This is a genomic window from Streptomyces sp. NPDC001604 (assembly GCF_042893475.1).
In the GTDB taxonomy this organism is placed as follows: domain Bacteria; phylum Actinomycetota; class Actinomycetes; order Streptomycetales; family Streptomycetaceae; genus Streptomyces.
Genome location: NZ_JBIAUY010000035.1, coordinates 1 through 40955, shown reverse-complemented (window position 1 = coordinate 40955; position 40955 = coordinate 1). Strand labels below are relative to the sequence as shown.

Here is a 40955-nt window from a genome sequence, read left to right as displayed (position 1 = left end):
AGGAGCACCTGACAGCCGTCTTCGCCCGGTTCGGCGTCCGCAGCCGACGAGAGCTCATCGCCGCGCTCCTCTCCTCGCACCGGCCGAGCCAGGAGTGCCCAGTCGCAGGGGGGAAGCGATCAAAGGAACCACCATGACGAACTCGAATGCTGAACTGATCGGACGGGGGTACCGTGCCTTCGCCGAAGGCGACATCCCCGCTGTCCTTGAGCTCTTCGACCCCGACATCACGTGGCACGTCCCCGGGCACAGCCCGCTGTCCGGCGACTACCACGGCCCCGACGGCGTCTTGAAGTTCTTCGGCCTGTGCATGGACCTTTCCGGCGGGACCCTCAAGGTCCCGGCCGACGAGATCCTCGCCGATGGGGAGCGGGTCGTGGTCCTCAGTGAGGTGTCGGCCGAGCGGCACGGCAAGTCCTGGTCCTCCCCGGAGGTCCACGTCTGGCGCGTCGTCGCCGGCAAGGCCGTGGAGTTTCGCGAGTTCCAGGGCGACGAGAAGGCTGAGGACGCCTTCTGGTCTTCGTGAACCTCCAGCCGGCCCCGGGCGCGGCCCTTCCAGCCTTGTGCGGGTGATCTCGTCCGCACCGACGGTGCCGGGGGCGTGGTCAGGAGGTCACGACGTTGAACGCGGGATAGATCTTCGGCTGAACGTCCGGGGCGCCGATCTCCTTGAGCATCGGCATGAGGACCTCCCCGAACTTTTGGAAGGCGTCCTCCGACTCCCAGACGTCCACCACCACCCAGCCGTTCGGCGTGGGGCCGGCGGCGTGTGAGATGAGGCCCGGGACGGGCCAGTCGGACGCCTTCTTGACGCCCCCGCGCCCGCCGGTGATGTGGTTGGTGCCCTGCTCGTACATGGCCTGCGTCATGCCAGGCATGTCGAATACGGTGATGATCGCCACAGCGGACTCCCGTGCGTGAGTGTGAAATCGGACGAGCACCAGCCGAGCATCCCCCGGGGCCCGTCGCGCGCTGGTCTAGGGCGGATGAGTGAGGCCGACCCGGGAGGCGATCGAGTGGCCAGGCGACTGATCCATCGTGTCAGCCATGGTCGCTCCCGGAAGGCTTCACCGTTGGTGGCTCCACGACCACAGCCCGGAGTTGCGGCGGCTGCGCTGCTGGGCGCTGGCGGACCAATCTTGATCACGGCCGTCGACACCGCCCCGAGGTGACGCTTCGGCGCCATGGCCAGGGCCAATCGATGGCCGGGCCGAACGGTCGGGCCCGGTCGCAGCGCACGGGCAGGCCCGGGCCCTCTCATCGGCCGTGACCAAGTGGACTCGGCGTGTCCCTGCGATGGCCCGTGGGCCGGCAAAAAAGGCCTCTCTAGGCGTGTTGCGTAAGTCAACGTCGGGACGGCGGTTTCCGTCATAGCGGTGGTTTGCCGTCCTGGCCGCCGTTCTGCCCGATGGGCCGCCAGGACACTGACCGGGGCGGCAGGGGCGCCGCTGTGGAGGGCGGGAGAGGGCATGGCTGACAGCAGGATCCTGGTCGCGGTACCGGAACACCCTCGGGGCGAGGGCGCCGGGCCCCAGCAGTTCCGGAAGATCCGGGACGCGATCGAGGCGGTCGGCTTCGAAGTCCGGTGGGCGGTAACGGTGGAGGACGCGGACGCAGTACTGCGCACCGAGGCTGGTCTCGCGGCGGCGCTGGTGGCCTGGGACCTTCCCAGGGCAGCCGGTGACGGGCCCGGCGCCGCGCTCGCCGCGCCGGGAGGCACACTCGCCTGGCCTAGCAGCACCCTCGACGGGACCCCGGGCGGCAGCGCTGTGCTGCGCCGGATCGGCCGCCGATTCCGGGACCTGCCGGTCTTCTTGGTCATGGCCGACGAGGGCCTGGGGGACCTGCCGCTGTGGGTGTCCGAGTCGGTTGTGGGCTACGTCTGGCCGCTGGAGGACACCCCGGGCTTCATCGCGGGCCGCATCACCACCGCCGCCCACGCCTACCGGGAATCCGTGCTGCCGCCGTTCTTCCGGGCACTGCGCCGCTTCGACGACGCCCACGAATATTCCTGGCACACCCCGGCCCACTCCGGCGGTGTCGCCTTCCTCAAGTCGCCGGCGGGACGCGCCTTCCACGACTACTTCGGGGAGCGACTGCTGCGCAGCGACCTGTCGATCTCGGTCGAGGAACTGGGCTCGCTGTTCGAGCACACCGGCCCGATCGGCGAGGCGGAGCGCAACGCGGCCCGTGTGTTCGGCTCCGAACTCACCTACTTCGTGCTGCACGGCGACTCGACGTGCAATCGCCTGGTAGGCCATTTCAGCGTCATCCGCGACGAGATCGCGCTGGTGGACCGCAACTGCCACAAGTCCGTGCTGCACGGCCTGGTCGTCTCGGGTGCCCGGCCGGTCTACCTGGTCCCCACCCGTAACGGCTACGGCCTGGCGGGACCGCTGCCCCCGGCCGAGATCGCCGCGGACGCGGTGGCGGCCCGGATCGCCGCGCATCCGCTCACCGAGGGCGCGGTGTCCCCGCACCCGCAGTACGCGGTGTTCACCAACTCCACCTATGACGGCCTCAGTTACGACGCCGTAGCCACCGCTCGCGCGTTCGCCGCCAGTACGCCCCGGGTGCACTTCGACGAGGCGTGGTTCGCGTACGCCCGTTTCCACCCGCTCTATGCCAGCCGTTACGGCATGTCGGTGGACGAGGATGCCTTCCCCGGCCCGGACCGCCCGACCGTGTTCGCTACCCAGTCCACGCACAAGCTGCTGGCGGCACTGTCGCAGAGCGCGATGGTGCACATGCGATCCGCACCGCGGGCACCGGTGGACCATGACCGGTTCAACGAGGCGCTGATGATGCACGGCACCACCTCGCCCCTCTACCCGATGATCGCCTCGCTCGACGTGGCAACAGCGATGATGGACGGCCCGCAGGGCGAGTGGCTGATCGACGAGGCGGTCACCGAGGCGATCCGTTTCCGTCAGGAGATGGTGCGCCTGCGACGGCGGATCGAGAGTGCCGGGGACCGGCCATCGTGGTTCTTCGGGGTGTGGCAGCCGGACACGGTCACCGACCCGGCGACCGGCGAACGGCTGCCGTTCGAGGAAGCCCCTCCGGAGCTGCTGCGCACCGACCAGTCCTGCTGGCTGCTGGAGCCCGGCGCCGACTGGCACGGTTTCCCCGGACTGACCGAGGGCTACTGCATGTTGGACCCCGTCAAGGTCACGCTGACCTGTCCGGGGATCAGCGCCACCGGCGAGATGGCCGAGGAGGGCATCCCGGCCCGGGTGCTCACCGCCTATCTGGCAACCCGGAAGATTTTGGTGGAGAAGACCGACAGTTACACCACGCTGATCCTGTTCTCCATGGGCATCACCAAGGGCAAGTGGGGCACCCTGCTGGACGCCCTGACGGATTTCAAGGCCCTCTACGACGCCGACGCCCCCCTGCAGCGGGTCCTGCCGGAGTCTGTCGCCGCGCATCCCCGCCGGTACGCGGGCCTGACCCTGCGCGGGCTGTGCCAGGAGATGCACGAGCAACTGCGCTCGGTGCGCCTGGTGGAGCTTCTGGACATGGCCTTCCAGCAGCTCCCGCAGCCCGTGGCGCCACCTCAGCACTGTTACCAGCGGCTGGTGCGGGGCGACACCGAGCGGGTCCGGATCTCGGAGGCGGCGGGCCGGGTGGCGGCCGCCATGGTGACGGTCACCCCGCCTGGCATCCCGGTCCTGATGCCGGGCGAGTCCATCGGCGCACCCGACGGCCCGCTGCTGCGCTATCTCACCGCCCTGGAGTCCTTCGACCGCCGCTTCCCCGGCTTCCGCAGCGAGACCCACGGCGTGACCAACGACGAGGACACGGGCGACTACCTGATCGAGTGCCTGATCCAGGGCGCGGGGCAGATGCCGGGGCACTCGCCCGGGCGTGTCGGTTAGGCACTGATCTTCGGGATCGACCGCTTCATGTCCAAGGCCCGTGCCCTGACCAGCGCGGTCGGCAACGGAGTCGCCACGCTGGCCGTGGCCAAATGGGAGGGACAAACACTTCCGCGACCCCCACGTCAGCCCCGAACTGCGCTACATGACAGCCCACGACGCCCCGGTACGGGCCGCGGTCATGAACACCCCCGGCATTAAGCAGCTGCTCGCCGCCACGGTCGCCGCCGTCGACGGCTTCCTCGCCGGACCGTCCAGCACCAGCCTCACGATCGCCGCCGGATGCGCCGGCGGCCGCCACCGCGCCGCCACCTTCGCCCTCGCCCTCCAATCCGGTCTCACCGGCGACGCCGCAGGCGCGGCCGAGTTGGGCGTCGCGGATCTCGCCCAGCGCTACTCCGACCGGAGCCTCACGGTGGATCTCGTCCACCGCGACCTTGCCAAATCCGTCGTCGACCGCTGACCTGCCCACCAGAGGGCTGCGTTGGCTAGTGATCAGGCCGACGTGGAGCCTCAGCTGCCACAGTGCTGTTGAGTGACTTGAGAGCGGCTCGAATCAACAGAACCAGAACGACGCCGCCGATGAAGATGGCCGCAATGCCCACGTTCGTGGACTGGAACTTCTGCCCAAAAAGCGTGAACTGCGTGTCACCCGTTGCGCCGAGTGCGACGAGGACGACGCCGGCGATCACGATTCCGGCTGGGACAACGTACGCCCCGACGATCAGAATCACATACAGGCTGCGAGACGCCTTGATCAGATCGGCCACGCGGTCCCCCGATCCATATTGGTGGTAGCCCAATTCTTCCCGATCAGGGGCTGCTACGGAGGGCGCTGTCGCGTCAGCGGCTACACAAGTACGCCCGGCCTACGGTCAACATATGAGTGACATCGCCCTTTTGATCGACCGGCGCAGTTCCACCCTGAACGAGTTCAGCTGACGGCGCGGAGTCGCTCGAGGAGTTCGTCGACGCCGGCGACGTGTGCGTACGGAGCCAATACTGGCTCGAGGTCGCGGACCATCGTCACGCACCGCGGGGCGTTGAGCCGGGTTGCCAGGCCGAAGGCGCGCGTCGCCGTCTGCGCTGCGATATCCGCGTCGCCGGCACGGAGATGTGTCTCTTTCCTGCCGGCCGGATGCGGCGACGCTGGCGTCATGGCGACCGCATCCGATCACCTCCGCTGCCCATTTCACCGAGCATGCTGCAGCCCTGATCACCATCTGGACGGCGATCACCTTGATGACGAGCTGGAGCTCAGAAAGAGGCTCTGACAAAGGCGATCAGGCGACGGCACCGGTCCTGCCGAAGGCGATGGCCTTGCGTGCGAGGTGGGAGAGATGGGCGACGCGGGGATCACGGTGCCAGGGCGCCATGTCGCGTACGACGCCGGCGAGGTAGTCGGTGGCGCGGGTGGAGCGCACCTGGCTGAGGATCGTGACAGCGCGCTGGCCGTGGGCGAGGGCCTGCTCTAGGTCGCGGTCTTGGAGGTGGGCGGTGGCCAGGACGGTCATCCGCAGGCCGACGGAACGGGTGAAGGCACTCTCGGGCATGGGCTCCGCTCGGTTGTTCCAACGCAGGGCGGCGGCGGGCAGTCCCAGGTCCCGGTGGATCTCCACGGCGTCGGCTGCCATCCGTGCCGGCGTGTAGTAGCTGATCCATGTGGGCTCATCACCGGGTTCGGCGTCGGCCCGCTCCAGGAGGCGCTCGGAGGAGACGAGCGCGCCGGCGGCGGACCGTGCGTCGCCGAGACGGGCGTGCGCGCGGGCCTCGATGAGTTTGGCGAAGGCCAGGACGCGGGGAGCTGCCCGGTGGCGAGCGCGATCGTAGGCGCCCTGCGCCATGTCCACAGCCTCGTCGGGATATCCGCGCAAGGTGCTCTGCAGGGCCATGTTGGTGAGGACGTGGCAGCCCACGGAAAGGCTTCCCCCGGCACGCGCCATCCGCAGAGCCTGGATGAAATGCCTCTGAGCGAGGGAGTGATGGCCCATGTCGAGGGCACTCCAACCTGCGACTCGCGCCAGTTCGGCGGTGCCTGCGTACAGTTCCTTGCCCACGGCATCGGGGTAGTCGCCGCGCAAGAGCGGGATCGCGCGCTCGTTGAGGAACGTGGTCACGCTGGAAGCCCTGCCCGTGCCGCCGCCGTACTTCGAGTCCGAGCGCTGCGCTTCGGCGGCGGCCGCCCACAGGGCATCAAGGTCCTGGCGACCCACGCGGTAGCGCCCAAGGTGAGCTGCATCCGGGTCTGCCGGCACCGCAAGCCACCGGGTGACCGGTGTGCTGTAGACGCCGACGGCGAAGGGTGCGGTAAGGAAAGTACGGCGGTGCATGGTGCTCCAGAATCGCGTGGCGGTACGGACGGCCTCGTGAGCGTCCCGGGGGAAATCCAAACCGACCTGCTGGGGAGACTCGCGTATTGCGGGCATGCCGATCTCGGCCGGGTCGACCGGCCGTCCTAAGCTCTCTGCCAGCGCCTGGGCGATGAACGCGGGGACCGGCGAGCGCGGGATCATGCCGCGACGGGTCCAGTTCGTGACACTCGTATGGGTGTAGGAGAAGACCAGCCCGGCCTGTTCGGCCAGGACGTTGACGCGGCGGGCCAGCGCGTGATGGCTCATCCCGGACGCCTCGATCAGCTGGGCCAACTCCTCGTTCGCGGTCCTGGCCGGATGGACGCTGACTCCCATGACGGACGCCTCCTCGGGAACAGTCCCTGCCGTATGTGCCGTCCCGCAGGGCGGGTTGGCCTTTTGAGCGTAGGAGGCGCCCGCCTGCGGCCGGGCTTTTTCCCCGTTGTGAGCCCCCTTCGTGAGCCTGTGCGAACGCAGGCGGCGGAGTTTCCTTCAGTCATCGCCATCACGTTCGGAGCGGCACGGCCGGCGGCCGCCGGCGCGGCGGATGTTCGCGCACCGGTGGGTTCGGCAGTGCCCCGGCTCCTGATCTGACCCCGTGGAAGGGAACCTGCCCATGAATACTGTGCTCGTGACCGGTGGCGCCGGATTCATCGGCTCCCACTATGTGAAGGAGCTCCTGCAAGCTGACGACGTCGCCCGGGTCACCGTGCTGGACGCCCTCACCTACGCGGACCACGTCGAGAACCTCGGCGAGGCCTTCCTGGACCCGCGGTTGACGTTCGTCGAGGGGAGCATTCTGGATGCCGCGCTCGTCGACCGGCTCATGGACGGACACACCCACGTGGTGCACTTCGCGGCCGAATCCCACGTCGACCGCTCCCTGGTCGGCGAACCGCTGTTCGTCGAGACCAACGTGCTGGGCACCCAGATCCTGGTGAACGCCGCCTCCCGGCACCAGGTCGAACGGTTCGTGCACGTTTCCACCGACGAGGTCTACGGGCCGCTGCTGGAGGGGATGGCCACCGAGGATGCCCCGCTGCTGCCCACCGTGCCGTATGCGGCCTCCAAGGCTGCCAGCGACCTGATAGCGCTGAGCGCCCACCGCACCTACGGGCTGCCGGTGTGCGTGACCCGCTCCTCCAACAACTACGGGCCCAACCAGCACCCCGAGAAACTCATCCCGCGGTTCATCACCCGCCTGCTGCGCGGAAAGCCGGTCACCGTGCATGGCCGAGGCGAGCACGTGCGCAACTGGCTGCATGTGAAGGACAACTGCCAGGGCATCAGCGCTGTCATGCGCCATGGACGGCCGGGCGAGATCTACAACATCGCCGGAGGAACGGACCTGACCACCGTGCAGCTGACCGAGCTGCTGCTGAAGGTTTGCGGCGCCGACCAGGACCTGGTGACCTTCGTGCCCGACCGGCGGGCCAACGACCGCCGCTACGCCATGGACTGGTCGAAGATCCGTGCTGAGTGCGGCTACCGGCCGGAGTGCGACCTGATGGAAGAGCTTGCCGTCACCGCCGACTGGTACCGCGGCCACCCGGACCGGTGGGCGCCGCTGTCCGACCGGGCGGTTGTGATCCCGCAGCAGGCCACCACCCCGGTTCTCGCGGGGGTGGCACGATGACCTCGATGGCCCTCCCCGCCGCGGTGCGGGTCAACGCGCGCCCCTACCTGCACGGATCGGAAGCTGACGCCTTCGTCGAGGCGCTCAACCAAGGCCAGTACGGGCACGGACCAATCACCGAGGCGTTCGAGCGGGAGGTCGCCGCCTACCTTCACGTGCCCGATGTGGTGGCGGTCGAGTCTGGCACTGCCGCGCTGCACCTGGCGCTGCTGGCTGCCGGGATCGGCGACGGCGACGAGGTCGTGGTGCCGTCGCTGACGTTCGCCGCGAGCGTCCAAGCGATCGTGGCCGCCGGCGCCCGCCCCCGCTTCGCCGAGATCGACCCGGCCACGCTCTGCCTGAGTGGCAGCAGTGTCCTTGAGGCGCTCACTCCGGACACCCGCGCGGTGATGCCCGTGCTGTACGGCGGCCGGGCCGTCGACCTGGGGGCCGCGGTGCCGGTCCTCGCCGAGCGCGGCATCGTGGTCATCGAGGACGCGGCGCAGGCCTTCGGCTCCTGGCACGGCGACCGCAAGGTCAGCGCGCACGCAGAGCACGGCACGCTGACCTGCTTCTCCTTCGGACCGATCAAAAACCTCACCTGCGGGCAGGGCGGCGGAATCGTCCCCCGGAGCCCAGAGGAGGCGGAACAGGTGCGGCTGCTGCGGATGCTGGGCATCCGTCAGTCGCAGGCCGACCGGATCCGCTCGACGACCTACCGCGTGGACAGCTTCGGCCTGCGCTACCCGATGTCGGCGCTGAATGCGGCCATCGGCCGGGCCCAGCTCGCCCGCTTCGACCAGATCGAGGTCTCGCGGCCGCAGTTGTGGCGCACCTACCGTGACGCGCTCGCGGGGATCGACGGCGTGGTCCTGGTCGACGTCGACATCGAGCGCACTGTGCCGTTCAACTGCGTCGTCCGTGTGCCGCACCGGGATCAGGTCTTCGCGGACCTGCAAGCTCAGGGCATCGGGGTCGGCGTGCACTACCCGCCCAACCACGTCCAGTCCGCGTTCGCGCCGTGGCACCGGCCGCTGCCGGTGACCGAGCAGACGGCTGCGGAGATTTTGAGCCTGCCGTTCCATCCGGACATGACCGAGCGGGACGTGCGTGCGGTCGTGGACCTGCTGCGAGCGGCGGTCACCCGGTGACCGGCCAGCGCATGCAGCCGCGCCGTCTGCTCGTCACGGGCGTGGGCGGCGCCCCCGGCCTCGACCTGGCCCTGGAACTTCTCCGGCGCGGCCACGAGGTCATCGGCGTCGACGCGGACCCGCTCGCGCCCGGCCTGCTGGCACCCGGCATCATCGCGCGCGTCACCGCACGAGCCGACGACCCCCGCTACGGCGTGCATCTGCTCGCGTTGTGCCGCGAGCTGAAGCCGCACGGCATGATCCCCATCGTCGAGCACGAGCTGCCCGCGCTCATCCCACTCCAGGAGGACCTGGCCCGCCTCGGCGTACGAACCTGGCTCCCGGGCCTGGAGACCGCGCGGGCAGCCATCGACAAGGCGCTCTTCCACGAGGTGCTCCACGAGCACGGCATCCCCGTGCCGAAGACGTTCCTGCCCGAGACGCTCCACCAGGCCCCTGACGGGCCGCTGGTGGTCAAGCCGCGCCACGGCCAGGGCGCCAAGGGCATCGTGTTCTGCGACACCCGCCAGCAGGCGCGGATGCTGTGCGACCTCGTCGCCGACCCGATCATCCAGGAGACGGTCACCGGCCGGGAGTTCAGCGCCGACTGCCTCGTAGACCGTTCGGGCCGCCCCTCGGTGGTGCTGCGGGAGCGGCTGATCGTCAAGGGCGGTCTGTCGATGGTCGCCCGCACCTTCCACGACGACGAAGCCGTCCAGCTGGTCAGGGCCACACTCGCCGCGGTCGGCGCAGTCGGGCCCAACGACGTCCAGGGCTTCATCACGGACGCCAGCGGCGGCCGCCCCCGCGTCGTGATCACCGAGATCAACGCCCGGTTCGCGGGCGGCTTCGCGCTCAGCGAGGCTGCCGGTGCCGACCTGGTGCAGCAGACCCTCAACGGCCTGTTCGACCTCCCTGTCGACCACGACCGCCTCGCCGCGAAACCGGACGTCTACCTGAGCAAATACGTCACGGTGCTGGCCCACGGCCCGGCTCCCTGCCACCCCACCGGAGGCACCACGTGAGCGACCTGACCAAACAGAACCCACCCAGCACCACCGCCGCCCGACAGGGCGTGGGACGTCATCCGCGCTGGCGGCGCATCCTGCTGGTCTGCGTCGGCAACCACATCCGCTCGCCGATCGCGGCCGCCGTCCTGGCCGCGCACGGCGGGGACGACGTAGTGGTCCGCTCCGCAGGCCTGCGCTACCGGCACGTGGGCAAGGGCCCCCACAGCAACGCGATCCGGGCCGCCGCCGAGCGCGGCTACGACATCGAGGACCACATCGCAGTCAAGGTCAACTTCCGGCTGCTGGAGTGGGCCGACACCATCGTGGCCATGGACCACACCGTCCTCGACGAACTACAGGCCATCGCCGACGAACACGCCGCGCCGAAGCTGCGCCTGTACCTCGACGGCGAAGACGTCCACGACCCGTGGGAGGACGCCTACCCGGCGTTCCGCAGCTGCGTGGAGGTCATCGAGCGCGGTGCTGCCCGGCACCTGCCCTAGCCCCCTCAGCGGCCTCCAGGATCACGTCCACGAGCCGGTCGGCTGCATCCGGGCGACCGTGCGCACGGGCCCGCTCCGCCATCGCCTGCCGCAGGTGGGCATCGGCCAGGAGCGGGCCCAACGCCTCCCGCATCCGCGCGCCGGTCACCTCGCCCTCCAGCGCGAGGGCCGCCCCCGCCTCCTGCAAATGGCGCGCGTTGTGCGCCTGCTCGTTGCCCGCCGAGGTGGCCAGCGGGATGAAAACTGCCGCCTTGCCCAGCGCGGTCAGCTCGGCGAGCGTGCCCGCCCCGCTGCGCGAGACCACCACGTCCGCGAGCGCCAGGACATCAGGCAGCTCCGCGCCGACGAACCCGCTCACGTAGTAGCGGCCCGCACCCTCCGCCGGAAGCGCCGCGGCCCGCCGGCGCAGGGCCTCAACGTGGTCGGGACCGCACTGATGGATCACGTTCGCCTGCTCCAGCAGCCACGGCAGGACCTCGGCCACGACCAGATTGATCTGCTGGGAGCCCTGGGCGCCCCCGGTGACGTACACCGTCGGCCGACTGCTGTCGAAGCCCCGCAGGCCCAGCGCCTCGATCGCCTTCAGCCCCTGCCCGCACAGCACCTGCGGCCGTACCGGGTTCCCGGTGACGACCCCGATGGAGCGCGCCTCCGCGGGCAGCAGCGCCAACGTCGACTCCGAGGAGACAGCGATCCGCGTCGCCGACCCGGCCAGCTGCCGGTTGGCCAGCCCCAGCCGCACCGTCTGCTCGTGCAGCACCAGCGGCCGCCGGCACAGATGAGCCGCGAGCCCGGCCGGAACAGCCACATAGCCGCCGGTCGCCAGGACCACGTCCGGCCGGAACTCCGCGATCACCTTGCGGGCCTGCACCACCCCCAGCGGCACCCGCGCCATGTCCCGCACGTTGGCGGCCGACAGCATCTTCAGCGGATTCGTCGACCGCCGGACCTTGCCCGTGGCGACCGTGGTGAACGCGATCCCCTCGGCGGGCGCGACCCGGGCCTCCAACCCGTCCTCCGTCCCGATCCACAGGGTGTCCAGCGTCCGGCCGGACACGGCCAGCCGGTCCTGGAGCGTGCGGACAGCGGTCAGAGCGGGGTAGGTGTGCCCCCCGGTCCCGCCGCCCGTCACAACCAACCGGAAGACATCAGGCGCGGCGCCGTGAGCACTGTTCACCAACGAGATCCCATCTGGCCCGGAACGCTGAGGACTGGCCCGTACCGTAGCGGAACGATGACGGGAGTTCGGAGTCTATGGCGTGCCGTCAGCAGGCCAGGGGTGGCTCTGGGCACGACTTTCTCGTGAACAGAGCCACTTCAGCGCTGGCGCCCACATCGTGAACCACCGCCCCTACCGGACTCCTCCCGCGCCCTGGCCCAGTTGGAGCGCGGGCGCGTACCGGCACCCCCGCTGTGCCCGATCTGCGATCACCCCGTCGCCCGGCACGCCCTTGAGGAGGATCAGCCGGTCTGCCTCCGTGGTCGCGGCCTGGTCTCCTGCCGGGACTGCGCTGAGTGCCGGGCGCGCGAGCCGACCGTCGCAGGTCTGACGAGTTCGGGCGCGCCTGGGCAGGTTTGCCAGCGCGGCACGTCCTAATCGGCAGCCGCGTCGTCGAGGCAAGCCGGCCATCGTCCGCGCAGTCGCCACGACGAGACGGTCAAGGTCGGACTCCACGTGCACATCGCCAGCGCGGAACGGGGCCCGCCGCTGGTACGGCGCCACCGCCGCCAAGCCCCTCGCCGACCGACGCGGCTACCGCAAAGCCGGTGGCTGACGAGTTGGTGAGCATTTGGCGGAGGGTATTAGCAAGGAATTTGAGTGCACAGTCGTTCACTGAAATAGTGAACCACTTAATTGCCAACTAAGTCGCCAACTAATTGGCGAGGCGCTAATGTCGTGTCACGTCCAATGCATCTATGGATGCATTAGGGTGGGGTAGATACATCGTGAAAGCGGGGCTGGAGCCGACCGTGGCCAGCCCGCAGCCCCGCTGACGTGCTACCGCCGGGCTAGGTGTGACCTGCGCTGGCCAGCTGCACATACAGCTGGAGTAGCTCCACTACGAAGCACAGGAAGCCCCAGTCCGGCGGTTCCCTCCATTCGGGCATGACTCACCTCCTTCCTTGATCGTGCGGAAGGTAGACGACGCCCAAGGGACCGTCGATGCTGAAGTTACGACGTGTCGGGAAGGCCAACGCGGGCATATTCATTGGCGACTGAAATTCGCCCGATCGCGATCGCGATTTGTCGAATCGTGAAGAAATGCATTCCGCATCTGATCAGTCCGCATCGTGAGGTCACTGGGCGGAACCCGAGGCGTCACGGCTCCGCAACAGGCCAGACCCCGGACACTGGTGATCGCGACTCTGTGGCCGTGCATATCGACATCAACAGCCTCATCGCCACGGGCGGCACGCTCGCCTCTGTCGCACTCGGTGCCGGGCTGACCGCCATCGTCAACTCCCGCGCGGCCGCCCGCACCGAAGCCAAGCAAGACCGGGACACCCTCGGCGCACAGTTCGACGCCATGGTGCTCGCCGTCGCCGGACTCCGCGCAGCGATCGAAGCAGACCACGTCCTATGGAGCGGCTGGAAGGAGCAGGCACGCACGTTCCTCCTGGCGGCGGTGACCGGTCTCGCCCCGGCCGCGTTCGTCAGAGGCTCCGACCGCCGCGAGATCGCCGCCGCCCTCGGCGGCGCAGGCTGGTTCCTCGCCCACGAGCGACACCAGTCGAGGACGGCCTCGGCCGGCATGACACCGAAGCTCGAAGCTGTCGTAGAGGCCGCCGCTCCACTCCAGCGACACCCCAGCCGGGAAGTGGTCGACGCCACCGACAGGCTCGTGACGACCGCCTTCCGGTACCACGAGTCGCGCGACCCTCAGCACCTCGAAGCAGCCGCCGCCGACTTCGGAACCGCAGTGCGCGCCGTGCTTCACCCGGCCCCGCGACAGCGGCTCGCGCGGCGACGCAGAAACCAGTGATCGCACCCGCTGCGGTGGGGCGGCCCCCAGCAGATGCATCGCGAAAATTCGGCCCGGGCTGGCCGAGGCGTTCGACGCGGCCTTCCCGGATGACGCTCCGTCCCGCCGGGACGCGGCGGGCCGGGCGGCCTGACCCTTGGACCTGCACATCGACATCAGGTGGCTCCTGGACCGACAGGAGGAGCTACTCGGCAAGGAACTCGGGGTTCGGGACTACTCGGGGGTGGTAGCCGCCGTGGCCCGGCACCGAGTGAACACGCCGCAGCTGGACATGGGGGAGCCCGACGCCTACTGGCGGGCCGCCGCGCTGCTGGAACAGCTGGTGCTGCTGCGCCCGCTGCCGGCACGCAACGCGTACTTCGCCTACGGCGTCGCGGTGGCGTACATCCGGGCCTCCGGGGAAGAGATCGACGACTCCTTCGAGCTGTGGCGGGACCTGATCACCGACATCCGCGCGCTACGGCTGACCGTCTACGACATCGCCGACCGCCTGCGCTCCTGGAGCGGCAACGGCTGATCCGAGCCCGACCGGCCAGGACAGCCCGATGCTGCGCTCGCGCAGTCCGGCTCCGAGGAACCTCGGCGGAGCGTGAATGCGACACAACCCGGCTGATCTTCTAATAGGGGGAGTGCAGGCCGCTGCTGCCGTTCCGGCAGGGCTGAGTCCGACGGGTCCGGTGCGCGATTCCTCCCCGCCGACTGGTGTATCTGGCGGGCAGCGGAACCGGCGTAATCCGGCCGAACGACCTTGTCGGCTTAAGGTCCGAAGCGGGAAGCTGACCTCCCGCTCGCGACCTGCTCCGTGGGAGGCCCGGCATGTCGGACGACGAACTTCCTGCGTTACGCGCCGCCGAGGCGGACGACCCCGCACTGGCCGCTGCCCTCAGCCGCTCCGAAGCCCTGGCTGCGGAACGGCCCGGCGAGAACGAGCAGGTCTACGAGCTCTTCGACGAGAGTGGCCAGCATTGCAACCCCCTGCTCCCCGTCCAGCGCTCCGTCGACCGCTTCACCTTCGTAGACCTGGTGACGCTGGCCCGGGGGAAACGCCCCGTCACTCTGCCCCTCTACCGCACCTTCGACGCCGATGACCTGCGTGGCATCGGCGAGCCGGTACGCCGCGCCCTCGTCGACGCGGCGCCGTTGCTGGACACCTGGGAGGTCCCGGAGCAGCTGCGCGAGCCGAGGCGGCCGGTCCCGGAGGTCCGCGTGCCGCTGGGGCGGCTGCTGCGGGAAAGGTCCATCCCATACGGCGAGGACCGCCGACCGGTCAAGGTGACGCCCGAGCGGGTTCGTCAACTGCTGCAGACCGGCCGCGCCGACTTCTTCGTCCGTGAGGGTGACGAGGACCGCCATGTGATCGTGATCGCCGACGGTCTGCCTGGCTCCCGTGCGTCCGACGAACTGGTCGTGCCCGTCGCCGACGTGGCCTCGTTCCTTGCGTCGCCAGAACTGCCCGACGGCGGAACCGTGGAGCTGACCGACGACGAGATCGGGCTGCTTAGTGCCGGGCAGCCGGTGGAGCTGACACGGGAGGTGGGCGACCGGGCGGTCCAGGTCCGGCTCGTGCCGGCGACGACCGGACGACGGCGGACCTGGGGCGGCGCCCGGCCCGTGGCGGCGCTCTTCGGCGACCCGCCGGCTGGGAAGGGCACAAGCGGTGAGTTCGACCCCACCGGCGGGAAGGGCGGCGCGAGCGAGTTGCCACTGCCGAGCGGCTACGAGTTCGTACTGTGGTGCCCCTACCGCCAGGTCTGGACGCTACTCGGCTACACCCGCGGAGAGTTGCTCTCCTCCATCCCGCTGGCCCCGCAAGAGGAGACCACGATCGAGATCTTCTCGTGGGACCGGCGGGTCGTGAAGACCGAGACCACCATGGCGGATGAATCAGAGAACACCGCCACGACCCGGCAGACGACCAAGGACTCCACCCAGGTCGTGCGCGAAGCGCAGCGACAACGCCACTGGGACGCCAACGGCGACGGGCACATCAATCTGAACATCAACAAGGTCGTATCGATCGGCGGTTCGGCCGGCGGGACGATCGGCAAGCAACTCGACGACACCGCCCGGCGCACTTCCGACAATCTCGTCGAGGCGGTCGACGAAGCCGTCCAGCGGGTCAAGTCCACCCGGCAGACAGTGGTCACCGAGACCTCGGAGGTCGGATCCGAGACCCGGGTCACCCGCAAGCTCCGCAACCTCAACATGACCCGCACGCTCACTTTCGACTACTTCGAAGTACTGGCGACGTACAAGGTGGAGAGCAGCCTCAGCAAACCGGACATCCGGTTGTGTGTGCTCACGGACGACCTGCTGCCCGGCGACATCAACCGTTACTTCGTCCTGCACCACGAAGGCGCCCTGCGCGGGGCACTGCTCGCGGAACAATACGAGGCCGGGTTCGACGCCGTCCGGCTGCTCGCCACGTTCGAGGCCACCTGTGCGGTGGCGTGCGCGCCCGAGTGCGCGTGCGAGGCGAGCGGCGGCCCCTGCGCGTGCGAACCGGCCGACACCGGCCCGACGCCTGAGGTACCGGCGGATCCGGGCGGGGAGCCCGCGTCCGGCGACACATTCTGCCTGCCGCTTCCTCTCACCCTCGTGCCCGGGCACGGCATCACGGTCTGCCGGAACGCAGCCGGTCAGATCAGCGTCCGCATGTCCGGTCCGCTCTTCAGCGGACCGCTGGCGGGGGAAGGCGACGGCTTCTGCTTCCGATTCCCGATCCCCGTGCCGCTGCCCGTCCCGCCACCCCCGTTCTTCGGCTATGTCGGCGTCTGTCTGCGCACCGATGGCACGTACCGGATCGTGGTCGGCGTCGGCGTGTGGTTCTTCGGCTTCCAGGAGATCTGGAGCAAGCCGGTGTTCGAAGGGGCGCTCACCGCGCCGCCTACACCGGCTCCGGGCAAGACGCCAGCGGACCCAGGTGCTCCGGCCGGAGGCTGCTGCGGCTGCGACGGGGACACGGCGCTGACCCTGGCTCTGGGCGCACTCGCGGATGCCGTCACGCAGCTGGAGGTCGCGACGCTTGAGGCGCTGAGCTTCGCCCCAGCGGACGGTGCCTGGCAGGCATGGACGCAGACCCTGCACACGTACCTCTACCGTCGCCTAGCCCTGGAGACCGCCTGCCCCACATGGTGGGGGCAGCTGCAGGAGTGGGCCCGCCGGTACCGGCCCGACCGACCGCAACTCAGCATGCTCCGCCGCGCGTTGAGGGTGCCCCGCGACCGGATCGTCACTGCGGCCATGCTGCCGCACGCCATGCTCGGCGAGTACACCCGCGTGATCCGCGAAATCGCCCAGGGCCTGGGTTTCCCCCGCTCCGAACTCGTGACCCGCGGCGCTGGCTTCTACGACCAGGGCTTCGAGGCGGCGCTCGCCGACGCGCAAGCGGCGCTGGCAGAGGCCGCGCAGCGATGCGGCCAGTCCGCGGGCGGATCCGGCGACGAGAAGGGATCCGGGAGCGGCTCGGGCGGGGTCGCGGGAGCGCCGCTGGGCAGCGGCAACTGGTCGATTGGGGAGCTGGCCAAGCGCCTGCTCAACCCGATCCTGTGGGCCGTTGAGAAGGCGTACGAGGGCTACACCACCGACGAGGCTCCGCCCGACCTCAGCTTCATCGAGAAGGGCGGCATCGGCGCCGCGCTCACCGCGGCCGCGGTCCGCATCGCCCGCGACGGCCCGCTGCCCACACATGTCCGCGGCTACCCGGTCCAGCGGATTGCGGAGGCCGTAGTGCTGGAACAGCAGCTCCTGGCCCACCTCAGCGCCAACGAGAGCCACTACCGGCAGGCGGTGTGGTCCGCGCTGGACGCGGGCGACCGCTATAACCTGCTCTCCGCACGTGGCGACCGGCTGCTGGAGTTCGTGGAGAACGACATCCTTGGGTTCGTCGGGCGCAAGGCACTGCTTCCGTTCCGACTCGAGGCGGCGCCCGACATCGCCCGGTGGTTCACCAATGAGGTCGTCTTCTCGGACACGTTCGTCCCGGCCAAGCGGCAGCAGATCGAGACAGTGCCGACCAACGGGCTTCACGTGCAGCCGCGTCTGGGGCCCTGTGACACCGGGGAGTCGTTCGTGATGGACCTGCGTGCGGCGGAGGTACGCGCCCGCCGAGCGGATGCCGCGGCAGCGGAGCACCGCGCCGCGCTGGAGGCCCAAGAGGTACGGCGCAGGAAGCTGCGGCTCGATCGGACGCCGCCCGACCTCGGCGATCCCGTGGAACGTCAGGGGCCGGTGCGTCTGGACATCGCCACGCACGACGCCGACGGCGGCGCTGCCGAACCGCCGGCCGAACCCACCCCCTGACTGGTCCCGGCCGTGGAGTCACTCGCCCTGGTCATCGCCGAGCCCGCGGACGCCGGTTCGGCGCAGGCGGCCCGGTTCGTCAGCGACGTCGTGAACAGCACCGTGAGGCACCCAAGCGAGCAATTCGTCTCCTCACCCGTCGCCGGCGTGCTGTCCGCGGTCGCCGAGCCGGTCGTTCCGGTGCTGCAGGTCGAGGGCGTACCGGTCCCGCTCGATCCCGCGGACCGGGAGACGCTCGACCAGATCACCGACTACCTGTACTGCACGCGCGGCTCGGGCCAGCGCTTCTACCTCACCACCCTGATCGACAACCGGCGCGCGTTTCTGAGCCGCTCCTACACTGGCGACACGCCTCCGTCCGAGCCCGGGATCCCTCAGCCCGCACCGCCGCACTCACCCGCGGCCCGGGACGCCGAACTGGCTGCGCTGGACCGGCTGGCGCCCGCTGCGACGGCTGCCTGGGACCGTCTGTACGTCGAGCTCGGGGTGCTTCTCGAGCTCGTCGACGCTTCCGCCCGCCAGGTCATGCAAGAAGAGATCCTCAAGGCCCGGGAGCTGGCGGACTACGCCAAGTACGGGCTGGCCCGCGATAAGGAGAGCGGCCAGGTGACGGTCGCCGACACAGAAACCTTCGGCAGGCTCGCTGCGGGCCTGCGCCGACTCGCCGGGCTTCGCGACGACCTGCGCGCCGCCGAACGGGACGAGACCTACGCGGGGCTTCCGCTGTACGCCGCCATGCTCACCTATCTCTTGCAGGGCTCCGGGCCCATCACCGACGATCCTGCCGTCCAGCAGACCGGTGGGCTGGTCGAACACGCGGCGCGGGCCCGCATCGCCGCGGCGCTCGCGTTCGCCGACGAACTGCGCGCCGTGGCTGCGGAGTTCCCGGTGGCCTGGCGTCTCGAGGACGACCTGACCGCGCAGTCTGCCGACGACGCCGTATTGACGTGGGTGGTGGACGAGCTACAGCGCACGCACGAGGCGCTCGACGAGATCCACCGCGGCGCAGTGCTGCGCGACCCGCCCCGGTTCATCGCGCAGGACCCGTTGGCCGCCGTCCAGGACGACGCCCGCGCCGAGTGGTCCGTCTGGCAGTACGCCCAGGTGGTCAGCCTGGCCCTGGCCCGCTCCCACCACGTGCCCGGATCGTTGGCTTGGTGCGCCGCGATGGAGGTACTCGGGCGGATCGCCGAGATGCGGACTCCGCGGGAGGAGGGCGGCGGATGGCTGTTTGGCGCCGCCCTCCAGCTGCTCCTGCTGATCCCGGTGGTCCGCGAGGCCGTGCTGGTCTTCCAGCTGCTGGTGGCGGCCGCCGTCGCCTACCGGAACATCGCCGAGGCCGCCCATCAGCGCACGGCCCACCTGGTCGCCCTCGACCCGGTCAGCGTCCTGGCCGTACCCGACGTGCCGCTGACCTCGATCGTGCTGACGTCATTGGCACAGGCCGGCATCGCCGCGCTGGCGGCCGCAGGGCCATTGCGCACGGCGGCAGGCGCGGCAGCGAGGTGGGCCTCGCCCCTCCCTACACTTCAGTACTACGCGAACCGCACGCTGTACGCCTGCCGCAAGTTCTGCGTAGGAGCGTGGTTCCTCGCCCGGGCCACCGGCGGCGGCTCGATGCAGATCGCCTACCGGAACCGCGCTGTCATCGCCCTGATCGAGCAGAGCCGGCGGCAGGCGATCCGGGAGATGGGTGAAATCTTCCTGGAGGCGCGTGCCGAGGCCCAGGCCGCCACCGCCGATGTCGGCGCGGCGGCGCCGGCAGCAGGACAGGCGGCCTCCGACGCGGCCGAGCAGGAGGTCGCACGTCTCGTCGCCGCGCTGATGTCGGTGACGGGAACGGCGACGCCGTCCGCAGCTATGCAGACCGCCGTCGTACCACCTGCGCAGGGTGGCGGTGACTCGGCCACCAGGCCGCCCGCATCCGGCACGGTGTCGTCGACGTCTGGGGCAGCGGTCAGCTGCTCGATCCCCGACATCGAGCAGCTCAACCAGAATCCAGCGTTGCTGGACCAGGTCGTTGCCGACGTCATCGCGATGATGGAGGTCGCGGCCGCCGACATCCCCGCCGACATGGTCGAGGACCGTGCCTTCGTCCGCGTCGTGGTCTTGCAAATGCTGAACGCATACCGGACGTACACCTCGACCTACACACTCCGCCGTCAGATGGCCGAGGGCATCTCCTTCGAGGAGGCCCGCACCCTCGATGTCGACGGGATCGTCAACCACATCGCGGGCAAGGTGAACGAGCTACTCGCCATCAAGTACGGGGCGCTCACCTCACGCCTCATGGCCGAAGCCGTGTCCCGCTACGAAGCCGCCCCGGCCGGCGACTGGGAGTACCCCCGGCTCGCGGCGCAGATGGAGATCGACGCCGGGAACGGCTTCCGGCTCGCACAAGATCTCGTGACATACTCCCGCGGCACCGGACCTCGCCAGGGACTGGTGCGAATCTGGGCCTGGGGGCAGATCACCCTCGGCGATCCGACTCACCTACTCACGCAGACGGAGAGCGATTTCAGCCGGTTCGGTACCCCGGGCGCCAAGATCCTCATCGACGGCGTGGTGTACGACGTGGAGATGCAGGTCGTCGGCGGCCCGCCGCTGCCGGGTGCCCTAGCCACGGACACCACGGCAATCGTCGGCTCCGCCACCCGGGCCCCGGATGTCGCCGCCGGGCTGGCCGGCTACGGGGTAGTGACGCAGCGTCTGCCGTGGAATGCACAGGGGCTGCGGACGATCGTGCGCGAGGTGCTCCGGCGCGCCAACAAGCTCGGGCAGTGAGTACGGGTTCACGGACACGGGCCGGTTGAGCAAAACGACGAGGACATAGTTCCCGCCAGCTGATCGCACCGGGGAATGCCGCATGTCACGGAGGACTGCCCGGCCGCTGTGGCACGCGGCCGGCGAGGCAGAGGTCCTGGCCGGGCGGCCACCGACAACAGCAACATCGAGGCACTACTCAACGTGACAAAACGCCTGAGAATAAATCAATATCGTTCACCCGGCCGGAGCTGCCCCGGCCTCTCGCCCGCCCTCCTGTACCGGCCAGGGGGGCCTGCGGCCGTCCGGGGGCGCGGTGTGGATGGCCTGGTCCGCGACGGCGTGCGAGGCCACGGCCTCCCTCAGCTGTTCGACTTCCTGCTCCAGCGCGAAGACGCGGTGGTTCTGATCGTTTGGGTCATCGGGGTCGCTCGATGTCGGGGCCGCAAGGCCATCCTCCTCACCAGCCCCCCTCAGCAGTACCGGCAGCCCTGCGGGGGCCGTGCAGACACGGCGCAGCAAGCTCGGCTAGTGCTGTGACCGCATAAGATCGCCGGTTCGGATGCCTTAAAGGTTGCTCGCATAGAAGCTGGTGAGTCGTTCGACGGCGGCGTCGACGTATTCGGGTTCGTCGTACATCTCGTAGTGGCCGGCGCCGTCGATCACCATGAGGTCGACGGGGTTGGGGGCCAGCTTCCACAGCTGCATGCCGGTGTCGTAGGAGCCGGTGTTGCCGATGCGTCCGGCGAGGATGACCTGGAGTGGCTGGGTCATGAGCCGATCGGCCAAGCTGAGTTCCGCGCCCGCGCCATCGCGTTGGTGCGGGCAGGAAAAGAACAGAAGCAGACGGCCGTTGACCTCGGCATCCATCCGGTCACGTTGTCGAAGTGGTTGCGCCAGGACGACATCGACAACGGGCGGCGCCCTGGCAGGGTGTCGGAGGAGTCCGCAGAGCTGCGTGCAGCGCGTCGACGGATCCGGGAGTTGGAAACCGAGCTCGAGATCGTCCGCAAGGCCGCCAAGTTCCTCGGCGAGGACAAGCCGGCCCCAAAAGGCTCTACCCGGTGATCGACCGTCTCGTCGATGCCGGGGCACCGGTCGACCGATGCTGCCGGATCCTCGGGGTCGCCCGGCAGAACTACTACAAACACAAGCGCACCCCGACCACACCGCGGCAGCTGCGACGGGAGTGGCTGACCGGGCTGATCCGGGAGGTCCACGTCGCCTCACGCGGCACCTACGGCTACCGCCGCGTCCACGCCGAGCTCACCCTGGGCATGGGCATCCAGGTGTGCTCGAGGACCGTGTCGGTGCTGATGACACAGGCCGGGATCTACGGACTGCCCGGACCGGTGCGGATCAAGCGCCTGCGGGGTGTCGTCACCGCCGATGACCTGGTCAACCGGAAGTTCCATCGGCTGCGTCCCAACGAGCTGTGGGTCACCGACATCACGCAACACCGCACCAGAGAAGGGTGGGTGTACTGCGCGGCGGTCCTGGACGCGTTCAGCCGCAAGATCGTGGGCTGGTCGATCGACTCCAGACAGGACTCCACCCTCGTGGTCAACGCGTTAGACATGGCCCTCCGCAACCGGCGCCCCGAACCAGGCGGGATAGTGCACGCCGATCACGGCACCCAGTTCACCTCCTGGGTCTTCGGGGAAAGGATCCGCTCCGCCGGGCTCCTGCCATCGTTCGGCACGGTCGGAGACGGCCTGGACAACGCGATGATGGAGTCGTTCTGGTCCTCGATGCAGATCGAGCTGTTGAACCGCAAACGGTGGAAGACCCGGGTCGAGTTGGCCAACGCGATCTTCGAGTACATCGAGGTCTTCCACAACCGACAGCGGCGCCACTCAGCACTGGGCTACCGCACCCCGATCGAGTACGAACTACTCTCCGAACAAGACACCATCCCCGCCGCCAGTTAGCCACCGCAGCTGGAACCCAAACTGTGGGGCAGGTCAAACCGTCACCCGAACCTGCATCAGACCCAAGCCAACTGCCGATAATCGGGCATACTGTTTCAGAATGGCCTCTCACTTCACCTCCCTCCGTGCAGAGTTGTAACCAAGCGTGGCAGGTGGGTCTGACAACGCCTCAGCGGTCGCGCGAGTCGCAAACCTTCCTCGGTTGGTTCTAGTTCGTACTCGATACATGCTCGAATAGAGACATGGCGAACATCCCGCTCACCAAGCCGACGATCGCCGTCTTGGAGGCACTGCTCTCCGCGACGGACGATGCGCCGGCCTGGGCCTCAGCATCTGCCGCGACGCCGACCTCGGCCCCGGCACCGTCTACCCCATCTTCGACCGCCTCGCTGAACGTGGCTGGGTCAGTAGCCGCGATGAGACCGGCCTCTTGGTGGCCAATCATGTGACACCAAGATGCAGTCTCTGCACGGTCCCTCAATCTCGGTCAGGCGGGAAGACCAAGAGGCAGGTCCGCGGTGACGGTGGCTCCCTGCGGGGTGGCGTGAATGGTAAGGGTGCCGCCGATCTGCTCGACGCGTTCGTGCATGGACTGGATGCCGACGCCGGGCGTCCACGGCTCGGTGCAGCGGCCGGTGTCCGCGATGGTGACGCGCAGCAGGGAGTTGTCCGGCAGGGTCAGGGCGAGTCTGGCCGTGGTACCCGCGGAGTGCCGGGCGATGTTGGTCACTGCCTCTACCGCGACCCGGTAGGCGGCGACCTCCACGGCCGCGGGGAGTTGGGGCAACCGGTCCGGTGCGTCGAGGGTGATGTCCAGCGGTCGGCCGTCGGCGACCCGCAGTTGGGTGATGCGCTGGAGGACGGCGTCGATGAGGCCGAACTCGTCGAGGGCCCGGGGCCTGAGGCCGTAGACGATCCGGCGGATCTCGGTGATCGCGTCGCCGACGTCGGCGCGCAGCCCTCGCAGTGTCCGCACTGCGGCGTCCGGGTCGGTGCCGATGAGGTTGACGGCCGCGTCCGCGTTGTAGGCGATGCCGGTCAGGGTCGGGCCGAGCCCGTCGTGCAGGTCCCGGCGCATGCGGCGGCGCTCCTCCTCCAGCGCGGTCACCACACGGCCCCGCGAGACGCGTAGTTGCTCGCTCAGCCGAGCCGCGTGCAGCGCCTGGGCGAGCGGCACCGCCACCAGCCCGACCACCGCGGCAGCCGCCCGCGGGAGCCGCAGATGCCCGGGCGGGAGGCAGACCACCAGGCTGCCCACGTACTCTCCGCCCGCGTGCAGGGCCGTGACTGTGGTCTGGCCGTCGTCCTGGGTTCCCGCCGAGGCGATGGTGACGCCGTCCTGGCGCAGCGCGATCCCGGGCACGCCGAGGGTCGAGCGCAGGGTGTGCAGCCAGTGAAGCGGTGGGGCACCGGCGGTGAGGTCCGTGCCGAGCCGGGTCAGGGTCTCAACCGGGTCGGCGGATCTACCGAACAGCATCTCGTCCATGCTCGCCTCCACCCACTGCCGCACGGGCCCATATCCGGAGGCGATCAGGGCCGCGAGCAAGGCCGGAACCCCCTTGCCCGGCCGTGAGCCCACCATCATCTCCCACAACGCCGCGAAGCCCTCGTAGACGGCGGCGCTGAGCGCGAGCATGACGATGAGTACGGTCGCTCCCCGGATCACCACCCGCACATCGACCCGCCGCGGGGCGACGAGCGCGACGGTCATCGCCGCCAGGAAGAACAGTGATAGGACTCCTTCGCCGACGACGTTAGCGACGGAACTCATGGGCAGGGAGTTCTGCGCCGCGAAGAACACCATGCCGCCGAGGGTCGCTGCGGCCGCCCCCAGCACCAGCCACAGCACCCGGCGCCGGTCGTCCCCCGAGGTGACTTCGAAGAGCAGCCAGGTGCCCGCGCACATCGCGATGCCCGAGGCCAGGCCCGCCGCCACCAGCGAGGCTTGGGCACCTTGCGCCGCCGCTACGGCGCAGCCGACCCCGGTAACGAGGAGGCATCCGTCCGCCCAGCGCAACAGCCGGGTGGCCGGGCGCGCCTCGACGACCCGGAGCGCGGCCAGTGGCACGGCGGCCGTGGAGGCGAGCACGGCCAGCGCCACGGCGATGTCACGGGCCCCGGCGGCAAGCAGCAGCGGGGCGCTCAGCAACATGACAGCGGACACGGCGAGCAGCCGGGACACCGGCGCGGCCGGACGACGCGGGGCGACCACGCCGCAGGACACCGCCAGGCCGCCGCCCGTCATCACAGCCCAGATCACCCACTGGTTCGAAGCCGGCGGCGGCGCGAAGCACAGCGAGGCGACCGCCGTACCTGTCAGCAGGGCGAGGACGGCCCACAGCACAACCGGGCGGCCCCGGCCGTCGCCGAGCCGGATCCGCGCCGTCACGGCCCCGAGCCCGGGGTGCCGCCGCCGAGCCCCTGCTCCCGGGCCAGGATCGCTGCTTCGGTCCTGTCACGCACCCCCAGCTTGGCGAAGATGGCCGTGAGATGGTTGCGGACGGTCTTGTCGGCCAGCGCCAAATCGGCCGCGACCCGGGTCCTGGTGTGGCCTTGGGCGATGAGTTCGAGTACCTCGCGCTCGCGCGTGGTGAGGTCGGGGAAAGGGACGGCGGGCACGGGCGCCGGGTCCAGGTGCCCCAGCAAGCGGGCCGCGATTGCGGGACCTATGACGAACTGGCCGGCCGCGACCGAGCGGATGGTGGTGAGGATCTCCTCCTGCTGTGCCCCCTTGAGGAGATAGCCGCGGGCGCCGGCGCGCATTGCGGACACCACCGTCGCGTCATCCTCGAACATGGTGACCACCAGCACCGCGACGTCCGGCAACAGGGCGGTCAGCCGTCGCGTGGCCTCCACACCGTCCATGGCCGGCATCTGGATGTCCATCACCACGACGTCGGGACGTTTCAACTGCGCCTCGCGCACTGCCTCCTGTCCAGTGGCCGCCTCGGCGACCACCTCGACACCGTCCAGTGAGGCCAACAGGGCCGTCATCCCACGGCGTACGACGGGGTGATCGTCGGCGACAAGTACGCGGATCGGGCGAGTGGTTGGGCTCATATCCCGATGATGGCCGACACCCGTCGCCGACGGGGGGCCAAGTGTCCTGGTACGTACGGGAAATCCTCCCGGACGCCCGGGACACACAGCCCTCGCCTCCCGGGTGCCGGCTACCCCATGCTCGGTGCACGGGTAGCCGCGTTGGCTCCCCCCAACGACAGGCGGACGGACATGAGCAACCTGACAGCCGCACCCTCCCTCACCCGCAAGAACAAGGTGGGCCTCGCGCTCGCGGCGCTCCTCGGCCTGTTCGACCTGGGCAATGTCTTCGACATCCCGGCGGACGACGGCGGCACAGCGGGTCCCCCTACCGGTGTCCTGATCGGCGACATCGTCCTCGGGGCAATCACCCTGGCCGCCGTCGTCATCACGTGGCGCAAGGGCAGCCGTACAGGATCCCGAGTTGTGGCGGGTGCACGGATCATCGACGTGGTCACGGCCCTTCCGGCGCTGTTCGTCAGCGGCGTCGCGTCCTGGGTAGTGCTCGCGGTCGCGGTCTTCGTGATCGTCAGCGTCGTCGTCATCGCCCTCGTCCTGTCCCGCCCGGCGCCGGAACCCGTGGCGATATAGGCCGCGGACGCCCAGGACCGCCACCCCGACCCCTAAATCGAGTAGCCGACTACTCGTGACCACCTGTACCGGCGCTGTGATTCAGATCCAACATCCAACACCCACTCCAACAGTTATGAAAGGAAAATTCCGTGTACTTCAAATGGAACACCGGCGGGAAACGCCGCCCCCGCAAACTCGTGGCCACCGCCGTAGCCACCGCAGCCCTGACCGCCGGCGCCGTGCTCCCCACTGTGGGAACGGCCCACGCCACGGTCCGTGCGGCAGCCTCGAAGACGTTCACCTGGGACACCCTGCACAAGGGCGACTGCACCATGTTCTCGGGCGCGAGGTGGACCGTGTACCCGAACGGCACGGCGTACTTCCGGGCCACGGTCACCAGCAGCGACAACAACGACGCCTGGTTGATGCGCGCGCGACTAAAGGACGGGAACGGAGCCGTTCTTACGACCCTGCGCAACGCCGACATCCAGGACCCGGCGAACCCGACCAAATTTGTGAAGAACCTGCCCGACCACACCCAGCAGTACGTGTGGACGGCGAAGGGAACCTTCGACCTCGGCTGGTACGACGACATCAAACATATGTCCCTCGTCAACAGTTGCTGACGAGCCAACAACACCGGCCTCGACACCCTGGCCAACTACAGCATTCAGAACCGAGGTGGTTGGACAGAATTCCTTCAGAACTTCCCCGGCTGCACGCAGCGTTCGGGGGAGTTCACATCGAGAACGCCTCGGTAGGCACGAGGAAGGATCGTCGCAGTCCCCTGTCACCGGTAATTCTATGTGTAGCGATGTTTGGCTGGTGACAGCCGCTATTGCAGCACCTGGCCCGTGCTTGCTTGCGAGCCTTAACTCTTCACTCACGGCGGCGGGTTGTGATGCCCGTGTCGTGAGTGTTCAGATCGTAAGGAGGGATACCATGCCCAGCCTCAGCGCTATCGCTCTGGCCGCCGGGGGCCACGCGGCTGCCGGAGCGGCTGTGCTGCTCGTCGGCGATGCGGCAGGCGCGGCGGTGATCATTACCATCGCCCACCAGATCCGGCAGAACCGGGTGAAGAACATGGCCGTGTCCGCCGGCCGTTTCAACTTCCATCTCAGCGAAGCACCCATCAGTCAAAGGGACATCCGGGAAGCGGCGAGGCTCGCGCAGCAGCGTACTGACCTGATTGAGCAGATACTGCGCAGCCAGCGATAGAAGCTGCAAACAGGCCGCGATCACGCTGATGACCAGGCGCATCCACCCGCCGCTCCTCTCACAGGAACGGACAGCTCGCCTCCCGCGAGGCCAACCGGGACTGATCCACGCGGAAGACGCTGGTCACCGTCTCCTCCCAGATGGGGTCCCAGTGTTCTCGCGGAAAAATCAACGTTAAGCGGCTTCGTCCCAGCTCAGAGACCCGATCACGGTTGAGGACCCCGGCACCTGTCGGGGTCCTCAACCGTTGGGTAGGTCGGTCAGGTCACGCTGCGGATGCCTTGGGCGGGAGTTCGGTGTCAAGCCAGGTGATGAAGGCGAGGGCGGAGCCGTGGAAGTGTTCGCGGACGCGGGCCTGGATGGCGCGGAGTTCGTGGCCGGGGACGCAGTCGTGCGTGGTGGTCTCGCCGCAGCCGCAGCCGCAGCCGCAGCCGCAGCCGCAGCCGCAGCCGCAGCCGCAGCCGCAGCCGCAGCCGCAGCCGCAGCCGCACGCGCAGTCGCGGGTGCGGAAGGGGGGCTTCCTCGCGGACAAGAAGTCCGGCAAGACCGCGATTCGCCCGGAGCTGAAGGCGTGCCACGCCTTCCTCGACGCCGACGACACCCTCGTGGTCCCCTCGCTCGGCCGCTATGGCCGCAGCCTCCAGGACCTCATCAACATGGTCGCCGAACTCCGCACCCGCGGGATCGGATTCACCTCGCTGCACGAGGACCTCGACACCACCGCTCCCGGAGGACGGCTCGTCTTCCACGTCTTCGCCGCCCTCGCGGAGTTCGTCCCCGCGCACTCATCGTCAAGGGCACCCCGCGAGGGCTTCGCCGCCGCCCGCGCCCGCGGCCGGGTCGGCGGACGCCCCACCGTCGCCACCGAGGAGATCATCAAGGCCTCCCCGGGCACCCTCTACGACCACATTCCCGACCTGCGCGAACTACGGGCGGCCGGAGCCGTCCCCCGCCAGCTGGAGGCCAGCACATGAGCGAGACCCCCAAGACACCGGCCTCGGCCCCGTCCGGCAACGGCGGGCCGCCGTGCGGCAACAACCCCAACTTCAAGCTCAGCCCAGGCGACCAGCAAGCCGTCGACGAGTTCAGGGCCTATCTCAAGCGGCGGCGGGCCGGTGGACCACCGGAGCGATACCCCTGACCGCATCAGCTCCGCGAAGGCGTGGACCTCGACCCCATGTCGGACCACGACGCCGTCGCCGAGCTGGTGTTCAACCAGGGCGACGGCGACACCCACGGGCTCGGCCCGAACGAGACGTTCGACTGGCCCGTGATCTAGTCCGAGCACAGCGACCAGGCCCGCGTACGCCTCGCCGCCCTCGACCTGCAGTGGGACACGGACACCGGAGAGGGGCACCTGCCCCGCCGGAATGGAACCCGCACTGGCAGAAGCCATCTGAGACCAGGTCAGAACCGAGACGGACAACTGGCTGCTCGACCTCATCGACGACGTACGACAGGGCAAGCCCACCGCACCCGACGCCGAACGCACCGCCGGCCGCACCTGGGTCCGCCCTCTGTAGCCCCCAGGAACCGTGAAGGGGCCCGCACTTGAGTGAGGGCCCCTTCACGTGATCTTTGGACTCGTCCCCCTCCCGGAGGGCTGAGTCACTACGCGAACCGAAAGACCCGCTCGCCAGACAAGCGGCGGGAACCCGGGAGGCTTCCCTTCCGTCCTGGAGAACAAGCAAGCCACCGTGACGTCACGGAACGCCGTTTGGGGCTCGTGACACGTTCGTTAATGGCACCGCCGAGGAAGCTAGGAGCACCGGGCAGACACGGCGGGTGCCCGGAGACCTGTACGTCACCGTGCACGTCATCGACTAGGAAGTGTTTGAGATGTGCTCGTAGAGGCTGATGGGGGCTGCCGCGGCGCCGCCTGCCCCACACGGGCGGTCATTGGGGGGTGCCGGTTACCGTTCCCCTGTGGCAGAGGAACCGATAACCATCGAATTCACGCGCGATCAGGCTCTTGTGCTATCGGACTGGCTCCATCAAGCGATGCACCAGTCTGGCGTGCTAGATGACCTGTTGAAGACTGACCGTGCAGTCTGGTCTCCGATCTACGCGATCTCCGGGGCCCTGGAAGCGACGCTCGCTGAGATCTTTATGCCGAACTACGACGAGTGTCTAAAGGCGGCGCGTCAGCGCCTGCTGGTCGAGATGTACGGCTCGGATGACGAAGCGGAGACAGGGGAGACGGCGTCCTGACACGGGCTTGAAGCGTCGATCAAGCCGATGAAACGATCTTGATGTGGCTCGTGGGGACCTGACAGACGAACAGTGGGAGCGGCTGGAGCCGCTGTTGCCGCCGGTGCCGAAGATGGGGCGGCCGCCGAGGGACCGGCGGCAGGTCCTCGACGGGATCTGGGGGCGGGCCAGGACCGGCTCGCCGTGGCGGGACGTGCCCGGGCGGTACGGGCCGTGGGAGACCGCATACTCGGTTTTCCGGCGCTGGCAGATCGACGGCACCTGGGCCCGTGTCCTGCAAGAACTCCAGGTCAAGGCGGATGCAGATGGTGTGATCGAGTGGGAGGTTTCCGTCGATTCGACGGTTTGCCGGGCCCATCAGCATGCCGCCGGTGCCCGCAAAAGGGGGCTCCCGATCCGGGCCGGACGCGTGTGGCCTACCTGGCGGCGGAGCCGGACGACCATGCGCTGGGCCGCTCGCGCGGGGGCCTGACCACCAAGCTCCACCTGGCGGCGGATGCCTCCGGGCACGTCCTAGCCGTCACGGTCACCGGCGGGCAGCGCGGGGACGCCCCGCAGTTCACCCGGCTCGTAGACAAGATCCGCGTCGCCCGAACGGACGGCGGACGCCCGCGTACCCGGCCCTCTCGCGTGATCGCCGACCGGGCGTACTCTTCCCGCGCGATCCGCGTCTACCTGCGCCGCCGCCAGATCCCGCACACCATCCCGGAGAAGCGCGACCAGGCCGGCCATCGGCTGCGCCGGGGTTCGGCAGGTGGCCGCGCGCCCGGCTTTGACCGCGAGGTCTACAAGCGCAGACACAAGGTCGAGTGTCGGATTGGGCTGCTCAAACAGGCTCGGGGCGTGGCCACCAGGTACGACAAGCTCGCTGTCCGCTACGAGGCGACCGTCCAACTCACATTGATACGGCAGTCGTTGTAACCACATCTCAAACACTGCCTAGGACCCTGCCTGCGCCGTCCTGGCTCGCTGTGCACTTCGAGACCGGAACCCATTCTTCACTGTGCAACTCGGCAGTCCACACCATGTGTGGATGAGCCTAGATTCGCGACGCAACGCAATCCGCGGATTCCCGTGGTTGATCGTGCGCAGGCATGCTGATGCGCGGACGAACAACGGGGAACGACAAGGGCCCCTCACCAGGGCCTCCACTCACACAGGGGGAAGCACACCCATGTTGAAACTAGTGAAGGCCAAGCGCGCCGTCGCCCTCGGAGCCGTCACCCTCGCCCTCGTCGGCGGCGCCACCATCGGCCTGGGCGGGACTGCCAACGCCTCCGTCGGCGCCCCGGACCCGGCGACCACGGACTGGTTCAAGCTCTACCTGACCAACAATTCGGGTGGTCGCACGTTTCTGGTCTGCAACGAGCAGTCTGGCCCCAACACGGTCGGGGTCCAGGTCATCGACTCCCGCTGGCACAACCTGCAGTTGCGGGACGTCAACACCGGCGCGACGTTCTACGAGGCCAACATCTACTTCGCCCGCGGTGCCTGTAAGGAATACGACCTCAACGGGAGCTTCGGCAGTCAGATTTTGGGGCTCATCACGACGCCCAACATCTACGACACGCCCTGGGTGGGTTTCAACTGACCGTACGGCCCGTGCCCTGAGATGAGCGAAGCTCTCTCTGGCAGGTTCCGGGGAGGACGTCCCCGTACTCGCGGCTCTCGTCGTGCGTCATGTCTCGGGCGGCCATCGTGGCGGATGTGTTTGCCTCGGTGCCGCGGAAGGACCAGCGCGCCAAGAGCGACTGGCTTTGTTCACGAGATTGAGCAGCAGTTGTTCAGGGGCGCCCGTTTCGGGTCGGTGCGGACCTTGCCGAGCACGCGCCAGTTCTTGAGTTCTTGAGGTGGGCGAAGCCGTGCACCAGCCCCAGCGCCCCGAACCCCGCGCACACCAGGCCCTTGACCTGCGGCATCACGATGCGCACCGCTCATTAATGGGCGGTGATCTCCACAACCGGAAGAAGGCGCACACATATCGCTGGCGCGGAGGCGATGTGATCGTTGTCGGAGTCCAGTCAGCATGGGCTCGCTATGTGGGCAGGCTGACTGGACTTCGTCATGGCACTGCTGTCATGGGAGGGGACGCAATGCGTATCAGGTTCGGGCGGCGCACCGGCAAGCTTGCGATCGTGGGGACGCTCACGGTCGCCGCGTTGAGCTTGGCCACGGGAGGCGCTTTCGCCGCCACGCCGCCGAGGGGGGCCGAGGCCTGCCCGAGCGGGAACGTGTGCTTGTACTTCAACTCGCCGCAGTACGGCTGGGGCGCGTGGGAAGACTGGTCGCCTGGCCAGAGCCTCAGTCTGTCGGACTTCAAGTTCGCTCACTGGGGAAACGGTTCTGGTTACGGGCAGACGGTGTACGGCAAGGCTGCCTCGATCGTCAACAACACCGGCCACACGGTGATCGTTGAGTCGGACCTTGGCCCCGACGACTACTACGGCGCGGGCTACGCCGGATCCCTGTACTCCAACACCTACAACCACGACGCTCTCCTGTACTGCTGACGCCCAGCGAAGCATCGCGAGTGCCTCCTCTGCACCGACATGGTGGAGGGGGCCTGTCCCTTCGCCGACCCCGCTAGCGCAGCCATGAGGGCCGGACGCCTGCCTGGCTGTCGGGGTATCGGCGACCGCCTTCCGCCACGTCGTGCCGGAGAGGCTTGCTGGCATCCCGCGGGGGAGTTCCGGCGGGTGAATGTCGAGGAGGAGGCGTGGATCTGGGTGCCGGCGTTCGGGGGCCGGGACCCGGCATTCAGTCGAGAAGTAGTTCCAGATCAGTGACCGGCCAGTGGCTTCTAGGAATTTGTCGGCCGCGGGCCACCACGCTGGCCCCAGGGACGCGGATCACCCGAACGGGGACGGCGCTCACCCCGCAGCGGCTGGAGGTGAGTGCCGTCGCATGTCACGCCCTATCAGGCCTGTTGGGTCCAACAGGGGCAATGCCTGGAGCCGGGGCGACGCGCACGAAGGCGCTGCGCCCGTGAACGGGTTCAGCACCGCGACCTTCAGCGGGGGCCGGGCCGCGGCCTGGAGGCGAGAGAGCCAGGTCTGATCCGGAACCAGCCCGCTGCCGCGCTGATGCCGGACGGCATTTACGGGATGCGGGGCGATGCGTGCCTTGCGGAGGAGAGCACCAAGATGATGGCGGATCTGTCCGAGCGCCATCGGCAGATGCAGGGCCTGCCGGCGCGCCGCTGATGATGGGGGAGAAGGCCTATCCTGTGGACTCGTACCGTCGGCGGGAAGCCGACGGCGCACACGGGCGAGGAGTGTGCAGTTTCGCGCGTTACCCGGTGACAAGGGCTACAACAGCAGGCACGTCATTGTGAACGGCTGCCTCACGCGGGCAGCCGTGGTGAGTGTCCATCAGGACATCCCGCGGACGACCAGAATCTATGACGGCTGCGGGCTACACGCAGGAGCTGTTTGCACACTAAAGCGGTCCCTCCGGTGCCGGACTGCACAGCGAGCCTTGTTGTGACCCTGCCAGCGCCTGCCTACTCTGCGAGCGGACCGACTTGAGAGTCTCCCGGGGGTGACATGCACGGTGATCTGCGTGTGGACACGGCGGCTGCCCGACGGGTCCGACGGGCCGACGACGTGCTGGACATGCAGCGTGCCGCGCGCAGGGGCGGCACCGGACCGGTGCTTCGCTGGCTGGAGGGACGTACCAGCGTCACCGCGTTTCTGATGGACTCCGCGGGTACGGTGACCTGTCCGGCCCGCACCCTCCTCGGCGACGCTGAGCGTGGTCTCGCGCTGCGCGGCGCGCGGGAGTTGACCGAGCGGAGGCTGGGGTCCGTCGCCATCGACGAGGACGGACTCACCTGCATCGTCCTTCCCCTCGGCGGATCGCGAAGCGCCGCCGCGCCCCTACTCGCTGCCGTGGCGCCCCGGCCGGCACCACCTGAACTGCGCCTGCTGCTTGCGGATGCGTCATCCGTGCTGTACCTGAGCTGGCTGGCGGAACACACCCGGCGCCGGCAGCGTCGGCTGACGATCGCCGAAGCCGGGACGCGCGAAGCAGTCCTGCACTTGCTGATGAACGGCCATACGTCCGCCGCACGCCAGATAGCGGGGGCGCTGCGCCCGGCTCTGCCCGCGATGGTACGGGTGTACGTCATCGAGGGCCCGCCGAGCTTTCGCGGCCAACTGGTCCGGAAACTGAGCGATATGACCAAAGGCGCGTGGATCGTGCAGTGCCCGGTGTACGTCGACCACTCCTTCATGCTCGCGCCCGCTGACGACGCCCCGGCACCGGTCTGGCCCCCCGAACTGGCGGCGGTCTGCTGGATCGGAGAGAGCGGTGCCGTGCCCCTGCGGGAGACCGCCACCGGCTACGCGCAGGCCTTCCATGCTCTCGCCGCCGCACGCGGCCGCGCGGAACGGCGGGCCTCGTTCGCGGCCAGTCCTGACCTGGCGCTGACCATCGGGCCCGCTGCGGCGGTCTGGGCCAAGGCCTTCCTCTTACCGATCCGTACCCACCGCGCGAGACGGGCACAGGACCCCGACGGCGCCGAACTGCTGGCCACCGCCGCGTCATGGCTCAGCTTCCACTCCCGTGCGACGGCTCACCTGAAGATTCACCGCAACACCCTGACCGCGCGCCTGACAGGCATCCAAGAACTGCTCGGCCTGGACCTTCATCGGCTCGCCGACCAGGCCGCACTGGCACTCGCTCTGCGCAGCGTCACCGAACAGGTCCCGTCCCCGCCGGAGGGCGACATCGCAGAGGCGGCAAGGACGCTGCCCACCGTGGACGAGCTCCTGTCACTGCCCCGCGTCGGGGAGTGGGCCCAACAGCAGTTCCGTCCCGTCACCGCGCCCGACGTTCCGGCATGTATCGCAGAAACCCTCGCCACCTGGCTGCGCCTCGACGCACGCATCGGTCCCACGGCGGCCGCGCTGTGCATCTCGGCATCCGCCGTACGCAAGCGCCTGGCACGTGGCGAAGCACTGCTCGCACGCTCTCTCCTACGGTCCCCCAGCGCCATCCATGACCTTTGGCTCGCACTACGCGCCCTCGACCTGGCCGAGCAGACCGAAGCGCGCGGCCGCTTTGCCGGCCTCCCCGGCAGAGCATGACCCCTGTCGCGCCGCAGCTGCCGGCGTCCGGGGGCACGCCGCCCTGCGGCTCGCGCGGCGTCGCGCGGGCCGTAAGGCCGTTCTCATGTTATGGGCCAGTGGCTCAGTGCTCTTGATCGTCTTCTGAAGCGGCGTCTAGGCTCCCATGCCCATGGAGATGGGGGAACCGGGCCGCGGGCGGCGGGCATGGCATGACGGGCTGGTCAGGGGTCGTGTAGCTGCTGGCCTGCTGGCGGGGGCGGGACTGGTCATTCTGGGCACGCTGTTCGTCGTACTGCCGGGGGTGGTGGTCGATCACGATCTCGCCGGGGCGAGAATTGCCGCGCAGGATCGACTGACGGCGGTGAACGATGTCCGTACGACGCTTCTGCAGGTGGTCGGCGGCCTGGTCGTGCTCTTCGGCGCGTACGCCACCTGGCGGCAACTGCGGGTGAGTCAGGACGGTTTGCGCGCCGCCCAGGAGGGCTACGTCACCGACCGATTCAGCCGGGCCGTCGACCAGCTCGGCAGCGACAAGCTGGACGTGCGCATCGGCGGGTTGCACGCGCTGTGGCGGATCGCGGAGCAGTCCGCCCGCGACCGGGAGGCCATCATCTCCATCCAGGCCGCGTATCTGCGTACACACCTGCCCTGGCCACCTGCCGGGCCGGAATCACCGGCGGCCAACGTGCACATCAACGACATCGCACCCCTGGAGACCCGTGCCGCCGACGCCCAAGTGGCGCTGACCGCGCTCGGCGTGCTGTGCCAGCACCGGGAGCAGCCGTGGGTCAATCTCAGCATCACCGACTTGCGCCGGGCCGACTGCGACGGACTGTGGTTCCCCGAGGTCAACTTCGACCGCGCCTGCATGGAGGCGGCGGGCCTGTACCACGCCAACCTGACCCAGGCGTCCCTGGTCTCGGTCAACCTGCGGCACGCCGACCTCACCACTGCGATTCTCCGCCGGGCCCGCTGCATTCTGGCCGACCTACGGGCCGCGAAGCTGGTCGAAACCGACTTGGGTGACGCCGACTTCACCGAGACCGACCTGCGCGAGGCGAATCTGCGTAAGGCCGATGCCCGCGGCGCGGTCTTCCACCGCGCTGACCTCCGCATGGCTGACTTGCGTGGCACGGACTTGAGCACCGCCAACCTCGTCGAAGCACGCCTGACCGGCGCCCTGGCCAGTGAGTACACCCGTTGGCCCGCCGACTTCGACCACACGGCCGCCGGAGTCGTCGTCACAGATGATCCTGGACCCGAGCCCTCGCCCATACTCCAGCCGCCCGGGATGACGCGGCAGGCACCACCGCTGAGGTCCAATCCCTGACCAAGACGCGCTGGTCAAGACTGCGGCGACCGCGATCCCCCTGACCGGCGTCACTCCTCCTCAGCGGTGTCCTGATCGCGCAGGGCCCCAGGCCGTCAGGCAGGTCCGAGAACTGATATCGCTTCCAAGATCGTTACATGATGCAGAGGCACCACCACTGCCGGAACCTCAGTGACTTCGGGATCAGCAACGTGGTGTCCTGCAGCAACAACCAGTCCGTCTACGCCGTCTTATTCGATGCGAGCCAGGACGGCCTTGTCTGGAGCATCTGCCCCGGTGGCAGCAGCTCCAACGCCACGTCGTTGACGGACGAGCATTTCGTCTGCACCCGCTGACCCGTCTGGTCCAGGCCCCTTCGGCGACCAGGCGACGGGAGCACAGGCGCCGCTCGAGGGCGAGCTGGTGGCGCCTGCGGAGCGGCCAACCGACGGAATTTGAATCCCTCACCGCTTTGAGGGGAACCGACGAAATGCGGCTCGTGGGGTGACGGAATGCACAGGCCACCTGCTCCTCCAGCCGCGCAAGTACCGCCCCGAGGGTCAGCTCCCCGCCGGTCATGTGCTGCGCCAGGACGGAGCGGCGGCCTCGGTCAGCCGGCGCAGTTTCACCGCGGTCATCGCCCAGTGCACCCGCGACTCCGAACTGCGCGGCAGGTGCTCGTAATCGCGCACCGGCCTGCGGTGCAGCATCAAGATCCCGTAGGCGCGCTCCACGATCCACCGTTTGGGGATCGGCACGAACCGGTCCGGGCCGGGTTGCGATCCACGATCTCCACGTCGGTGCCCACCTTCTGCCCGTGCATGACGACGGCGTTCTTGAAGCCCTGGTCGACCAGAGCCTTCTGAACGTTCTCGGTGTCGGCGGCGACCTTGTCCAGCAACGCGATGCCCGCAGCGTTGTGGTGCACGGACGCAGCGAGCACCACCACAGGTCACCAGACCCAACACGTCAACGGCCAGACCGCGCGTGCGGCCCAGTACTTTTGCCGCATCACAACCCGTCGACCCCGCGGGCACCCCGGCCGCCACGTGCACGCTCTGGGTGTCGGGCACCACCAGCTCGGGTCCGCCTTCCGCCGCGCCTTCTCCCGCACGAGCGGATCGTCCGGAGTCTGGACGTTGCCGGGGCGCGGATCACGCGCACGAACGCCGAGGCCGTCTCCTGATGGCAGCTGGGTGAGGGGGCGGTGGCGGCTTGGGTGGCTGCCGGCGCCCCGCACGCGTTGACGACTCAAGTCGTCAGCGCAGCTCTTTTCCTCCTGCTGTCTGGCCGGTGTGTGGTGGGGGTTTGGAGATTTGCCTGTGGTGGAGTCGGGGTACCTGCCGGTGGGCCGCGGGCTGTGAAGCTCTTGCTTTCTCGGCGGTGTCTTCGGCGATGGCCCCGGGGGAGGTGGAGGTGGCCGGCTTCCTGTATGTGCTGCTGAGCTGCTGCATGTGCGGGGAGGTTGGCGCCCGGGTGGTGTTGTTGCTGTCGGATTTCGGCGAGGACGGCAGGTCGGCGGAGCTGTTGCAGTACCAGGCCGTTGCCGTGCTGCCCGGCTTTCTGATGATCCCGCCTTACGAGGGCCACCTCGCCGGCCTGGCCGAACTGCACGGCCGGTGTGTTGTCGTGTGGGGCGGGGTGAATTCCCGGGGGCGGGGGATCGGTGGTCTGGCGGGTGTCCTGGTGGCCGGGGAGGGCCCCCGGGGTTCGGAGTGTGGTGGGTGCTGCGGGTGTGTCCGTGGGCCGTGGTGTTTGTGTGCCGTGGCCCCGGCCGGTCCTGTCAGGGTCGGGTTCGTCCGACGGTCCGTTGGTGCCTGCCGTGTCCTTGGGGTGCTGCGCCCCTGTGCTGGGGAGCCGTCCTGAGGGTGTGGCAGGGCGGTGCCGGGTGCCGGTTCGTGGTCAGCGTCCTTGGGGTGCTGCGCCCCTGTGCTGGGGAGCCGTCCTGAGGGTGTGTGGCGGGGCGGGTGCGGGGTGCTGGTTTGTGGTCAGTGGAGGGGGCCGGTGAGTTGGGAGGTGAAGACGAGTGCGCCGTTTTGGTGTCCGGTCACGTTCACGGTCACCTGGTGGTGTTCCTGGGTTGGGGCGAGGGTGGCTTCGATGTGGCAGGGCTGGTCGAGTTCGGCGTAGCGGTGGAAGGCGGTGGTGATCGCGGAGGGGGTGACGGTCATGGGGGTGACGAGGGCGCATGCGGCCTGGCGGGCGGCTTCGAGGAGGACCATGCCGGGGTGGTGGTCGCCGGTGTGGTCGAACAGGACGGGGTGGGTGGGGTCGGGGGTCAGCAGCCAGCGGTGGGGTGTGTCGGTCGGGGACAGCACCACGTCGGTGTTGCGGGCCCGTCCGACGGCGGTGGGCGGCATCGTCTCGCGCGGGATCTGGCGCAGGGTGCTTGTGTCCGGGGTGGGGTGGGTGCCGCGCAGGCGGTGGTAGACGGCGGGGGTGATGACGGTGAAGCGGCCGCCGCCGGCGGCGATCGCCTGGCCGTCGCGCCGTATGGACAGTTCCATGCGGAAGCCGGTGGCGCGGCCTGCCCGGCGGGTGATGTCGGTGCAGGTGGCGGTGAGTTCGATGTCGGTGGGGCGGGGGCCGATGTGCAGGCGGTCGGGGTCGGTGGTGAAGGCGAGTTCCCACATGACGAAGTGGTGGCCGAGGGGGACGCCGAGTTCGGCGTGGGCGAGGAAGAGTCCGGCCTGGCGAAACGTCTCTGCTGTCAGCAGCGGGTCGTGTGCGGTGCCGTCGGCGGACTGGAAGAAGGTGTGGGCGCGGGGCCACTGGCCGGAGAGGGCGAAGCGGGTCTCGCTCTGCTGGGTGCAGCCGGTGAGGAAGACCTCGGCCAGGCAGGCCCGGTGGACGTACTCCCGGGGGACGGTGGTGGTCAGGCGGGGCAGAGCGGGGGCCGGTTCGTGGGGCTTTGGCGGTGCCGGTTGCATCTGCGTCTCCCGGAGCAAGTGGCGGGCAGGGGCGGGAAGTCAGGGACGTCGGGGACGTCGGGGAAGTCAGGTAAGCCGTCATGTAAGATACGGACCTACCGGTTTTATTCTCAATCGGGACCAGGGCAAAGGAACGGTCAAGCGTTCGGATTCCGTGGTTCCGGAAGCGGGGGGCTGAGATGCGGGGCTTCGGCGGGGACGATCCGTTGTTCTGAAGCTGACTGCCGTTTGTTTCTTAGGAATTGGGGCGTGCGGCGGGTTCTTCCGTGGCACTATCTCCTCCACCGCACACCGTCGCATGCCGTCGCATGCTGGTCGCGCGCTGGTCGTGTGCGGTGTTTGTTTTCGATTTCCGTACCGTCTGCACGGCCTTCAGGGGGGAAGCCGACTGATGGAAGAACCAACCGTCCCTGCTGTCCTGGACCCCACGGGTCGGGATGTTCATGGCGAGGGTGCCTGTCTGAGAGCGCGGGGTGCGGCCGTCCTGGTCGAGCTGCCGGGCGGGGTGCGGGCCTGGGCGATCACCCGGCATGAGCTCGTCCAGCGTCTGATGGCCGATCCGCGGGTGTCCAAGGACGCCTACCAACATTGGCCGGCCTGGAGGAGCGGGGAGGTCGACGGCTCCTGGCCGCTGGCCATGTGGGTGTCGGTGCGGAACATGCTCACCGCCTACGGTGAGGAGCACCGGCGGCTGCGCCGGCTGGTGGCCCCGGCCTTCACCGGGCGGCGCACCGCCCTGCTGAAGGACAGGATCACGCAGATCGTCGGCGAGCTGACCGAGCATCTGGCGCAGGTGCCGCCGGGTCAGGTCGTCGACCTGCGCAAAGAGTTCTGTTTCGCGCTGCCCGTCCAGGTCATCTCCGAGGTGCTGGGCCTGGAGCGGGCCGGCTGGCCGGACCTGCACCGGGTGGTCGACGTCCTGTTCACCACCACGACCACCCCGCAGGCGGCGCAGGCCAACCAGGCGGAGCTGTATGCGCTGCTGTCGGGCCTGGTGGCCGGCAAACGGCGCCGGCCGGGAGCGGACATGACGAGCGAGCTGATCGCCGTGCGCGACGAGGAGGGCTCGGGCCTGAGCGAGAAGGAACTCCTCGACACCCTGCTGCTGATCATCGGCGCCGGTCACGAGACCACCGTCAACCTCCTGGACCAGGCGGTCTGTGCCCTGCTCAGCCACCCCGGCCAACTGCGCCTGGCCCAGCGCGGCGAGGTGTCCTGGGAAGCGGTGGTGGACGAGACCCTGCGCTGCATGGCGCCGGTCGCCACCATCCCGCTGCGCTTCGCGGTCGACGACATCGACGTGGACGGCCTACGCATCGCCCGGGGCGAGGCGATCGTGATGTCGCTCGCGGCCGCCGGCCGCGACCCGCACCGGCACGGCCCGGACGCGGACCGCTTCGACGCCACCCGCCCCACCAGCCGGGACCATCTGGCCTTCGGGCACGGGGTGCACCACTGCCTGGGCCGGCCCCTGGCGATGCTGGAGGCGACCACGGCCCTGGCAGCCCTCTTCACCCGCTTCCCGCACCTGCGCCTCGCGGTGCCCGCCCAGGAACTGCGCCCGCTGGAGTCCTTCATCTCCAGCGGCCACCGCGAGCTTCCCGTGGTCCTCACCCCCGCAGCCCCACAGTGAACCGCACCGTGGGCGGTGCGGCCGGCCGCACGGCTGCGCCCGCCGGAGTGTTTCGTCTGCAGTGGCCGCCGCGAGCTTCCCGTGGTCCTGACTCCCGGGGCCCGGCGGTGAGCTGTGCGGTGGGTGGTGCCGGCCGCGCGGCTGTGCCAGCTCGAGTGTTTCGTCTGCAGTGGCCGCCGCGGGCTTTGGGTGGTCCTGACTCCCGGGGCCCGGCGGTGAGCTGTGCGGTGGGTGGTGCCGGCCGCGCGGCTGCGCCAGCTCGAGTGTTTCGTCTGCAGTGGCCGCCGCGGGCTTTGGGTGGTCCTGACTCCCGGGGCCCCGCAGTGAGCCGTGCGGTGGGTGGTGCCGGCCGCGCGGCTGCGCCCGCTGGAGTGCTTCATCTGCAGTGGCCGCCGCGGGCTTTGGGTGGTCCTGACTCCCGGGGCCCGGCGGTGAGTTGTGCGGTGGGTGGTGCCGGCCGCGCGGCTGTGCCAGCTCGAGTGTTTCGTCTGCAGTGGCCG

At 69.1% G+C, this 40955-nt stretch carries 30 protein-coding genes and 4 pseudogenes; 25 read left to right on the top strand and 9 right to left on the bottom strand.

Annotation, left to right across the window (positions count from 1 at the left end; genetic code table 11):
- Nucleotides 1–133 precede the first annotated feature (133 nt).
- The gene (locus tag ACFY1E_RS47425; RefSeq protein ID WP_389088726.1) at nt 134–526 is read left to right on the top strand and encodes a nuclear transport factor 2 family protein; all 393 of its coding nucleotides are present in this window, start codon (nt 134–136) and stop codon (nt 524–526) included.
- Between the two features lie 79 nt (nt 527–605).
- On the opposite strand, the gene ACFY1E_RS47420 is transcribed toward ACFY1E_RS47425, so the two are convergent.
- The gene (locus tag ACFY1E_RS47420; protein ID WP_389088724.1) at nt 606–878 is read right to left on the bottom strand and encodes a hypothetical protein; all 273 of its coding nucleotides are present in this window, start codon (nt 876–878) and stop codon (nt 606–608) included.
- Between the two features lie 591 nt (nt 879–1469).
- On the opposite strand from ACFY1E_RS47420, the gene ACFY1E_RS47415 reads away from it, so the two are divergent.
- The gene (locus tag ACFY1E_RS47415) at nt 1470–3881 is read left to right on the top strand and encodes an Orn/Lys/Arg decarboxylase N-terminal domain-containing protein (protein ID WP_389088722.1); all 2412 of its coding nucleotides are present in this window, start codon (nt 1470–1472) and stop codon (nt 3879–3881) included.
- 118 nt (nt 3882–3999) lie between these two features.
- Nucleotides 4000–4344 (top strand): annotated as a pseudogene (locus ACFY1E_RS47410) (P-loop ATPase); the annotation flags it as partial.
- Nucleotides 4345–4369: 25 nt separating this feature from the next.
- Here ACFY1E_RS47410 and ACFY1E_RS47405 read toward each other — a convergent pair.
- Nucleotides 4370–4651 carry a hypothetical protein gene (locus ACFY1E_RS47405; RefSeq protein WP_389088719.1) on the bottom strand — a complete coding sequence of 94 codons (282 nt, stop codon included), beginning with the start codon at nt 4649–4651 and terminating at the stop codon, nt 4370–4372.
- 513 nt (nt 4652–5164) lie between these two features.
- A complete protein-coding gene (locus ACFY1E_RS47400) occupies nt 5165–6568 on the bottom strand; it encodes a sporulation protein (protein ID WP_389088716.1) in 1404 nt (467 codons plus the stop codon).
- Nucleotides 6569–6848: 280 nt separating this feature from the next.
- Between ACFY1E_RS47400 and rfbB the strand changes: the two genes are divergently transcribed.
- From rfbB to ACFY1E_RS47380, 4 genes are read left to right on the top strand one after another with little or no spacing between them, the layout of a single operon-like run.
- Nucleotides 6849–7868 carry a dTDP-glucose 4,6-dehydratase gene (rfbB, locus tag ACFY1E_RS47395; protein WP_389088713.1) on the top strand — a complete coding sequence of 340 codons (1020 nt, stop codon included), beginning with the start codon at nt 6849–6851 and terminating at the stop codon, nt 7866–7868.
- A gap of 5 nt (nt 7869–7873) precedes the next feature.
- Nucleotides 7874–8998: a DegT/DnrJ/EryC1/StrS family aminotransferase gene (locus tag ACFY1E_RS47390; RefSeq protein WP_389088711.1), complete on the top strand. Its 1125-nt coding sequence runs from the start codon at nt 7874–7876 to the stop codon at nt 8996–8998.
- Nucleotides 8995–10002, top strand: a complete 1008-nt coding sequence (locus ACFY1E_RS47385) for an ATP-grasp domain-containing protein (RefSeq protein ID WP_389088709.1) — start codon at nt 8995–8997, stop codon at nt 10000–10002. The genes ACFY1E_RS47390 and ACFY1E_RS47385 overlap by 4 nt, the downstream gene beginning before the upstream one ends.
- Nucleotides 9999–10490, top strand: a complete 492-nt coding sequence (locus ACFY1E_RS47380) for a low molecular weight phosphotyrosine protein phosphatase (RefSeq protein ID WP_389088707.1) — start codon at nt 9999–10001, stop codon at nt 10488–10490. Before ACFY1E_RS47385 ends, ACFY1E_RS47380 begins: the two co-directional genes overlap by 4 nt.
- Here ACFY1E_RS47380 and ACFY1E_RS47375 read toward each other — a convergent pair.
- Nucleotides 10456–11670 carry a glycosyltransferase gene (locus ACFY1E_RS47375; RefSeq protein WP_389088704.1) on the bottom strand — a complete coding sequence of 405 codons (1215 nt, stop codon included), beginning with the start codon at nt 11668–11670 and terminating at the stop codon, nt 10456–10458. The two genes, ACFY1E_RS47380 and ACFY1E_RS47375, sit on opposite strands and share 35 nt — an antisense overlap.
- Before the next feature lie 1195 nt (nt 11671–12865).
- Here ACFY1E_RS47375 and ACFY1E_RS47370 point away from each other — a divergent pair.
- From ACFY1E_RS47370 to ACFY1E_RS47355, 4 genes are all read left to right on the top strand, one after another.
- Complete coding sequence (locus tag ACFY1E_RS47370) at nt 12866–13474, top strand: hypothetical protein (RefSeq protein WP_389088701.1); 609 nt, start codon at nt 12866–12868, stop codon at nt 13472–13474.
- 136 nt (nt 13475–13610) lie between these two features.
- Nucleotides 13611–13991, top strand: coding sequence for a toxin Doc (locus ACFY1E_RS47365; protein ID WP_389088699.1), 381 nt, complete (start codon nt 13611–13613; stop codon nt 13989–13991).
- Between the two features lie 299 nt (nt 13992–14290).
- Nucleotides 14291–17776, top strand: coding sequence for a hypothetical protein (locus tag ACFY1E_RS47360; RefSeq protein WP_389088696.1), 3486 nt, complete (start codon nt 14291–14293; stop codon nt 17774–17776).
- 12 nt (nt 17777–17788) lie between these two features.
- On the top strand, nt 17789–20560 hold the full coding sequence (locus ACFY1E_RS47355; RefSeq protein ID WP_389088694.1) for a hypothetical protein: 2772 nt from the start codon (nt 17789–17791) through the stop codon (nt 20558–20560).
- Between the two features lie 546 nt (nt 20561–21106).
- On the opposite strand, the pseudogene ACFY1E_RS47350 reads toward ACFY1E_RS47355, so the two are convergent.
- Nucleotides 21107–21328: pseudogene (locus tag ACFY1E_RS47350) on the bottom strand (alpha/beta hydrolase); the annotation flags it as partial.
- Here ACFY1E_RS47350 and ACFY1E_RS47345 point away from each other — a divergent pair.
- A pseudogene (locus ACFY1E_RS47345) lies at nt 21320–22470 on the top strand (IS3 family transposase). The pseudogenes ACFY1E_RS47350 and ACFY1E_RS47345 sit on opposite strands and share 9 nt — an antisense overlap.
- 487 nt (nt 22471–22957) lie before the next feature.
- Here the strand turns inward: ACFY1E_RS47345 and ACFY1E_RS47340 are convergent.
- Nucleotides 22958–24859 carry a sensor histidine kinase gene (locus ACFY1E_RS47340; RefSeq protein ID WP_389088691.1) on the bottom strand — a complete coding sequence of 634 codons (1902 nt, stop codon included), beginning with the start codon at nt 24857–24859 and terminating at the stop codon, nt 22958–22960.
- A complete protein-coding gene (locus ACFY1E_RS47335) occupies nt 24856–25530 on the bottom strand; it encodes a response regulator (RefSeq protein ID WP_389088689.1) in 675 nt (224 codons plus the stop codon). The genes ACFY1E_RS47340 and ACFY1E_RS47335 overlap by 4 nt, the downstream gene beginning before the upstream one ends.
- Before the next feature lie 171 nt (nt 25531–25701).
- Between ACFY1E_RS47335 and ACFY1E_RS47330 the strand changes: the two genes are divergently transcribed.
- From ACFY1E_RS47330 to ACFY1E_RS47275, 12 genes are all read left to right on the top strand, one after another.
- Entirely contained in the window at nt 25702–26100 is a 399-nt protein-coding gene (locus ACFY1E_RS47330) for a hypothetical protein (RefSeq protein WP_389088686.1), read from the top strand.
- Nucleotides 26101–26231: 131 nt separating this feature from the next.
- Nucleotides 26232–26708 (top strand): DUF6294 family protein, encoded by a 477-nt coding sequence (locus tag ACFY1E_RS47325; RefSeq protein WP_389088684.1) that lies wholly within the window; start codon nt 26232–26234, stop codon nt 26706–26708.
- Nucleotides 26709–27024: 316 nt separating this feature from the next.
- Nucleotides 27025–27300: a hypothetical protein gene (locus tag ACFY1E_RS47320; protein WP_389088681.1), complete on the top strand. Its 276-nt coding sequence runs from the start codon at nt 27025–27027 to the stop codon at nt 27298–27300.
- Nucleotides 27301–27695: 395 nt separating this feature from the next.
- Nucleotides 27696–28274 carry a recombinase family protein gene (locus ACFY1E_RS47315; protein WP_389088679.1) on the top strand — a complete coding sequence of 193 codons (579 nt, stop codon included), beginning with the start codon at nt 27696–27698 and terminating at the stop codon, nt 28272–28274.
- Entirely contained in the window at nt 28271–28441 is a 171-nt protein-coding gene (locus tag ACFY1E_RS47310; RefSeq protein WP_389088676.1) for a hypothetical protein, read from the top strand. The genes ACFY1E_RS47315 and ACFY1E_RS47310 overlap by 4 nt, the downstream gene beginning before the upstream one ends.
- Before the next feature lie 785 nt (nt 28442–29226).
- Nucleotides 29227–29511, top strand: a complete 285-nt coding sequence (locus ACFY1E_RS47305; RefSeq protein ID WP_389088674.1) for a hypothetical protein — start codon at nt 29227–29229, stop codon at nt 29509–29511.
- Nucleotides 29512–29554: 43 nt separating this feature from the next.
- A protein-coding gene (locus ACFY1E_RS47300; RefSeq protein WP_389088672.1) for an IS5 family transposase occupies nt 29555–30432 on the top strand; the annotation gives its coding sequence in 2 pieces (ribosomal slippage) (nt 29555–29924 and nt 29924–30432; 879 coding nt in all).
- A 253-nt stretch (nt 30433–30685) separates the two neighbouring features.
- Nucleotides 30686–31102, top strand: a complete 417-nt coding sequence (locus ACFY1E_RS47295) for a hypothetical protein (protein ID WP_389088669.1) — start codon at nt 30686–30688, stop codon at nt 31100–31102.
- A 502-nt stretch (nt 31103–31604) separates the two neighbouring features.
- A complete protein-coding gene (locus tag ACFY1E_RS47290) occupies nt 31605–32021 on the top strand; it encodes a hypothetical protein (protein WP_389088667.1) in 417 nt (138 codons plus the stop codon).
- A gap of 1053 nt (nt 32022–33074) precedes the next feature.
- Nucleotides 33075–34601 carry a helix-turn-helix domain-containing protein gene (locus tag ACFY1E_RS47285; protein WP_389088665.1) on the top strand — a complete coding sequence of 509 codons (1527 nt, stop codon included), beginning with the start codon at nt 33075–33077 and terminating at the stop codon, nt 34599–34601.
- A 157-nt stretch (nt 34602–34758) separates the two neighbouring features.
- Nucleotides 34759–35913 carry a pentapeptide repeat-containing protein gene (locus ACFY1E_RS47280; RefSeq protein ID WP_389088728.1) on the top strand — a complete coding sequence of 385 codons (1155 nt, stop codon included), beginning with the start codon at nt 34759–34761 and terminating at the stop codon, nt 35911–35913.
- A 137-nt stretch (nt 35914–36050) separates the two neighbouring features.
- Nucleotides 36051–36248, top strand: a complete 198-nt coding sequence (locus ACFY1E_RS47275) for a hypothetical protein (RefSeq protein WP_389088662.1) — start codon at nt 36051–36053, stop codon at nt 36246–36248.
- Between the two features lie 219 nt (nt 36249–36467).
- Here the strand turns inward: ACFY1E_RS47275 and ACFY1E_RS47270 are convergent.
- Nucleotides 36468–37006 (bottom strand): annotated as a pseudogene (locus ACFY1E_RS47270) (IS5/IS1182 family transposase); the annotation flags it as partial.
- 874 nt (nt 37007–37880) lie between these two features.
- Nucleotides 37881–38822 carry a ScbA/BarX family gamma-butyrolactone biosynthesis protein gene (locus ACFY1E_RS47265; RefSeq protein WP_389088660.1) on the bottom strand — a complete coding sequence of 314 codons (942 nt, stop codon included), beginning with the start codon at nt 38820–38822 and terminating at the stop codon, nt 37881–37883.
- A 391-nt stretch (nt 38823–39213) separates the two neighbouring features.
- Between ACFY1E_RS47265 and ACFY1E_RS47260 the strand changes: the two genes are divergently transcribed.
- Nucleotides 39214–40455 carry a cytochrome P450 gene (locus tag ACFY1E_RS47260; RefSeq protein WP_389088657.1) on the top strand — a complete coding sequence of 414 codons (1242 nt, stop codon included), beginning with the start codon at nt 39214–39216 and terminating at the stop codon, nt 40453–40455.
- Nucleotides 40456–40955 lie beyond the last annotated feature (500 nt).

Coding starts and splice junctions, on each gene's coding strand:
- ACFY1E_RS47425 (WP_389088726.1), top strand. CDS start 134: ATGACGAACTCGAATGCTGAACTGATCGGACGGGGGTACCGTGCCTTC.
- ACFY1E_RS47420 (WP_389088724.1), bottom strand. CDS start 878: ATGCCTGGCATGACGCAGGCCATGTACGAGCAGGGCACCAACCACATC.
- ACFY1E_RS47415 (WP_389088722.1), top strand. CDS start 1,470: ATGGCTGACAGCAGGATCCTGGTCGCGGTACCGGAACACCCTCGGGGC.
- ACFY1E_RS47400 (WP_389088716.1), bottom strand. CDS start 6,568: ATGGGAGTCAGCGTCCATCCGGCCAGGACCGCGAACGAGGAGTTGGCC.
- rfbB (WP_389088713.1), top strand. CDS start 6,849: ATGAATACTGTGCTCGTGACCGGTGGCGCCGGATTCATCGGCTCCCAC.
- ACFY1E_RS47390 (WP_389088711.1), top strand. CDS start 7,874: ATGGCCCTCCCCGCCGCGGTGCGGGTCAACGCGCGCCCCTACCTGCAC.
- ACFY1E_RS47360 (WP_389088696.1), top strand. CDS start 14,291: ATGTCGGACGACGAACTTCCTGCGTTACGCGCCGCCGAGGCGGACGAC.
- ACFY1E_RS47335 (WP_389088689.1), bottom strand. CDS start 25,530: ATGAGCCCAACCACTCGCCCGATCCGCGTACTTGTCGCCGACGATCAC.
- ACFY1E_RS47330 (WP_389088686.1), top strand. CDS start 25,702: ATGAGCAACCTGACAGCCGCACCCTCCCTCACCCGCAAGAACAAGGTG.
- ACFY1E_RS47320 (WP_389088681.1), top strand. CDS start 27,025: ATGCCCAGCCTCAGCGCTATCGCTCTGGCCGCCGGGGGCCACGCGGCT.
- ACFY1E_RS47310 (WP_389088676.1), top strand. CDS start 28,271: ATGAGCGAGACCCCCAAGACACCGGCCTCGGCCCCGTCCGGCAACGGC.
- ACFY1E_RS47295 (WP_389088669.1), top strand. CDS start 30,686: ATGTTGAAACTAGTGAAGGCCAAGCGCGCCGTCGCCCTCGGAGCCGTC.
- ACFY1E_RS47290 (WP_389088667.1), top strand. CDS start 31,605: ATGCGTATCAGGTTCGGGCGGCGCACCGGCAAGCTTGCGATCGTGGGG.
- ACFY1E_RS47280 (WP_389088728.1), top strand. CDS start 34,759: ATGGGGGAACCGGGCCGCGGGCGGCGGGCATGGCATGACGGGCTGGTC.
- ACFY1E_RS47275 (WP_389088662.1), top strand. CDS start 36,051: ATGATGCAGAGGCACCACCACTGCCGGAACCTCAGTGACTTCGGGATC.
- ACFY1E_RS47265 (WP_389088660.1), bottom strand. CDS start 38,822: ATGCAACCGGCACCGCCAAAGCCCCACGAACCGGCCCCCGCTCTGCCC.
- ACFY1E_RS47260 (WP_389088657.1), top strand. CDS start 39,214: ATGGAAGAACCAACCGTCCCTGCTGTCCTGGACCCCACGGGTCGGGAT.